The sequence below is a fragment of the Dactylosporangium sp. NPDC049140 genome (assembly GCF_040648435.1).
Window position 1 is genome coordinate 138,280 of sequence record NZ_JBEZDS010000001.1, and the last position, 57,671, is coordinate 195,950.

Annotated in this window: 50 protein-coding genes, 1 pseudogene and 1 riboswitch (1 of these 52 running past the window's edge); of the genes and pseudogenes, 32 read left to right on the top strand and 19 right to left on the bottom strand. The window is 70.3% G+C overall.

Annotated elements, in window-relative coordinates:
* The 4 genes in view from AB0B76_RS00605 to AB0B76_RS00620 are tightly spaced (at most 26 nt apart) and all read right to left on the bottom strand, a layout consistent with a single transcriptional unit that may run on beyond the window.
* Positions 1 to 1,989 carry the 5' end (the start) of a DNA repair ATPase gene (locus AB0B76_RS00605; RefSeq protein WP_360367047.1) on the bottom strand. Its footprint begins 2,886 nt before the window's first position, so only the first 1,989 of its 4,875 coding nucleotides appear in the window; it begins with the start codon at positions 1,987 to 1,989; the stop codon falls past the left edge of the window.
* On the bottom strand, positions 1,986 to 2,303 hold the full coding sequence (locus AB0B76_RS00610; protein WP_360367050.1) for a hypothetical protein: 318 nt from the start codon (positions 2,301 to 2,303) through the stop codon (positions 1,986 to 1,988). Before AB0B76_RS00610 ends, AB0B76_RS00605 begins: the two co-directional genes overlap by 4 nt.
* A gap of 26 nt (positions 2,304 to 2,329) precedes the next feature.
* The gene (locus AB0B76_RS00615) at positions 2,330 to 4,405 is read right to left on the bottom strand and encodes a flotillin family protein (RefSeq protein ID WP_360367053.1); all 2,076 of its coding nucleotides are present in this window, start codon (positions 4,403 to 4,405) and stop codon (positions 2,330 to 2,332) included.
* Positions 4,402 to 4,950 carry a hypothetical protein gene (locus AB0B76_RS00620; protein ID WP_360367056.1) on the bottom strand — a complete coding sequence of 183 codons (549 nt, stop codon included), beginning with the start codon at positions 4,948 to 4,950 and terminating at the stop codon, positions 4,402 to 4,404. The genes AB0B76_RS00615 and AB0B76_RS00620 overlap by 4 nt, the downstream gene beginning before the upstream one ends.
* A gap of 227 nt (positions 4,951 to 5,177) precedes the next feature.
* Here AB0B76_RS00620 and AB0B76_RS00625 point away from each other — a divergent pair, with 227 nt between their 5' ends.
* The 4 genes from AB0B76_RS00625 (at position 5,178) to AB0B76_RS00640 (ending at position 12,568) form a co-directional block, all read left to right on the top strand.
* Positions 5,178 to 6,902 (top strand): RICIN domain-containing protein, encoded by a 1,725-nt coding sequence (locus AB0B76_RS00625; RefSeq protein ID WP_360367059.1) that lies wholly within the window; start codon positions 5,178 to 5,180, stop codon positions 6,900 to 6,902.
* An 80-nt stretch (positions 6,903 to 6,982) separates the two neighbouring features.
* Positions 6,983 to 10,078, top strand: a complete 3,096-nt coding sequence (locus AB0B76_RS00630; RefSeq protein ID WP_360367062.1) for a DUF3427 domain-containing protein — start codon at positions 6,983 to 6,985, stop codon at positions 10,076 to 10,078.
* 180 nt (positions 10,079 to 10,258) lie between these two features.
* Complete coding sequence (locus AB0B76_RS00635) at positions 10,259 to 11,278, top strand: LacI family DNA-binding transcriptional regulator (protein WP_360367065.1); 1,020 nt, start codon at positions 10,259 to 10,261, stop codon at positions 11,276 to 11,278.
* A gap of 150 nt (positions 11,279 to 11,428) precedes the next feature.
* Positions 11,429 to 12,568 (top strand): cellulose binding domain-containing protein, encoded by a 1,140-nt coding sequence (locus AB0B76_RS00640; protein WP_360367068.1) that lies wholly within the window; start codon positions 11,429 to 11,431, stop codon positions 12,566 to 12,568.
* 13 nt (positions 12,569 to 12,581) lie between these two features.
* On the opposite strand, the gene AB0B76_RS00645 is transcribed toward AB0B76_RS00640, so the two are convergent.
* From AB0B76_RS00645 to AB0B76_RS00675, 7 genes are all read right to left on the bottom strand, one after another.
* The gene (locus AB0B76_RS00645; RefSeq protein ID WP_360367071.1) at positions 12,582 to 13,256 is read right to left on the bottom strand and encodes a hypothetical protein; all 675 of its coding nucleotides are present in this window, start codon (positions 13,254 to 13,256) and stop codon (positions 12,582 to 12,584) included.
* A gap of 73 nt (positions 13,257 to 13,329) precedes the next feature.
* A complete protein-coding gene (locus AB0B76_RS00650; protein ID WP_360367074.1) occupies positions 13,330 to 13,794 on the bottom strand; it encodes a hypothetical protein in 465 nt (154 codons plus the stop codon).
* 74 nt (positions 13,795 to 13,868) lie between these two features.
* Positions 13,869 to 15,410: a PH domain-containing protein gene (locus AB0B76_RS00655; protein ID WP_360367077.1), complete on the bottom strand. Its 1,542-nt coding sequence runs from the start codon at positions 15,408 to 15,410 to the stop codon at positions 13,869 to 13,871.
* On the bottom strand, positions 15,407 to 15,910 hold the full coding sequence (locus AB0B76_RS00660) for a PH domain-containing protein (RefSeq protein WP_360367080.1): 504 nt from the start codon (positions 15,908 to 15,910) through the stop codon (positions 15,407 to 15,409). Before AB0B76_RS00660 ends, AB0B76_RS00655 begins: the two co-directional genes overlap by 4 nt.
* Positions 15,911 to 15,967: 57 nt before the next feature.
* Complete coding sequence (locus tag AB0B76_RS00665; RefSeq protein WP_360367083.1) at positions 15,968 to 16,639, bottom strand: hypothetical protein; 672 nt, start codon at positions 16,637 to 16,639, stop codon at positions 15,968 to 15,970.
* Positions 16,640 to 16,649: 10 nt separating this feature from the next.
* Entirely contained in the window at positions 16,650 to 18,302 is a 1,653-nt protein-coding gene (locus AB0B76_RS00670; RefSeq protein ID WP_360367086.1) for an Hsp70 family protein, read from the bottom strand.
* Between the two features lie 62 nt (positions 18,303 to 18,364).
* Complete coding sequence (locus AB0B76_RS00675) at positions 18,365 to 18,601, bottom strand: PspC domain-containing protein (protein WP_360367089.1); 237 nt, start codon at positions 18,599 to 18,601, stop codon at positions 18,365 to 18,367.
* Between the two features lie 196 nt (positions 18,602 to 18,797).
* On the opposite strand from AB0B76_RS00675, the gene AB0B76_RS00680 reads away from it, so the two are divergent.
* From AB0B76_RS00680 to AB0B76_RS00720, 9 genes are all read left to right on the top strand, one after another.
* A complete protein-coding gene (locus tag AB0B76_RS00680; protein WP_360368650.1) occupies positions 18,798 to 19,454 on the top strand; it encodes an MOSC domain-containing protein in 657 nt (218 codons plus the stop codon).
* A 180-nt stretch (positions 19,455 to 19,634) separates the two neighbouring features.
* Positions 19,635 to 20,540, top strand: coding sequence for a hypothetical protein (locus AB0B76_RS00685; protein WP_360367092.1), 906 nt, complete (start codon positions 19,635 to 19,637; stop codon positions 20,538 to 20,540).
* 147 nt (positions 20,541 to 20,687) lie between these two features.
* On the top strand, positions 20,688 to 21,434 hold the full coding sequence (locus AB0B76_RS00690; RefSeq protein WP_360368653.1) for a DEAD/DEAH box helicase family protein: 747 nt from the start codon (positions 20,688 to 20,690) through the stop codon (positions 21,432 to 21,434).
* Positions 21,322 to 21,555 carry a metal-sensitive transcriptional regulator gene (locus AB0B76_RS00695; RefSeq protein ID WP_360368656.1) on the top strand — a complete coding sequence of 78 codons (234 nt, stop codon included), beginning with the start codon at positions 21,322 to 21,324 and terminating at the stop codon, positions 21,553 to 21,555. The genes AB0B76_RS00690 and AB0B76_RS00695 overlap by 113 nt, the downstream gene beginning before the upstream one ends.
* Before the next feature lie 101 nt (positions 21,556 to 21,656).
* The gene (locus tag AB0B76_RS00700; RefSeq protein ID WP_360367095.1) at positions 21,657 to 21,965 is read left to right on the top strand and encodes a rhodanese-like domain-containing protein; all 309 of its coding nucleotides are present in this window, start codon (positions 21,657 to 21,659) and stop codon (positions 21,963 to 21,965) included.
* Between the two features lie 33 nt (positions 21,966 to 21,998).
* Positions 21,999 to 23,393, top strand: a complete 1,395-nt coding sequence (locus AB0B76_RS00705; protein WP_360367097.1) for an MBL fold metallo-hydrolase — start codon at positions 21,999 to 22,001, stop codon at positions 23,391 to 23,393.
* Positions 23,394 to 23,410: 17 nt separating this feature from the next.
* A complete protein-coding gene (locus AB0B76_RS00710; protein ID WP_360367099.1) occupies positions 23,411 to 23,998 on the top strand; it encodes a rhodanese-like domain-containing protein in 588 nt (195 codons plus the stop codon).
* 69 nt (positions 23,999 to 24,067) lie between these two features.
* Positions 24,068 to 24,844 carry a sulfite exporter TauE/SafE family protein gene (locus tag AB0B76_RS00715; RefSeq protein ID WP_360367102.1) on the top strand — a complete coding sequence of 259 codons (777 nt, stop codon included), beginning with the start codon at positions 24,068 to 24,070 and terminating at the stop codon, positions 24,842 to 24,844.
* A gap of 378 nt (positions 24,845 to 25,222) precedes the next feature.
* Positions 25,223 to 26,656, top strand: coding sequence for an FAD-binding oxidoreductase (locus tag AB0B76_RS00720; RefSeq protein WP_360367105.1), 1,434 nt, complete (start codon positions 25,223 to 25,225; stop codon positions 26,654 to 26,656).
* A gap of 77 nt (positions 26,657 to 26,733) precedes the next feature.
* On the opposite strand, the gene AB0B76_RS00725 is transcribed toward AB0B76_RS00720, so the two are convergent.
* A complete protein-coding gene (locus AB0B76_RS00725) occupies positions 26,734 to 27,549 on the bottom strand; it encodes a hypothetical protein (RefSeq protein ID WP_360367108.1) in 816 nt (271 codons plus the stop codon).
* A gap of 301 nt (positions 27,550 to 27,850) precedes the next feature.
* Positions 27,851 to 27,994, bottom strand: a riboswitch (cyclic di-AMP (ydaO/yuaA leader).
* A 359-nt stretch (positions 27,995 to 28,353) separates the two neighbouring features.
* Here AB0B76_RS00725 and AB0B76_RS00730 point away from each other — a divergent pair.
* Positions 28,354 to 29,877 (top strand): protein kinase, encoded by a 1,524-nt coding sequence (locus tag AB0B76_RS00730; RefSeq protein WP_360367111.1) that lies wholly within the window; start codon positions 28,354 to 28,356, stop codon positions 29,875 to 29,877.
* A 350-nt stretch (positions 29,878 to 30,227) separates the two neighbouring features.
* Here AB0B76_RS00730 and AB0B76_RS00735 read toward each other — a convergent pair whose 3' ends face one another.
* Positions 30,228 to 30,896, bottom strand: coding sequence for a YceI family protein (locus AB0B76_RS00735; protein ID WP_360367113.1), 669 nt, complete (start codon positions 30,894 to 30,896; stop codon positions 30,228 to 30,230).
* Between the two features lie 461 nt (positions 30,897 to 31,357).
* Between AB0B76_RS00735 and AB0B76_RS00740 the strand changes: the two genes are divergently transcribed.
* The 3 genes from AB0B76_RS00740 to AB0B76_RS00750 all read left to right on the top strand — a co-directional run bounded on the left by AB0B76_RS00740 (position 31,358) and on the right by AB0B76_RS00750 (position 36,763).
* Entirely contained in the window at positions 31,358 to 34,171 is a 2,814-nt protein-coding gene (locus tag AB0B76_RS00740) for a BTAD domain-containing putative transcriptional regulator (protein ID WP_360367116.1), read from the top strand.
* A 157-nt stretch (positions 34,172 to 34,328) separates the two neighbouring features.
* Complete coding sequence (locus tag AB0B76_RS00745; protein WP_360367119.1) at positions 34,329 to 34,808, top strand: sigma-70 family RNA polymerase sigma factor; 480 nt, start codon at positions 34,329 to 34,331, stop codon at positions 34,806 to 34,808.
* 98 nt (positions 34,809 to 34,906) lie between these two features.
* On the top strand, positions 34,907 to 36,763 hold the full coding sequence (locus AB0B76_RS00750; RefSeq protein WP_360367122.1) for a BTAD domain-containing putative transcriptional regulator: 1,857 nt from the start codon (positions 34,907 to 34,909) through the stop codon (positions 36,761 to 36,763).
* Here the strand turns inward: AB0B76_RS00750 and AB0B76_RS00755 are convergent.
* The gene (locus AB0B76_RS00755) at positions 36,751 to 40,092 is read right to left on the bottom strand and encodes a S8 family serine peptidase (RefSeq protein WP_360367125.1); all 3,342 of its coding nucleotides are present in this window, start codon (positions 40,090 to 40,092) and stop codon (positions 36,751 to 36,753) included. The genes AB0B76_RS00750 and AB0B76_RS00755 overlap by 13 nt on opposite strands.
* Positions 40,093 to 40,519: 427 nt before the next feature.
* Between AB0B76_RS00755 and AB0B76_RS00760 the strand changes: the two genes are divergently transcribed.
* The 6 genes from AB0B76_RS00760 (at position 40,520) to AB0B76_RS00785 (ending at position 47,512) form a co-directional block, all read left to right on the top strand.
* Entirely contained in the window at positions 40,520 to 42,109 is a 1,590-nt protein-coding gene (locus AB0B76_RS00760; RefSeq protein WP_360367128.1) for a hypothetical protein, read from the top strand.
* 7 nt (positions 42,110 to 42,116) lie between these two features.
* Positions 42,117 to 42,854 (top strand): FRG domain-containing protein, encoded by a 738-nt coding sequence (locus AB0B76_RS00765; RefSeq protein WP_360367131.1) that lies wholly within the window; start codon positions 42,117 to 42,119, stop codon positions 42,852 to 42,854.
* Positions 42,855 to 42,860: 6 nt separating this feature from the next.
* Complete coding sequence (locus AB0B76_RS00770) at positions 42,861 to 43,742, top strand: macro domain-containing protein (protein WP_360367134.1); 882 nt, start codon at positions 42,861 to 42,863, stop codon at positions 43,740 to 43,742.
* Between the two features lie 1,125 nt (positions 43,743 to 44,867).
* Entirely contained in the window at positions 44,868 to 46,058 is a 1,191-nt protein-coding gene (locus AB0B76_RS00775) for a sensor histidine kinase (protein ID WP_360367136.1), read from the top strand.
* On the top strand, positions 46,055 to 46,750 hold the full coding sequence (locus AB0B76_RS00780) for a response regulator transcription factor (protein ID WP_360367139.1): 696 nt from the start codon (positions 46,055 to 46,057) through the stop codon (positions 46,748 to 46,750). The genes AB0B76_RS00775 and AB0B76_RS00780 overlap by 4 nt, the downstream gene beginning before the upstream one ends.
* Positions 46,751 to 46,816: 66 nt before the next feature.
* Positions 46,817 to 47,512, top strand: a complete 696-nt coding sequence (locus tag AB0B76_RS00785; RefSeq protein WP_360367142.1) for a DUF4386 family protein — start codon at positions 46,817 to 46,819, stop codon at positions 47,510 to 47,512.
* A 214-nt stretch (positions 47,513 to 47,726) separates the two neighbouring features.
* Here the strand turns inward: AB0B76_RS00785 and AB0B76_RS00790 are convergent, their stop codons facing one another.
* On the bottom strand, positions 47,727 to 47,978 hold the full coding sequence (locus AB0B76_RS00790) for a plasmid pRiA4b ORF-3 family protein (RefSeq protein WP_360367145.1): 252 nt from the start codon (positions 47,976 to 47,978) through the stop codon (positions 47,727 to 47,729).
* 18 nt (positions 47,979 to 47,996) lie between these two features.
* On the opposite strand from AB0B76_RS00790, the gene AB0B76_RS00795 reads away from it, so the two are divergent.
* The 3 genes and pseudogenes from AB0B76_RS00795 (at position 47,997) to AB0B76_RS00805 (ending at position 48,997) form a co-directional block, all read left to right on the top strand.
* Positions 47,997 to 48,146 (top strand): hypothetical protein, encoded by a 150-nt coding sequence (locus AB0B76_RS00795; RefSeq protein ID WP_360367148.1) that lies wholly within the window; start codon positions 47,997 to 47,999, stop codon positions 48,144 to 48,146.
* 12 nt (positions 48,147 to 48,158) lie between these two features.
* Positions 48,159 to 48,590, top strand: a pseudogene (locus tag AB0B76_RS00800) (hypothetical protein); the annotation flags it as partial.
* Complete coding sequence (locus AB0B76_RS00805; protein WP_360367151.1) at positions 48,575 to 48,997, top strand: hypothetical protein; 423 nt, start codon at positions 48,575 to 48,577, stop codon at positions 48,995 to 48,997. The pseudogene AB0B76_RS00800 and the gene AB0B76_RS00805, both read left to right, overlap by 16 nt.
* Positions 48,998 to 49,239: 242 nt before the next feature.
* Here the strand turns inward: AB0B76_RS00805 and AB0B76_RS00810 are convergent, their stop codons facing one another.
* Together AB0B76_RS00810 and AB0B76_RS00815 are read right to left on the bottom strand one after the other, a co-directional pair.
* Positions 49,240 to 49,836, bottom strand: a complete 597-nt coding sequence (locus tag AB0B76_RS00810; RefSeq protein ID WP_360367154.1) for a hypothetical protein — start codon at positions 49,834 to 49,836, stop codon at positions 49,240 to 49,242.
* A gap of 670 nt (positions 49,837 to 50,506) precedes the next feature.
* Complete coding sequence (locus AB0B76_RS00815) at positions 50,507 to 50,875, bottom strand: DDE-type integrase/transposase/recombinase (protein ID WP_360367157.1); 369 nt, start codon at positions 50,873 to 50,875, stop codon at positions 50,507 to 50,509.
* A 189-nt stretch (positions 50,876 to 51,064) separates the two neighbouring features.
* Between AB0B76_RS00815 and AB0B76_RS00820 the strand changes: the two genes are divergently transcribed.
* Together AB0B76_RS00820 and AB0B76_RS00825 are read left to right on the top strand one after the other, a co-directional pair.
* Positions 51,065 to 51,754, top strand: a complete 690-nt coding sequence (locus tag AB0B76_RS00820; protein ID WP_360367160.1) for an RNA polymerase sigma factor — start codon at positions 51,065 to 51,067, stop codon at positions 51,752 to 51,754.
* A 221-nt stretch (positions 51,755 to 51,975) separates the two neighbouring features.
* The gene (locus tag AB0B76_RS00825; RefSeq protein WP_360367163.1) at positions 51,976 to 52,458 is read left to right on the top strand and encodes a PT domain-containing protein; all 483 of its coding nucleotides are present in this window, start codon (positions 51,976 to 51,978) and stop codon (positions 52,456 to 52,458) included.
* 608 nt (positions 52,459 to 53,066) lie between these two features.
* On the opposite strand, the gene AB0B76_RS00830 is transcribed toward AB0B76_RS00825, so the two are convergent.
* Positions 53,067 to 53,471 carry a class I SAM-dependent methyltransferase gene (locus tag AB0B76_RS00830; RefSeq protein WP_360367166.1) on the bottom strand — a complete coding sequence of 135 codons (405 nt, stop codon included), beginning with the start codon at positions 53,469 to 53,471 and terminating at the stop codon, positions 53,067 to 53,069.
* A 64-nt stretch (positions 53,472 to 53,535) separates the two neighbouring features.
* On the opposite strand from AB0B76_RS00830, the gene AB0B76_RS00835 reads away from it, so the two are divergent.
* From AB0B76_RS00835 to AB0B76_RS00845, 3 genes are all read left to right on the top strand, one after another.
* Entirely contained in the window at positions 53,536 to 53,904 is a 369-nt protein-coding gene (locus AB0B76_RS00835) for an MTH938/NDUFAF3 family protein (protein WP_360367169.1), read from the top strand.
* A 142-nt stretch (positions 53,905 to 54,046) separates the two neighbouring features.
* A complete protein-coding gene (locus AB0B76_RS00840; protein ID WP_360367172.1) occupies positions 54,047 to 54,814 on the top strand; it encodes an SDR family oxidoreductase in 768 nt (255 codons plus the stop codon).
* Between the two features lie 116 nt (positions 54,815 to 54,930).
* Positions 54,931 to 55,164 (top strand): hypothetical protein, encoded by a 234-nt coding sequence (locus tag AB0B76_RS00845; RefSeq protein ID WP_360367175.1) that lies wholly within the window; start codon positions 54,931 to 54,933, stop codon positions 55,162 to 55,164.
* 402 nt (positions 55,165 to 55,566) lie between these two features.
* Here the strand turns inward: AB0B76_RS00845 and AB0B76_RS00850 are convergent, their stop codons facing one another.
* On the bottom strand, positions 55,567 to 56,691 hold the full coding sequence (locus AB0B76_RS00850; RefSeq protein WP_360367178.1) for a glycoside hydrolase family 19 protein: 1,125 nt from the start codon (positions 56,689 to 56,691) through the stop codon (positions 55,567 to 55,569).
* 444 nt (positions 56,692 to 57,135) lie between these two features.
* Between AB0B76_RS00850 and AB0B76_RS00855 the strand changes: the two genes are divergently transcribed.
* Positions 57,136 to 57,426 carry an NAD(P)H-binding protein gene (locus tag AB0B76_RS00855; RefSeq protein ID WP_360367181.1) on the top strand — a complete coding sequence of 97 codons (291 nt, stop codon included), beginning with the start codon at positions 57,136 to 57,138 and terminating at the stop codon, positions 57,424 to 57,426.
* Positions 57,427 to 57,671: the final 245 nt, after the last annotated feature.

The window sequence follows — 57,671 nt, forward strand, 5'->3', positions numbered from 1 at the left end:
GCCGATCCGGGTGAGGATGCCGACACGCACGGTGGCGTCGGCGATCTCGAGGGAGCCGACCACGTCCGTGACGATCTGCAAACCCTCGGCCTGGGTGGCCAGCCGCTCGGCGACCGGGGCGGCGGCGGCCACGGTACCGATCGCGTCGGCGTCGGCCACGAGTCGCTCGACGTCGGCGTGGTAGCCGGCGAAGGCGTCATCGCGCTGCAGGAATGTGACCGCCCGCTGGGCCGCGGCGACAAGTTCGTCACCAACGCGCTGTTCGAGGTGAGCGATCCGCTCAGTGTCGGCGTAGCGCAGTTCGCGCAGCGGGGCCAGGGACCCCTGAGCCTGGCGGAGCTCGGCGAGGCGGCGGACCCAGGCGTCGGTGTCGACCGGCGACTCGCCCTGCGAGCGGCGGATGAGCGACTCGATCCGCGTGGCCGCTTCGCCGACGGCGGTGGCCGCCTGCTCGGTGAGCGCCTGCACCCGCTCGAACTCGGCGAGCACCTGCTCGGCGGTGTTGCGCAGCTCGGCGAGCGGGCTGCGCAGGTCGCCGAGCTCCGGCTCGCCGAGCCAGTGGTAGTGATCGAACGTGCGCAGGCACGCGGCGATGATGGCCTCGAAGACCGCCGCGGACGGGCCCATCTCGCCGACCATGCGGGCCACCGACAGGCAGTCCGAGATGCCGCGGACCAGGTCGGCGTTGCCCACCCGGTCCAGCGGCCCGGCGCCGGTCGGCTGGGCCGCGGCGTACGTGTCGGACAGGTACGGCGTCTGCCACACCTGCATGGTGTGCACGCGCGTCGGCTCCTCGGACAGCGCCCGGAAGACCACGAGCGTCCCGTCGTCGAACAGCGAGTAGCCGTGGCACACGATCGGGTTCGCGACCGCCTTGCGGATGACGTTGTACGGCAGCAGCAGCGATCGGCCGTCGACGCGCGCATGGAAGACGTACAGCACGTCCTCGCCGTTGGTGGACCGGATGACGCGCTCGAACTCGAGGTCGGCGACGTCGGTGTCGAACGTCCGCGCGACGCCGGTGGCCAGGTAGTAGCCGCCGGGGAAGATCAGGCCCTGGTCCTCCGGCAGCCGCTGGCAGCCCTGGCCGATCCCGTCGAGCCGGACGACCGACCGGGTGCGCGTGTTGAACACCAAAAAGCGAAAGGCTGTTTCCTTGTACGGCCGGATGCGCAACAAAACGAGCGGTCCGATGCGCGCGTAGCTGACATCGGCGTCGGCGAGGCTCTGCAGTGGTTCGTCGACCGGCTCGCGGTACACCCCCTCGCCCGTCTCGGTGTTGTTCTCGACCTTGACGGTGAGGTCGCCGCCGACGGTCTCGACGAAGACGACGTCCTCGATGGAGATGTGCGGGTGCCGCCCGAGCACGTGGTGCTCCCGGCCGACCGGGGTCCACTCGAAGTCGTGCGACGGCGGGAAAACATGGTCGCGCTCGCCGCGGCCGTCCACATAGGACACGCTGCCGGCGGTGCCGACCGTCCACCGCAGCACCTTGATGTCGTCGGTGCGGGGCCCGGTCTGGAAGACGGCGAGGAGCTTGCCGTCGAGCCGGCGCAACTGCAAAAGACGAGTGTCGCGATAGTACTTGTACAGCTCGCCGAAGTCGCGCAGCAACTGTGGGTCACGCAGCAGCTCCTGGGACTCCGGCTCGTCGAACCGGAACGCGTCACCGGCGCGGCTGAACCGGTGCAACGAGAACACGTCGGCGACGGTCGTTTCCGGCTTCAGGCCGATGAAAACGTTGTATCCGAACAGCATCCGGTCACCGATGGACACGATGTCGCGCGGAACGCAGTTGTTTTCCGTCCGAATGCGCTCGGTACCGAGCAGCCGCAGCTCGGTGCCGCCGAACACCTCGGTCCGCTGCGTGTTGAGGGCCTCGGCCCGGCGGGTCAGCTCGGCCGCCTGCGCGGCGAGCCGGTCGCGCAGCACCTCGTAGGTGCCGGCGTCCAGACTCGCCGCGGCGGGCGCCGCGGTGTCGACGGTCATCGCTGGGCCTCGCTCATGACCGCGTCAACAGCCATCACTGCACGTTCGCTCACCGCAGCGCCCGCCGCCACACGAACAGCCGACGCCGCGCGTTCGCTCATCGCTACATGAACGCCCGCCACTGCACGTTCGCTCACCGCAGCGCCCACCGCCACACGAACAGCCGACGCCGCGCGTTCGCTCATCGCAGCGCCCACCGCCACGTGAGCAGCCGCCACCGCGCGTTCGCCCACCGCGACACGAACGCCCACTGCGCGTTCGCTCATCGCAGCGCCCGGCGACACATGAACAGCCACTGCTGCGCGTTCGCTCACCGCGGCCCCCGCCGCCACGCCGGCGGTCACTGCTGGGCCGCCGCCAGCGCCGCGACCGGCTTGTCGGCGATGCCGAGCTGCCGCGCCGTGTCCAGCAGGTCACGCAGCTTGTCCCGGTCGGGCCCGCCCCGCTGGATCTGCTGGACCAGGAACGCGGACAGCGTCAGGTTCGACACGTCGGCGGTGCTCAGCGAGCCGAGCAGCCGCCCGAGGTCCCCGACCAGGTCGCCACCGCCGTTGAGGTACGAGGCGCCGACCGTCTGCACGACGTCGGAGTGCTGCACGAACCCGTCGATGCTCTTGCCCAGGCTGATCGAGCCGAGCAGCTTGTCGAAGAAGACGCTGTCGCCGCCGACGATGTCGATGTTCGCCTTCTCCAGGCCGGCGGCCAGCACGAGCGCCTGCTGCTCGGCGACCTGCCGGTGCACGTCGATGCCGGCGAGGCGGACCTCCTTCTCCGTCTCCAGGCGCAGGCGGTACTCCTCGTGGCTGCGGGTCGCCTCGTCCATCGCGGCGAGCGCGGCGGCCTTGTCGTTGAGGCCCTCGGCCTCGCCCTTGAGCTTGTCGCGCAGCGCGGAGGCCTGGGCGGCGCCCCGCTCCCGCTCCACGACGGCCTCGGCGAGGCCGGCCTTCTCGATCGCCTCGGCGGTCGCGACGGCCTTCTCCCGCTCGACGGCCGCCTCGGCCCGGCCGATCTTCTCGATCGCCTCGGCGTTGCGCTCCCGGACCTGCACGTCGGCGAGGCCGGCCGCGGCCGCCTCCGCCTGCGTGCCCTCGGCCAGCCGGATCTTGGCGCGCGCCTCCAGTTCGGCGGTCTGCTGCCGGGCCTCGGCGAGCACCAGCTCCTCGCGGGCCCGGAACTTCGCGGCCTGCTCGGCCGCCTCGGCCGCCTTGATGTCCTTGACCAGGCTCTCCTGCGCCTCGGCCTCGGCCTGGATGACGACGGCCTGGCGGGTGCGCTCGGCCTCCTCGACCACCCGGAGCCGCTTGATCTGCTCCTCCTGCTCGGCGACGGTGCGCTCGACCGCGATCCGCTCCCGGACGACCTCGGCGATGGCCCGCTTCTCGGCCTCGACCTCCTTGTTCTTGGCGATCGTGGTCAGCTCGGTCTCCCGCTCCCGGGAGATGACCTCGAGCATGCGGTCCTTCTCGATCCGCTCCGACTCGATCGCGAGGACCCGCTCGCGGTTCTTCTCGGCCACGGCGATCTCCCGCCGCTTGTTCTCGTGCTGCACGCCGACCTGCTCGTCGGTACGGATCTCGGCGGTCTGCGACTTGAGCCGTTCCTCGGCCCGCACGCGAAGGGTCTCGGCCTCCTCGCGCGCCCGCATCGTGGCGACCTCGCGCTCCTGCTTGATCTCCGCCTCGGCCTGCCGGCGCTCCAGCTCGAGCACCGCCTCCCGCGCGTCGACGTCCTGCCGTTTGATTTCCTTCTCTTCATTTCGCCGGTACTCGTTCGTGCGCACGTGCTCGATCGCGGTCAACTCGGTGATTTTCCGAATGCCCTGCGCGTCGAGAATGTTCGCGCTGTCGAGGCTGGCCAGCGGGGTCTGCTCGAGAAAGTCGATGGCGGCGTCTTCGAGGCTGTACCCGTTGAGGTCGGTACCGATCACCCGGACGATCTGGTCCCGGAACTCATCGCGCTTCGTGTAGAGGTCGACGAAGTCCAGCTGCTTGCCGACGGTCTTGAGCGCCTCGGAGAACTTGGCGTTGAACAGTTCCTGCAACGTCTCCTGATCGCTGGCGCGAACGGTTCCGATCGCCTGCGCGACCTTGATGACGTCCTCGGTGGTCTTGTTGACCCGCACGAAGAACGTGATCCGGATGTCGGCCCGGATGTTGTCGCGGCAGATCAGCCCTTCCCGCCCGGTCCGCTCGATCTCGATCGTCTTGACCGAGATGTCCATGACCTCGGCCTTGTGGAGTACCGGAAGGACCACGGCCCCGGTGAAGGTGACATCGACCTTGCGCACCTTGGAGATGATGAGCGCCTTGCCCTGTTCAATCTTGCGGAACAGCCGGCTGACGGCGAGCAGCACACCGACCACGACGAGCACGGCCACGCCGAGCGCAATGAGAAAGCCGGTGGTGATGACGGTCATGAAGTCTCCCTCTGTCCGGGGTGGGGAATGACCCAGAAGAACTCACCGTTCTGGTCGTACTCATAAATCACCGCGGGGCTGCCCGCGGAAAAGCTGTCGGCGCCGGTCTGGCGCACCTGGACGATCGCGCTGGACCCGTCGGCGGCGGTGACCTCGGCCTGGCCGAACGTTTCGGTGACGGTGCCGGTGCGGATGACGCAGGTACGCCCGACAAATGCTGTTCGCGAGTCGCCGGTCGTGGTCGGAAAAAGCCGTCGCAGCGGAAGGACGGCCAGCAGGCCCGCGAAGAGGGCGGCCAGCAGGACGACCCCGCCCAGCACCGGACCGCCGAGGACCGTCATGGCGGCCAGGCTGACGAACCAGCCCACCGTCACGACGACCGATACCGCCACGGTGACCGGCATTCCGCCGAGTCCGATGTCAACCGCTTCGAACGCCTCGATGTCGGCTCCACCGAAAAGAACGGCGACCCAGTACAAAACGACTAAAGCGAGGAGAAAGGTGAACAGGAAGGTCGGGAACTCGAATACCGCGTCGAGAAACATCGGGCCGCCCCATCCCCCTTCACCCGTTCGGGGGAATGGTGACAGGCGCCGTCAAGACCCACGACTCGCCACAGCCGGCGCCCATAACACTTTTCCGGAGTTTCCGAGTTTCCTTCCGATGTGACAGTAACCGGCCTTGACATGCCGATTCATGCCCTCTTAGCGTCAAGGCAATCGATTTCCTAGTTTCCTTCCCGGGACGGACATCGAACGGAAGGACAGCAAGCATGCCGCAGACCGTCCGAATCCCCCGAGTCCTGGCGCTCACGGTGGCCGCCGCCATCGCCGTGGTGTCCGCCGGCTTCGTGCTCAGCCCGGCGTCGGCCGCCACCGCCGCCAACACCCTCGTCGTCGACGCGAGCCAGACCCTGCGCCCCGTGACCCACGTCGCGACCGGAAGCCTCTACGGGCTCGCGAACGCGACCCAGCCCACGGTGTCGCTGGCCCAGGCGATCAAGCCGAACACGTTCGTCCAGATGCCCGCGGGCGGCCGCCAGCAGCCCACCGGCGACATCTCGGTCGTGGCCCCGACGGCCGTCAGCACCGGCGCCAAGCTCGTCAACCGCCTCTCCGACTACTACGCCGGCTGGCCGTACCAGTTCAGCTGGAGCACCTGGACACCCTTCATCAACTCGCAGATCAACACGATGAAGGCTTCGTCGTACTACAACAGCATCTCCGCGTACGAGCTGTGGAACGAGTCCGACAACACCTGGAACTCGGCGAACGGCACCTACGAGAGCTTCTGGACCACGACGTTCCGCCAGGTCCGCTCGCTCGACCCGAACAAGCCGATCCAGGGCCCCAGCTTCTCGGACAACATCGGCGACATGCGGAACTTCCTGCAGAACGCCGTGGCCACGAACACCGTGCCGGACGTCATCGCCTGGCACGAGCTCACCCGATCCTCCAAGATCGCCGGCGACGTGGCCACTGTCCAGGCCATCGAGGACCAGCTCGGCATCAGCCGGCGCCCGATCGCCATCGAGGAGTACGCCGCACCGGGCGAGGTCGGTCTTCCCGGCCCGCTGGTCGGCTACGTCGCGAAGTTCGAGCGCCTCGGCGTGCGCGACGCGGAGCTCGCCTTCTGGAACCAGTCCGGCACCCTCGGCGACCTGCTGACCGCCCGCGGCGGCAGCCCGAACGCCGCCTACTGGCTCTACACCTGGTACGCCGCGATGAACGGCAACATGGTCGTCACCACCCCGCCGGCCCAGACCGGCATCGACGGCTTCGCCGCCGTACCCTCGAGCCGCAACCAGGTAAGCATCATCGCCGGCGGCTGCAACGGCTCGTGCGCCGTGACGGTCAACGGACTCAACGCCCTCAGCCTCGGCAGCACGGTCAGCGTGAAGGTCGAGCAGACGGTGTCGCTGGGCCGCACGGTAGCGTCCTCAGGCCCGAGCACCGTGTCAACGACGACCTACACGCCGTCCAACGGCTCGATCTCGGTCCCGATCACCATGGCGACCAACAACGCCTACCGCATCACGATTACTGCCGGATCCGGCGGTACCCCGACCGACCTGGCAGGCACGTACCGGATCACGAACGCCAACAGCAACCTGCGCCTGGACACCCTGAACGCCGGGACCGCCTGGGGCACCTCCGTCGTCCAGTCCACCGCCGGCGGCAGCACGTCACAGATCTGGACGCTCGTGTCCGTCGGCAACGGGCAGTACAAAATCGTCAACCAACTGAGCAGCCTGGTCCTGGGCATCCAGAACGCCTCCACCGCCCAAGGCGCGACCGCCCTCGTCTGGGGCGACACGGGCACCACGGACCACCTCTGGTCGGTGGACTCCGATGGTGCCGGCCACTACAAAATCCGCAGCGTGAACAGCGGTCTGGTCCTCGGCGTAACAAACATGAGCACCAGCTCCGGCGCCCAGGTCCTGCAGTGGGGCGACAACGGCACGGCCGATCATCTCTGGACGCTGGCCAGAGTCTGACGCCGGCCATCGATTCGGCCTCGGTGGCGTCGCCCAAGCGGGCGGCGCCACCGAGGGCGCCGGTAGGGCAAACTGTTGCGGTGGTTGATCAGCTGCCGAGCGGACTGTACGAGGTCGTTGTCACCAAGGCCCTCGAAGGACAGCTCGCCAACGTCGACACCGAGCTGATCCGCCGCCAGAGCCTGCGCTCGGCGGAGGCCGCCGACCGAATCGCGCAGTTGCTCGCCCGGCAGGTCGAGCGGGCCCTCGAGGCGGTTCCCGAGGAGGACCGCGTCGCCATCGGCGTCGAGGTGGCCCAGCAGCTGCTCGCGTCGCTCGGCGCTCGGCTGCCGAAGACCGAGCCGACCGCGGAGGGGCCGCTCCCGCCGGGCCACATCCTCCACGCGATCGGCGTACGCCGTCCCGACGGCTCGGTCCACACGGCCGGTCGGCCGCTCATTCCGCTGCTGGACACCACGCTGCTGACGAACGCACCCGGCGAGCCTCGGGTCGGCAGCCAGATCCACACCGAAATCGCCTCGGCGGACGGCGTCGACGTGGTGATGGCGTTCATCCGCACGAGCGGCATCCGGCCGCTGCTCGAGGCCCTGCGGGAGCATTGCGCGCAAGGCAGGCGGCTCCGTGTGCTGACCACGACGTACACCGGATCCACCGAGGCGAAGGCCCTGGACCTGCTGGCCGAGCTCGGCGCCGATGTCCGGGTGTCCTACGACTCCTCCACGACGCGGCTACACGCCAAGGCCTGGCTGTTCCACCGGCACTCCGCCTTCAGCACCGCCTACGTCGGCTCGTCGAACCTCACGCACTCCGCCCAGGTGGCGGGCCTGGAGTGGAACGTACGTGTCTCCGCCGCCCGCAACCTCGACGTCGTCAAGAAGATCGAGGCGGTCTTCGACAGCTACTGGCAGGGCGGCGATTTCCTTCCGTACGTCCGCGACGACTTCCTGGCCGCCCTCGACCGCGAACGCCAGCCGCCGGGACGCGTCCTCACCGTCCTCAGCCCGCTCGAGGTCCGCCTCGAGCCGTTCCAGGAGCGGATGCTCGAGCTCATCGAGCTGTCCCGCTCCCGGGGCCAGCACCGCAACCTGCTGGTGTCGGCGACGGGCACCGGCAAGACGGTCATGGCGGCCGTCGACTACGCCCGGCTGCGGACCACGCTGCCGCGGGCCCGCCTCCTGTTCGTCGCCCACCGCGAGGAGATCCTCGAGCAGAGCCTGGCGACGTTCCGGCAGGTGATGCGCGATTTCACCTTCGGCGAGCTCTGGGTCGGCGGCGCCCGGCCGACCGCCTTCGAGCACGTATTCGCCTCGATCCAGAGCCTCGCTGCCGCCGGCCGCGAGCACCTCCAGCCGGACCACTTCGACGTCATAATCGTCGACGAGTTCCACCACGCCGCGGCCGCGTCGTACGGCTTCATCATGGAGGAGCTCGAACCCCGCCAGCTGCTCGGCCTGACCGCGACCCCGGAACGCGCCGACGGCCTGCCGATCCTGCACTGGTTCGACGATCGCATCGCCGCCGAGCTCCGCCTCTGGGACGCCATCGAACAGCACCGCCTGGTTCCGTTCATGTACTACGGCATCCACGACGGCGTCGACCTGCGCGACGTTCCCTGGCGCCGCGGCCACGGCTACGACGACACCGCACTCACCAACGTCTACACCAGCAACGACGCCTGGGTCCGCTTCGTCTACCAGCAGCTCGCCGCGCACGTCGACGACGTCGCCACCGTGCGCTGCCTCGGCTTCTGCGTCAGCATCGCCCACGCGAAGTACATGGCCGCGCAGTTCCAGAAGCTCGGCGTCGCCGCCATAGCCGTCGTCGGAACAACAGCGGACGCCGACCGCCGCGCGGCCCTGCGGCAGCTCGAGGACGGTACCGTCCAGGTGGTCTTCTCCGTCGACCTCTTCAACGAGGGCGTCGACGTCCCCGCCGTCGACACGCTGCTCATGCTGCGCCCAACCCAAAGCGCCACCCTGTTTCTGCAGCAGCTGGGCCGCGGCCTGCGCACCGCCAAGCGCAAGACCATGTGCACGGTCCTCGACTTCGTCGGCACGCACCGGCGCGAATTCCGATTCGATCGGCGGTACCGGGCGTTGCTCGGCGGCAGCCGCCGAGACCTCGAACGATCAATCACCGACGGCTTCCCGTTCCTGCCTGCCGGCTGCCACATGGAGCTCGACCGGATCGCCCGGGAGATTGTGCTGCGCAGCATCCGCGACGCCATCCCGTCCCGCTGGCCGCTCAAGGTCGACGAGCTCCGCGCCCTCGCCCAAGGCCGCCCGGCCGTCACGCTGGCCGAGTACCTCACCGAAACCGGCCTCGAGGTCAGCGACATCTACGCCGGCAACCACAGCTGGTCGGAGATGCGCCAAGCCGCCGGCCTCGCCATCGCCGACCCCGGCCCCCACGAGCAGGCGCTGCGCCGCGGCATCGCCCGCATGCAGCACATCGACGACCCCCAGCGGCTGCATGGGTACCGGGCGCTGCTCGGCCGGCCGCAGGCCTCCGACGTCGACGCGCTGCCGGCCGGTGAACAGCGCCTCTTGCGGATGCTCCTGGCCAACCTCGCCGACACCGTGGTGACCAAGCACGACTCGCTGCTGTCCGCGGTCGATCTGGTCTGGTCGCATCCTCAGGTGATCGCCGAGCTGGACGAGCTGCTGCACGTCCTTGGCGACGCCCCGAATCACCTGCAGCAGCAGGCCCTGCCGAACATTCCGCTGCAGGTGCACAGCCAGTACACCCGCCTCGAAATCCTGGCCGCGGTCGGCGAGGGCACCGGCGTGAAAACGCCGCAATGGCGCGAGGGCGTCTACGACGCCAAGGCCGCCGGCGCCGACCTGCTGGCCTTCACGCTGGACAAGACCAGCGGCGACTTCTCGCCCACGACGCGGTACCGCGACTACGCCATCAGCCGCGACCTGATCCACTGGGAGAGCCAGTCGACCACGGGCGCCGACAGCCCGACCGGACGCCGGTACCGAAATCATGTGTCGATGGCGCGGTCGATCCTGCTCTTCGCCCGCACGCGCGCCGACGATCGCGCGTTCTGGTTCCTCGGCCCCGCCACATACGTCGACCACCAGGGCGAACGCCCGATGGCGGTGACGTGGCGACTGCAGACCCCGCTGTCCGGCGACCTGTTCGCCGCCTTCGCCGCCGCCGTCGCGTGAGGCCCGTCTACGCAGTCAGGCAACGGCCGTCGGGCAGCTTGCCCTGTAGGCCGTAACCGCCCCCACTACCGACTAGTCAGTGTCAACTAATTTCTCCGGCATGCATGGCATGTTCGGCCACCTCGTACGCTGGGCGTGCGTCGTCGATGTTGCGACGGCGCGCCGACGAAGGGACGGGTCATGGCGACAGCGGCGGGGCCGTCCCGTCGGCGGCCCACCCTCGCCGAGGTCGCCGCGCGCGCCGGCGTGTCGATGACCGTCGCGTCCCGCGTGATCAACAACGCGCCGCACGTCAGCCACGACAAGCGCAAGGCCGTGGAGAAGGCCATCCGCGACCTCGGGTACGCCCCCAGCCGCAGCGCCCGCGCGCTGGCCACCCGCAAGAGCGGCCTGGTCGCCCTGGCCGTTTCCGGCGACGATCCCGCCCTCTTCGCCGATCCGTTCTTCGCCCACGTCATCGTCGGCATCTCGGCCGCCCTGGAGGAGACCGACCTGCACCTGCTGCTGTGCCTGGCGGCGTCGGGACGGTCCCAGGCCCGGTTCCAGGGCCTGCTCGGCACGCGCGCGGTCGACGGCGTCATGCTCCTGGCACTACGCGGCGACGATCCGCTCGCACACATCGTGGAGCGGGCCGGCCTGCCCGCCGTCTACGGCGGCCGGCCGCTGCACGGCGAACCCCGATGGTTCGTCGACGCGGACAACCGCGGCGGGGCGAGGAAGGCCACCGAGCACCTGATCGGGCTCGGACGCACCCGCATCGCCGCCATCACCGGCCTGCCCGACACCGAGGTCAGCGAGGCCCGCGACCGCGGGTACCGCGACGCGATGGCCATCGCCGGCCTGAACCCGCCCGCCGTGGCGGCCGGCGACTTCACCGTCGCCGGCGGCGCCGCGGCGATGACGGCCCTGCTGGACGCCGGCGCCGACCCCGACGCGGTGTTCGTCGCCAACGACAACATGGCGGCGGGCGCGGTCCGGGTGCTCCGCGAGCGCGGTCGCCGGGTGCCGGACGACGTGGCCGTCGTCGGGTTCGACGACCTGGAGATCGCGGCCCGCACGGATCCACCGCTGACCACCGTGCACCAGCCGGTCCGCGTGCTGGGCCAGGAGATGGCCCGCATGCTCACGGCGCTGCTGTCCGATCGGGAGCCCAGCCCGCTGATCCTGCCGACGCGCCTGGTGGTTCGCGACTCGGCCTGAAAGTTTCGCCTCCGGCCGCAGGTGCCACGTCCTCCCGGCGCCTCCTCGTTGCCCGCCGCTGGTTGGAAGCGCTTCCATATTGACTTAGCTGACGATCCATTACTTCGGCTGACGTCATTCCCGGAAGTGGTTCCACGCCTGGAGGATCACATGAGACGACCGTCCATCGTCGCCGCCGCCGCGCTCCTCGCGGTCGGTGGCGCCGTCGCCATCGCCCTGGCGGCGCCGCCCGCCAGCGCCGACACCCAGATCTGCGCCAAGTACGGGTCGACGTCCATCCAGGGCGGCCGGTACATCGTGCAGAACAACGTCTGGGGCGACGACACCACCCAGTGCATCAACGTCACGAGCACCGGCTTCGCGGTCACGTCGGCCGTACACAACCTGCCGCAGAACGGTGCCCCGGCCGCGTACCCCTCGGTGTACGCCGGATGCCACTACGGCGCCTGTACCTCCGGCAGCGGCCTTCCGCTGGCGGTGAGCGACAGCCGGTTCGGCACGATCTCGACGAGCGTCGGGATGTCGTACCCCAACAACGGCAGCGTGTACGACGCCTCGTACGACGTCTGGTTCGACCCGACCCCGCGCACCGACGGCCAGAACACCGGCGCCGAGCTGATGGTGTGGCTCAACAAGACCGGTTCCGTGCACGCCGCCGGCTCACAGGTCGGCACGGTCAACATCGCGGGCGCGAACTGGGACGTCTGGTACGGCAACTACGGCTGGAACGTCGTCTCCTACGTGCGGCAGGGTTCCACCTCGTCGCTCAGCTTCAACGTCTCGTCCTTCTACCGCGACATGGTCAACCGCGGCTACGCCCAGAACTCCTGGTACATCACCAGCGTGCAGGCCGGGTTCGAGCCCTGGGTCAACGGCACCGGCCTGGCCGTCAACAACTTCTCCTACAGCATCGGCGGCGGCCCCACCACCGGCTCGCCGAGCCCGAGCTCCACCGGCGGCGGCAACGGGAACGCAAGCTGCCGGGTCTCCTACACGAAGTCGGAGTGGGCGGGCGGCTTCACCGCCAACGTCACCGTGACCAACACGGGCACGACCGCGCTCAACGGTTGGTCCCTGGGCTTCTCCTTCCCCGGCGACCAGCACATCACAAACGCGTGGAGCGCCACCGTGAGCCAGAGCGGGTCCGCCGTGACGGCCACCAACGTCGGGTACAACGCCCAGATCCCGCCCGGCGGCAACACGTCGTTCGGATTCCAGGGAACGTGGGGCTCGAACGACAGCAACCCCACGTCCTTCCGGCTCAACGGGGCCACCTGCACCAACGGCTGACCGGCGGGCGCCTCTACGCGCTCAGGCAACGACCGTCGGGCAGCTTGCCCTGCAGGCCGTAACCGCCACCACCGCGCGGCACGGCTTCGTAGCCGACGAAGCAAGCCTCGGCGATCGGCACGCCGAACATGATCGTGCCGCGCGGTGCCGGATCGTCGGCCCGCGCGGCACGGACCGTGCCCCCCGGGTACCCGGCCCGGTCGAGGGACACCCTGATCGCCTCGACGAACGACGGCACGTCGGCGGCGGGATCGCCGGTCGAGAGCGCCCGGTTGCGCACCCCCCGATCCGACCGGACCGGCACCGGCAGCCCCTCGCACTCGGCGAATCGCCCGGACGGCGCCTGGCCGAGCACATCGGCGCAGGACAGCGGCGTCTGCACCGCGCGCTCCGCCTTGCGCATGTCGGCGTCGAGCCGGTCGCGCTGCTCCTGCGTCAGGTCGCCGCGCCGGGCGACGTCCGCGACGTAGCGGTCGCAGTAGCCCTGGTCGCCGGCTTGGCCCGCATACATGCAGGAGATGTACTTCGGCGAGCGCGGCGGCACCGCCGGGGAATCGCCGAGGCGGCCGATGACCAGCGCGCTCACCCCGCCGAGGAGGGTCAGCACCGCTGAGGCCGCGAGCGCGATGATCCCCCAGCGCGGCTTCCCGGTGGTGCCGCCATCGTCAACCGTCTCTGGCTCGGCCATGCGGGCAGTCTGCCAAAACCCGGCGGCCGGCGAGGCCCCGTCCCGGTCTCGACCGGCGGATCGCCGGCCGCGGTCACGACGTGTGCGCGGGATCGGCCACCGTCGGCGTCCGGCCCTCCTTGTAGGCCTGACGCGCGTCGACCAGGAACTCACGCGAGAACATGGCCGACAGCACGGCAATACCACCCCGGTGCACACGGACCTCACTCTGACGCAGCTGCCCGGTGAGCACGATCCGCCGGCCACCGCCGCCCTTGGGCGCCTCGCCGTCCTTGACCCGGCCACGACCGATACGCAGCAGGTCCCAATCCTCGACGACCGCGTCATCGTCGACCAGCAACTTCGTCATGGCGTGCTCAAGGTCGAGGTCGATGGTGATGTCACCGGCGGGGATGTGCGGCGACCGCAGGTCGAGGACCGCGACGCCACGGTGCGCCCGCACCTGGAAGTGCCGCTCCGCGGTCCAGTTCCCGAGCCGCTTCGTCACCGCGTGGTTCGCGGCGATCCGGACCGGGCTGATGGTCTGCACGTCGTTCATGAGAGGGGTCCCTTCCAACGCTGCCTGCCGTACTGGTTGACTCCAACTATTCACTACCAACTAGTCAGAGTCAACTATTCGGCGACGACGAACTGCTCCAGCAGGCCCGGGACCGCGGCCCGCGCCAGCCGCAGCGCCTCGTCGGCGGGCACGTCGAGCACCGGGTACCGCTGATTGCCGCCCGCCGTCGTCGCGACCAGCGTGGCCAGGCCGGCCCGGCGCTGGAAGAACGTCTCGCGGATGTTCCAGCCGATGACAGCGTCGGTGCGCAGGATCGCGCGCCGGCGCACCACGCTGCCGTACCGGCTGATCAGGGCCCCGTCCGCGATCGCATGACCGAGGCTGGCGGAGCGGTCGGCGGCCAGCAGCACGGCGATCGGCAACAGCGCCAGCGACGCCACCACCGCCCACCACGGCAGCCGGCCGGACCACCCGAGCAGCACACCGGCGACAACGATCAAAGAAGCGAAGAGCAAGGCTCGGGTGTACCGCCGGCGCCGCGCCCGCGGGCCGTGCGGCGTGAGCGGCGCGGTGATCGCCGCCGAGTCCCCGAGCACGAGCGCGGCCACCCGGTCCGCCTCCGCGCGCGGGGCGGGCGGCAGCAGCAGCGAGCCGCCCCGCTCGGCCCCGCGACCGACCCGCAGCCCGGTCGCGATCCCCAGCACCCGCGCGCCGCGCACGGTACGCAGCAGCAGCGGCTCGCTGACCTCCACGCCGCGCAGCCGGCGCTCCTCGATCGTGGTGGACCGGGTGGTGATCAGGCCGCGCCGGACGTGCAGGGTCCCGCTCGGGTGGCGGGTGAGCCGGAAGCCCCAGAACGCGAGCACATAACCGACCGTGGACGCGATCGCCACGAACACCACGGTGGTGGCAAAGACCTCCAAAATCGCAAGCGGCAGCGGTACCGACGACAGCTGATCGATGCCGCGCCGCACAACCCCGATCTGGGTCACGTTGACGTGGCCCTCGTTCACGAAACGCTGCCCGAAGGCCACCAGCACGCCGATCGCGACCAGCCCCGACAGTGTGAACGGCCCGTAGCGCACCCACGCCGGGTCGAGCCGGGCCAGCTCGATCTCCGGGTCGGCCTTCTCCGGGCCGGCCTCGGCGGTCGCCGCCGTCGCGGGCGCGGCGGTGTGGTGCAGCAGCTCGCGGTGGAGGTTCTCGGCCGCGGCGGCGCCGACCCCGTCGAGCTTGACGCCCTCGTTGCGCTTGTCGGTCTGACCGGTGCCGACGGTCACCCGGGCCAGCCCGAGCAGCCGGTGCAGCAGGTGGGCGCTGACGTCGACGGTGCGCACCCGGTCGCGCGGCACGGTAAGCACCCGGCGGCGGAAGAAGCCGCGGCGCACCTGCACGTGGGTCGCGGTGATCCGGTACGAGGTGGTGAAGTACCGCAGAATCCCCAGCCCCATGGCCACGGCCCCGGCGAGCAGGCCCCAGTAGCCGTGCCGGCCGCCCTGCAGGCTGGCGAAGATCAGCCCGGCGATCGCCGGCAGCAGGCGGATGGCCTCCTGCACCGGATGGACCAGGAGCATCCGCGGGCTCAGCCGGCGCCAGCCCTCCTTGCCGTCGAGGCTGGTCTGCTCGGTCGTGGCGATCGTGTCGACGGAGGTCACGTGGCATCCCCGGTGCTCTTGGCGACGCGGGTCGTCAGGTCGGACACGAGGCGGTCGGTGTCGGCGGCGGCCAGCCCATGGATCTTGATCGGCCCGGCGGCGGAGGCGGTGGTGACTGTGACGTTGGCGAGCCGGAAGAGCCGCTCGATGGGCCCGCGCTCGCTGTCGACCGTCTGCACCCGGGAGATCGGCGCGATCCGCCGCTCCACGCTGATCCAGCCGGTCTGGGTGTAGACGGCGGTGTCGGTCGCCTCCCAGCGGTGCACCCGATAGCGCCAGCGCGGCATGATCGCCAGGTGCGCGGCCGCGAGCACCAGCCAGGCCACCGCGACGGCGACGTGCGGCGTGACCGGCCCGTCGTCGTTGAGGTACCAGATCACCTGGGGCGCGACGAGCACCACCCACAGCACCGCGGCTTTCGTGGCCCAGTACCAAACCGCCCGCGGGCTTACCCGATGCGCCGGCGGCCGCAGCCGGACCTGTTGTTCTTCGACATCCACGGTTTCCACGATCCCATGGAGCCGCCGTTCCCCAGGGTGTCGTTTGTCATCGGTCGTTCAGTACTGCATGACGCAATAAACGACCGTCGGGTGCGTGAACGAATACCACCGGTTCCATTTGTAGTCCCGCGTGCAGTTGTTGCCGTTGGTCCCGCCGGGCACGATGTCGACGATGTGGACCGTGCCCTTCGCCTTGCACGCCGAGGCGGCGACGACCCAGCCGGGCCCGCTCGGGAACTGGTAGCAGTAGTTGCGCACCAGGTACAGCTCCAGGCAGAGCCGGTAGCCGGACTCGGTGATGTAGGGCGACTCGGGATCGGAGCAGGTGTGGCCCGAGTAGTCGACGGACAGAACCCGGTAGGTGCCGCTGGAGCCGTTGCAGTTCCCCCGCCCCTCAAAGGTTCCGACCGAGTCGAGGGCGATGCAGTCCCCGACGCTGACCGGCGCCGGCGGCGGAGCGGCGCGCGTCGTCGGTACAACGGCCGGCGCTGTGTAGGTGTCGGTCGGATAGGGATCACGGGTCGCGACCGACACGGGCGACTGGCCCTCCGCCTCCGAGTGGCTCTTGTCCTTGAAGTAGAAGAAGCCCACCCCGGCCACGCAGACGCCGACCAGGCACAGCGCGAGCAGTCCCCCGATCACGCCGATGATGAGCCCCGTGTTGCTCTTCGGCTGCGGTGGCGGGGCGCCGGGGTAGCCGAAGGGACCCGGCGGAGGAGGCAGCGTCACCCCGGGAGTGTTACATAGATCGTCCATACTGTTTGCCCGGCCCGGCCGCCCGGCGCCACGGGAGCAGCGCGGCCAGATTGCCCCCCAGCAGCAGTGCGAGCAGCACGAGCGTCAGCCAGAAGCCGGCGCCCGTCCCCACGAAGTCGCGCGCATCCTTCCCGGCGGGCACCGCGCTCTGCTCCCGAACCCGCTCGGCGAGCCGGCTCACCACCAGCGCCTGCCCGGCGACCAGCGACAGCCCGGCCAGCGCCCCCAGCCCCGCCACGACCGCCCGGCGGCGCCGCGGCCGGGCCAGCATCAGCGCCGCGACCAGCGCAACGCCGACCACGACCAGCGCGCCCACGTACAACGGTTGCGGCCCGAGCCGGTCCTCCCGCCACTCGCCGGCCGGCCGCAGCTGATCGGCCGCCACGTCGGGCCGGCCGCCCAGCGCGAGGTCGAGCCCGTTGTACTTCGTCGTCCCGCCCGGCCGGGCGTGCCCGTAGCCGTCCGGCAGCCCGCAGGAGACGGTGGCGAACGGCAGCACGAAACACAGCAGCGCCAGCACCAGCGTGACTGGGCTGAGCCACCTCCGCCGCAAGGTCGTCGAGCCGGATGCCGTCGTCACCCGCTCGCCGGACGCGGCCGCCGCCGGAACATGTATCGCCCCCTCGGCGGCCACCGTCTCGGGCCGCTCGGCCACAGTGGGCGCCACCCCGAGGCGGGCGTGCAACAGCCGCCCGAGCAGCGGCATCCGGCTGCCGCCCCCGACCAGGAAGACGCCGGCCAGCTCGTGCGGGCCCAGCCCCGCCTCCGCCACCAGCTCGGCGGCGACGTCGACGACCGGGGCCAGCAGCGGCGTCGCCACGGCCTCGAGCTCGTCGCGGGTCAGGTGCAGATCGGCCGCGTACCCGGGCACGTGCACCGGCGCGACGCTGAGCCGGGAGAGACTCTCCTTGGCCGCGCGCACCTCCTGCCACAGCATGAGACGGTCGCGCCGATCCGCGTTCGTCACCGGCACCGCGAGCCGCTGCCACGCCTCGGGCGCCGCGCCGGACACCAGCCGGCCGAGAAGGCCGACCAGCGCCGCATCGACGTCCAGGCCACCGACGTCGAGCCCGCGCTGCGCGACAACGGAGCGGGCGGCAAGCTCGACCAGCGCAACGTCCGCAGTACCCGCGCCGACGTCGACGACGAGCAGCGCGCCGTGCGGCGGGAGCTCCTGGTGCAGTACCGACGCGTAGTAGACGGCGGCCGCGATCGGCTCGCTGACCAGCGTCACCGCGCCGAGCCCGGCCCGCTCGGCGGCCGCGGTGAGCACCGCGCGCCGCGACGCGGCCCACGTACTCGGAACGGTCAGCACCGCCGGCCCGGCCGGCCCGACCCGCTCGACGACCGCCAGCAGTACCGCGGCCAACAAGTCGGGAACGGCAACCGTGTGCGAGCCCAGCAGCACCGTCCCGTCGTCGACCCGCCGCTTCGGATTCGGCTCGAACGCCGCCGGATCGGCGCGCGCGAGCCGCTCCGCGTCGTTGCCCGCGATCAACGCCCCGTCCGCGCCGGCGTACACGGCCGACGGCAACTGTTCCCGGCCGTCGAACAGCAGCGGACGAACCTGCCCGTCGGCCCCGCGGAGCACGGCGACGGTATTGGAGGTGCCGAGATCGATGGCGAACGGGTACACGAACGCAACGTACGCCGACGCCCCGGACGATGGCGCCCGGGGCGTTTCGTTTACATCGAGCCTTACGCGATCGGCGCTTCCGGAACGATCGGCGTGACCGGCGTCGCCACGGTCTCGGCCGGCATGAGAATCCAGAGCACCGGGTAAATCAGGATCTGCGTGCCGGGAATGGCGAGCAGGATCAGCGCGAACAGCAGCCGAGCCGGCCAGGGGTCGATCCCGAACCGTCGTCCGAGCCCGGCGACAACACCGCCGAGCACCCGGCCGTGCGTCGGACGAACCAGGCCGTACTGCCGCATCGAGCCGTAGACGGTTTCCATTTTTCCGCGCTCCCTTGTCGAGGTACCACATCTGATGCATTAATCATGGGCGCCGAGCGGTCCGCGGGCATCGGGGACAGACCCCGGCCCGCCCCTGGCATCGCACCCGGAGCCCGCCTACGGGTCGCCCGAAATTGTGCGGCGAGTATCGACGTGGGCGGTTAGGTTTGCGGACGTGAGCAGGATTGTTTCGGTAAACCTGGCGGTCCCGGAGCCCAACCCGGCCAAGCGCGTAGGCATCACCGGCATCAACAAACAGCCGGTCGACCGCCTGGTCGAGGTACGCGCCCCGGGCCCGAAGACAACCGGCCTGCACAGCGGCCTGATCGGCGACCAGATCTTCGACGTACAGAACCACGGCGGCGACGACCAGGCCGTCTACGCGTACGCGCGCGAGGACTACGACTGGTGGCAGGCTCGCCTGAGCCGCCGCCTGCCGAACGGCATCTTCGGCGAAAACCTGACCACCGAGGACCTGGACGTGAACGGCGCGGTGATCGGCGAACGCTGGCGCATCGGCCCGACCCTGATCCTGCAGCCAACCTTCGGCCGCATTCCATGCGCAACGTTCCAGCACAAAATGGGCGAGCCCCGCTGGGTGAAAACCTTCACCCGAGCCAACCGCCCGGGCGCGTACCTGCGCGTTGTGGAACCGGGCGCGATATGGGCCGGCGATCCGGTGACGGTCGAAGATCGTCCGGCGCACGGGGTGACGATCGCGCAGGCCTTCCGGGCGTACACGACCGCCCCGGAACTACTGCCCGAACTGATCGAGACCGAAGGCCTGCCCGACGACCTGCGCGAGTCCCTCAGAAAGCGCCTGCCCCGGTGAAGGTTGTTTACCTGACGGATTTCCGTCGTACGGCGCCAATCCGCACTCCGTGACATCCGCGCCCACCCTCGACAACGCCTGTCAATCCTCGGGGGTTGCCGGAACCGGCACGCCGTGCACGGGTGGTCCCGCCCGCCCTCGTGCCAGACTCAGCACACGGCGAGTGGCTGGGAGCCCCGAATGGACGCTTCGATCGATCGGTACCTGCATCGCGTCGACGGGGTGGCCGCGGAGATATGGGTGCCACCAAGCCGCGGTCAGTTGTTCTGGCTCCGTCACGCACCCACGCTGTTCGCGCCGGCCGTGGAGGGCGGCAGCCGGCTCGCGCGCTGGTGGGCCATCGCCACCGTCACGCCCAGCACGAACATCACGGTGCTGAACCTGCGGTACCAGGCGTATCTCAACCTGATCTTCCACCGGACCCGGCTGGCCAAGATCGGGCACGCGGTTTGCATGCCGCTCATCGTGGCCTCGATGCTCGCGGCGTGCTGCGCGCTGCCGCTCGGGTCGCTGCCGGTCAACGCGTCACTGCCGGCCGCGGCGGGGCTGTCGGCCTGGTGGCTGTGGTGGGCGATCAAAGAGCGCGACCCGCTGTGGGGCGCGAGCGGCGTGCTGCTGGTCGCGGCCGTGTACGCCCTCGCCAACGCCGCCTACGCGCTGCGGCCGCACACGATCGCCGGGTCGGCGCTCCTGGCGCAGCCGCTGGCGTGGGTGGTGCTTGGTTCGGTACTGCAGGCCGCCTCGCACGCGCTCGAGCCGCTGCCGCCGCGGGTGACCCGGTCGCCCCGCTGGGTCCCGATGAGGGAGTACCTGTTCGGCGCCGAGGGCAGGCGCAATTCGCGGGCGACCACGGCACGCCGGGTCGGCCACCTCGCCGCCCAGACGGCCTTCGGCACCGTCGACGAGCTGGTCGCCTCGCCGCGGCTGCTGCCGGTACTGCTGCTGGACCTGCTCTGGCGGCTCGGGCACGACCCCGCCCGCCGGGCCGCCTGGCGAGCGCAGGCGACGCAGGCGTTCGCCAGCGGCAACCCGGGCCTCGACTTCATCGGCATCGGCGGCGCCACACCGCTGCGGATTCCGGCCTGACGCACCTGGTCCGGGGCGATCTCTGACGCGACTCGGGTCCATCCGCCGCTACCTGTCGTGGTGCACGCCGAGCTCGGCGCCGCGCTGAGCCTGGACGCGACCCAGCTGACTCCCGCAGCTCTGTCGACGTTCAAGCACGCCGCTTCCATGGCCAACCCGAAGTTCTACGAGCTGCAACGGTTGCGCAAATCCACCTGGGACACGCCACGGTTCGTCCGCGGGTACGACCTCACCGTCGACGATCGCCTGACCCTTCCCCGCGGGCTGCGGCACGCCGTCGAGGGGATCGTCGAACGGGCCGGCTCACGCCTGGCCATCGTGGACGTACGAACCCCAGGCCGCGAGATCGACGTCACCTGCACCGCAGAGCTCGATGCCACGCAGAGCACGGCGGTCGGCGCGTTGCTCGCGCATGACGACGGTGTCCTCGTCGCCCCGCCCGGATCGGGCAAGACCGTCATGGCCTGCGCGGTCATTGCCGAACGGGCCGCGGCAACGCTGGTGCTCGTCGACCGCAAGGCGCTGGCCGAGCAGTGGCGTGCCCGGATCGAGCAGTTCCTCGGCATCAAGACCGGGGCAGGTCGGTGGCGGCCGGCGCAAGCTCAGCGGGGTTCGATGCCACCCTCCGAAGGTACCCCTGGGGGTACGTTCGGCAGAAGGTCGGGGGACCCTAGCCATCGGTCGCACGTGGCTAACGCAGCCCCGGGTACCCCCTGGGGTATGTTGGTTGCGGAGGTGGGTGCACATGGAGATGGGTCCGGTCCTGCTCAAGGATGCGCTGATCCGTTTGAAGCGTGCGCAGGGGCAGCTCGGCGCGGTGATCGCAATGATCGAGAACGGCGAGGATTGCCAGCGGGTCCTCACCCAGTTGGCCGCCGTTTCCAGCGCCGTTGACCGGGCGGGCTTCAAGATCATCGCCACGGGCATGCGGGAATGCCAGGCCGCCCGCGGACGGGGCGAAGAGCCGCCGATGAGCGAGGAAGAGCTCGAGAAGCTGTTCATGTCGCTGTCCTGACCTCGAGGCCATCACCCACCAAGGGCGTGACCTCGGCAATGTCATGGCAGGAGTCCGTCTATCGCATACCCCCAGGGGTATATGCTGTGAGGAGTCGAACGATGACCGTGCGAGAGATCCGGGTCGATCAGCTGCGCCGCGACGGCGGTGCCGTCGTGCTGCTCGATGTGCGCAGCCCGGGTGAGCACGCCGATGGTCACCTGCCGGGCGCGGTGAACGTGCCTCTCGACCGCCTGGACGCGGTCGCCGCCCGGTACGCCGGGCAGGACGTGGTGACGGTGTGCCGCTCCGGCGCCCGCAGCCTGGTCGCCGCGCGAATGCTGGCCGCGGCCGGCGCCCGTGTGCAGTCCCTGACCGGGGGCACCGAGGCCTGGCGGCAGGCCGGGCACCCGATCGAGACCGGCCGCTGACCACAAACCGCAAGCGAACGAGGAGACAGAGCAGTGACTGACTTGAGCGTGGAGGTCGTGCAGACCTCGTCTTTAGGCGACCGCAGCTACCTGGCCCACGACGGACAGGTGGCGGTCGTCATCGACCCGCAACGCGACATCGACCGCATCCTGGCCCTGGCCGGCCAACTCGCCGTCCGCATCACCCACGTCGCCGAGACCCACCTGCACAACGACTACGTCTCCGGCGGCCTCGCCCTCGCCCAGTTGACCGGCGCGACCTATCTGGTCGCCGCCGACGACCACGTCGGCTTCGAGCGCCGGCCGGTGACCGACGGCGACGAGATCGCCATGTCGGCGCGGATGCGGCTGCGGGTCGTGGCCACGCCGGGCCACACCTTCCACCACGTGTCCTACATTCTCGACGGCAGCGACGGACCGGTCGGCGTGTTCACCGGCGGATCCCTGCTGTTCGGCACCACCGGCCGCACCGACCTGCTCGGCAAACAGCACGCCCACACCCTGGCCGGATACCAGCACGCGTCCGCGCGCCGGCTGGCCGACCTGCTGCCCGACGGCGCACAGGTATGGCCGACCCACGGCTTCGGCAGCTTCTGCTCCGCCACCCAATCCGACGCCCCAGAGTCGACCATCGGCCGGGAACGCACCGCCAACCCGGCGCTGCGCCTGGAAACCGACGACTTCGTCCAACAGACCCTCGCGGGCCTCGACGCCTACCCGGCCTACTACGCGCACATGGGCGCCCGCAACGCCGCCGGCGCCGACCTGATCGACCTCACCCCGGTCGCCGTCGCCGACCCGGCCGAACTGGCCCAGCGGATCACCGACGGCGAGTGGGTGGTCGACCTGCGCTCCCGCAAAGCGTTCGCGCACCGCCACCTGACGGGCACCCTGAGCTTCGGCCTCGACGGCCCCATGTCCACCTGGCTCGGCTGGATGGCGCCATGGGGAGCGCCGATCACCCTGCTCGGCGACAGCGAACGGCAGGTCGCCGACGCGCAACGCGAACTCGCCCGCATCGGCATCGACCGGCCCGCCGCCGCGGCCACCGGCAGCCCTGAGCAGTGGGCTGACGGCGACGAAACCCGCCTGGCCGAACTCACCACGGCGACCTTCGCCGACCTGGCCGCCGCCCGCGCCGGTTCCCCGCCGCACAGGCTGCCCGGCGTCGACGTGCTGCTCGACGTTCGGATGACCAACGAATGGCGCACCGACCACATCGACGGCGCCGTGCATATCCCGCTGCCCGACCTGCCGCACCGCCTCAACGAGGTGCCCGCCGGAACGGTGTGGGTGCACTGCGGCTCCGGCTACCGCGCCGCGGCCGCCACCAGCCTGCTGCAACGCGCCGGCCGGCAGGTCGTGCACATCGACGACGCCTACCCCGCCGCGGCCGACGCCGGCCTGCTCATCGTTCCCGGAAACTGACAGGAGCACCCGACCGTATGACCACGCCCACCGGCACCCCGGCCAGCCTCGACGTCGCCACCCTGCAACACCTGATCGCCACCGGCAGCGCGCCCCGGCTGATCGACGTGCGCACCCCGGCCGAGTTCGAGACCGCGCACATTCCCGGCTCCTACAACGTGCCATTGGATCTGCTGCGCGAGCACCGCGACGAGCTCCGCGCCCATCTCGACGAGCAGGTCGTGCTCGTCTGCCGCTCCGGGCAACGTGCCACCCAGGCCGAACAAGCCCTCGCCGGCGCGGGCCTGCCGAACCTGCGGGTCCTCGCCGGCGGCATCACCGCCTGGCAGACAGCTCAGGCACCCGTAACGGCTGGCACCCCACGGTGGGACCTCGAGCGACAGGTGCGACTCGTCGCCGGCAGCATCGTCCTGCTCGCCGTGCTCGCCAGCACTGTGGCCGAACCGTTGAAGTGGATCGCCGCGCTCGTCGGTGCCGGCCTCACCTTCGCCGCGCTGACCAACACCTGTGCCATGGGCATGATGCTGGCTAAACTGCCGTACAACCGCGGCCCTCGCACCGGCCTCGACCAGGTCGTCACCGCCCTGGTCACGGACCGGCGGTAGAGCCATGCCATGCCAGCCCAGCACGTGCTCCCGGTCAGCCGGTGCGGGCCGGCCGGGACGAGGCCAGGCATGATCGCCGCGATCGGGTTCGGCGCTCTCATCGGCATTCTGCTCGGCCTGCTCGGCACTGGCGGCTCTATCCTCGCCGTCCCCGCCCTCGTCTACGGCGCCGGCCTCACCCTGGCCGCCGCCGTGCCCACCTCGCTGCTCGTGGTCGGCATCTCGTCGGCCACCGCCCTGCTCCCTCGCCTACGGGCGGGCCTGGTGCAGTGGCGCATCGCCGGCATCGTCGGCGGCACCGGCGCCGCAGCGGCCTTTGCCGGCGCCGCCGTCAACCGGCTCCTCGACCCCCGCTTCGTGCTGGTCGGCTTCGCCGCCCTCATGATCACCGCCGGACTACGGATGCTGCGCGACACCGACGACTCCGGCGGCGACTGCGCCCTGCCCGGCGGCGGCATCAACTGGCGCGGCTGTCTACCCAAATCCATCGCCGCCGGGCTCGCCGTCGGCTTCCTCACCGGTCTGTTCGGCGTCGGCGGCGGCTTCCTCATCATCCCCGCCCTCATCCTGCTGCTCGGGCTGACCATGCCCACCGCCGTAGCCACCTCACTGCTCATCATCGTCATCAACTCAGCCGCCGGCTTCGCCGCCCACGCCGGCGAGGCCCCCATCGACTACGGCATCACCGCGGCATTCATCGCCGCCGCCATCACAGGCTCTCTGGCCGCCGCTCGGATCGCCAACCGTCTGCCGACCCGCAGGTTGCAGCGCGGGTTCGCCTACCTCGTGTTTGCCGTTGCCGCGTTCGTCGCCATCCAAGCGGTCGTCAATCCGGCCGCGGCCTGACTCCAGGTAACGAGGGGCCGGGATGTGTGGTTGTCGGCGTGAGATCCCGGCACCCGGCGCTCGCCGCGCCGTCGTGATCGAAGTCGTGTGCCGGTCGCCCGGACAGTCGCCCGGACGACCACGGGACGACTTCGATCAACCCGCCCATGATCGAACATCCGCTGCCGAGGATTCGGGTGGCCGTACAGGCGTCCCGGTCGCACGCGGCGAACACAGCCGAATCCACTGTGGATTTCCGGCGACACAGCGTCGTCTCGATGGCCGCCGGCGTCGGCGGCACGAACATCGTGGGCGCCGATGCCGGCCGCGACGCTCGCGGGGACGGCGGTCACCCGGGCCCGGTCGTTTAGGGCCCGGATTGCGGGTGATGGTTCAGCGATGACGGTGCGACTCCGCAGGCTCAACGGTGGCGAAACGGCCGTCACCGACAAGCGGCTCGATGCACTTCGCGCGGCCTTCCAGGGTCGGCTCATCACACCGGATGATCCCGGGTATGACGAGAGTCGTGTCGTGCACAACGGCATGTTCAAACGGCGCCCCGGGCTCATCGCCCGGTGCTCGGGAGCGGCGGACGTGATCGACGCGGTGAACCTCGCGGGCGAACGCGATCTGCTGGTCGCCGTGCGAGGCGGTGGCCACGGGATCGCGGGGCACAGCGCCTGCGACGAGGCCATGATGATCGACCTCTCGGCGATGCGGGGTGTCTGGGTGAACCCCGCCGAACGGCTCGTTCGCGTCCAGGGCGGGGCGACCTGGGGAGACGTCGACCGGGAGACCCAGGTGTTCGGCCTGGCCGTTCCCGGCGGCGTCGTGTCGACGACCGGTGTCGCCGGCCTGACGCTGGGCGGTGGACTCGGCTGGTTGCAGCGCAAGTACGGCCTCAGCTGCGACAACCTCGCCGCCGCCGAGATCGTCACGGCCGACGGTGCGCTCCTTCGGGCCAGCGGGACCGAGCACGAGGAGCTCTTCTGGGCACTTCGCGGCGGCGGCGGCAACTTCGGCGTTGTCACCGCCTTCGAGTTCCATGCGCATCCGGTCGGACCGACCGTCATGTTCGGGTTGGCGATGTACGCCGCGGCCGATGCTGAGGAGATCCTGCCGGCCTGGCGGGCCTGGACAACCGGCCTGCCGGACGAGGTCACCGGCCGGGCCATGTTCTGGTCGATGCCGGCCTCGCCGCTGCTACCGCCGGAGGTGCACGACCGGGACGTATTCATCGCCGCGGCCGTGTACGCGGGTCCGCCCGACGAAGCCATGAAGATCCTCAGACCGATCGGCGAATTCGGTACGCCACTCGCCGATCTCAGCGGGCCTATGCCGTTCCGGGACGTACAGCGGCTCTTGGACTGGATGTTCCCGAAGGGGCAGCTGCTCAGCTATTGGAAGTCGGTGGGCGTCCGCGAGCTCGGCGACGACGTGCTCGAGGTGGTGCTGCGCCGAGGACTTGAGCGGCCGCATCCTCGCACCATGGTCCACGTGCCGCAGATGGGGGGCGCCGTGCAGCGGCCGGGGATCCATGACACCGCCTTCGGCGACAGGAGCGCGGCGTACATCGTGAGCATCGACGGCAACTGGACCGACGCCGCCGACACCGAGGCCGACGTACGGTGGGTGCGGGATGCCTTCAACGAGGTGAATGGCCTGCCCTCGGCGGCTGGCATTTACCTCAACTTCAACGGCGACCCGGACCTGGACAGCGCGAGCAGGCGCGCGGCGTTCGGCGAGAATCTCAACCGGCTGGCTCGGGTCAAGCGGGACTTCGATCCCGGCAACCGTTTCCGGCTCAACAACAACATCCGGCCGACCGGCTGACAAAAGACTGGGCGGAACTCCGCCGGCTGTACTTGGCTGAGGGGATGTCGTTGCGCAGCGCCCCGGCGGGGCACGCGCTACGCGACAGCGCTCACGATCTGCCCGGCGAGGGCCTGCCATTGGGCGTAGGCGTCCGGAAACGCCGATACCTGCACGGTCTGTGCCGCCACCGTGACGGCCATCTGTTCCCAGCCTTGGACCTGCACCAGCGCCGCGTAGAAGCGGCGTGCCGCCTCGGCCGGATTCATAAGCTGGGCGACGGTGCCCCAGTTCGGCCGCTGCTGGAACAGGCCGACCGAGTCGTGGTCGCTTCCGACTCCCTCGTTGGGGAGTTTGAGCGACTCCGGAACGTTGGAGTTCGCGAGGTTGTGCAGATGGCTTTCCTGCAGCGCGGTGGCGATCGCGACGACGAATGCGCGCTGCGGCAGGTTCAACTGCTGCCCGACCTGGATGATCGTAACGGCGTTGTTCATCTCCGCCTGGGTCAGCCCGCCTACGGGAGTGTGGACGGTCGGCGATGGCGCGGCCGTTGACGGTGCGGCGGCGGTCGCGCTCGGCGCCGGCGACTGACTCGGTTGCGCGCCAGCCGAAGCCGCCGGCTGGTCGCCCGTGCGCCCGCCGCCACGGGATGCTCGGTTCTCGGCGTACGCCGCCCGCCCGCTGTCGCCCCGCTGCACGGCGTCGACCTGGACCACGGTGGCCGGTCTGTCGACCGGCGATGCAGATACGAACAGCGCACCGATCGCCGAGAACGCGACGATGACCGCGGCCGAGGACACGCCGATCCCCTTGCGGGCCACCGAGTGGCGGCCGCGACGGTAGCGGTGCCGGTGACGGGCGAGGTGCCGGCGCGGCACGGCGCGTCGCTGCCCGTCGGTGTCATCGGGCGGCATGAGGCGACCTCACGACCGGCGGACAGTGCTGATAGCGGTACTTCACGAACTACCTCGACAGACTTGCTCAGCACGCGCCTGCTGCTGGGCGGCGGACGGCGGCGCCGGAGTTCCGGCCGGCACGAGCGAGGGCACGGGCCATCGACCGTCCACAGGGGACGGTTGGGAGGTGTGCCGGGCAGGCGGGTGTGACCGGTACGCGCGCCGGAACGGTTATCGGACCAGACGGCGTCTTTGCTGTGCCGGCCGGCCTCCGGGGCCGCGGGTCGAGGTATAGCGACATGCGAGGGTCTGCACGCGATGCTCCTTCCGATGCCGCCTACCGAGTTAGCTGACGGATTCGGGCGGGAGGATTGCCCTACCTCGCGGCGCGTGGCCGCTTGGATTCACCCCAGTTGTGCTTGGTTCCCCGGCTCGTGCGAGCACGACTCGGCGGGCCCGCCGCGTCGTCACCTCGAACGGAGACGGCCAGGCGCAGCGGACCCCAAGACCATATCGGCTGCATAACCGCAGGTGAAGCCCCAAACGGAACTGCCAAGGTGCGCACGGCAGCCGGGCCTTCTGCCGCTTGCCGCGACGATCTCGCTGTGGCGCAGGTGGCCGGTGAGGACGATGCGCCTACCGCCGGGCGTCTTCGGGGCCTCGGCGTCCTTGACCCAGCCGCGACCGATACGCCGCAGGTCCAAGACCGCGGCACTGTGGGCCCGCGACGCCGAGGCAGATGGACACCGAGCGGTCTGCCACCATGACGTACCGTGACGTCGCCGTGGGTTGAGCCGGGCGGTTGTGTCATGGTTGAGCGCGATGGTAGGGCGTCTGCTGAACGGCCGGTACGAGCTGCGATCGGTCATCGGCCGGGGCGGCATGGCCGAGGTGTGGCTGGCCGTCGACGGGCGCCTGGGCCGATCCGTGGCCGTGAAGATGCTGCACGACGAGGGCGGCGCCGATCCGTCGCTGCCGGAGCGGTTCGAGCGCGAGGCGCACACCGCTGCGCGGCTGTCGCACCCGAACATCGTGGCCGTGTACGACGTGGGGGTCGACGACCGTACGCCGTACCTCGTGATGGAACTGGTCCAGGGGCACAGCCTCGCCGACGAGCTGGCCGCGGGCCCACTGGATCCGCGGCGTGCGGTGCGCATCGCCGAGCAGGTGTGCGACGCCTTGGCGGCCGCGCACGACGCCGGGGTGGTACACCGGGACGTGAAGCCGGCCAACATCCTCATCGGCGACGAGGGCCAGGTGAAGGTCTGTGACTTCGGCATCGCCCGCATCACCGACCGGGCGCAGACCTCGCTGACCGCCCCCGCCACCGTGCTCGGCACCAGCTCGTACATGGCGCCGGAACAGGTCCTCGGCGAGCCCGTGGACGCCCGGACCGACCTGTACGCGCTGGGCTGCGTGCTGTACGCGATGCTCACCGGCCGCCCGCCGTTCATCGCCGACTCGCCGGTGCAGATCGCGTTGCAGCAGGTGCACCAGGCAGCGGTACCGGTGGCGGTCCTGCGGCCCGGCCTGCCGCCACAACTCGCCGGGCTGGTCGGCGCGCTGCTGGCCAAACGCGCAACGGACCGGCCGGCGAGCGCGGCGCAGGTCCGCACGGCTTTGGCCGGCGGGACCGGTGGGGCCGCAACGGCTGTGCTCGCGCACGCCGCCGGACCGGCCGCTTTCGCGCGTGGCGAAGGACCGGCCGCGCTTGGGGGCGAGGCGCCGATCCGCGGCCGCGCCGCGGTGCGGCCGGCAACGCGCAGCCTGCCCATGCTCGGCGAGCCGCCCACACCAGCCGCCCGGCGACGGGGCCGCTCGGCCGGGATCGCGCTGGCGGCGCTCGGCGCGCTCGCCGTCGCCACTGTCGTGCTCGCGCTCGGGACCCTCCCGAGCCGGTCCGACCACCCAGCCGCGGCGCCCACCCCCGCGGACACGACGCAGTCGCTGCCGACCGCGGACACCTCGAGCGCGGCGCCGAGTGACACACCGACCGACCCGTCGAGCACAGCGCCGACCGACACACCGAGCGATACGACGACGAGTGATACGACAGGGGCGACGTTGGCCGCGGCCCGTGCCGCTGTGAAGGCGCAGGCCGCTGACGGCGGTCTGGACAGCGGTACCGCGCGTGAGCTGAACCGCCGGCTCGACAACCTCGCCCGCGACCTCAAGCGCGGCAACGCCGACAGCGCCGCAGCGGAGGTGGCGAGCCTGGTCGACCGGCTCCACCAACTGCACCAGGACGGCACACTCACCGGCACCGGGTACACGGCGGTGCTCACCCCGGTCGACCAGCTCGCGGCGAACCTGCCGACCCCCGACGACAACAGCGAGCGGGACTGACCCGGCGCCTCGCGCGGATCGTCGGCCAGCAGGCCGCCGGCCCATGGGTTGCGAGGCACACGCCGGGCCGCGCGGCGGCTTGCCGATCCGGTCGATGCGGGTTCAGTGTCGCTGATAGCGGCCGATGAGACGGCCCGAGGCCAACACCTTCCCCGCCGTCGCCCGCCGCAGGTCGACAGCCGACGCTCCCTCGGCAAGGCGGAGCGGTTCGGACAGGGCGAGTACCTCGAAGATGTACCGATTGCTGGGTCGATTCGCCGCAGCCGGTGACAAGCTGAGACTGCAACCGCCAGCACTCTCGCGGCAGCAGATCGGGGACACTCCAAGCATCAAGGTCCACTCAGGCGATCTCAGGACTGGCGGATCGCTTCGCCGGCAAGTTCGAGACGCACATTCCTGCCAACAAGGACACCACCGCTTTCGAGGGCCACGTTCCAGACCAGCTCATAGTCCTCACGGTCGATTTCCGCCGTCGCGCTGAAGCCGAAGATGTCCTGCCCGTACGGATCGCGGCCGGCGCCACCAAAATCCACCTGGAGGTCGACCGGCCGGGTTATCCCCTTAATTGTCAACTCCCCGGTCAGCACGAACCGTCCGGTGGTCCCGTTGGACTGTTGCGGGAGTCTGTAGGCTTCGTTCGTGCGACCTAGTCGTTGATTTCTCAAGCGGGCCCAGAAGAAGATCGGATCGTTGTTTCCCTGCCATTTGACACCCGTGCTGCGGTACTCCAGGGTGGGATACCGGTCCACATCAAGGAAGTCAGGGCTTCTCAGGTGCGCGTCCCGGTCGGAGTTACCGGTGCTCACGCTCGCCGCCCAGATGGATGCGGTCACCGAGGAACTCAACGGATCCTCACCCACGATGATTCGTGCGGCCGCCTCACCGAAGTCACCGCGAACGGGACTTACCATCATGTGCCGAGCCACAAAACCGATTCGCTTGTGCGCCTCATCGAGAAGGTAGGTGCCTGGAGCCGGGATGTTGATACCATCCCAAAACCGTGTTGCGGAATCGGACATCGTCGTGCCTCCTCCCCCGCGTTATTCCACGCGTTTTGCCTACGTGCCGCCGTTCTTCGGCAAGCGCACCGAAGTCGGACAGACGTACCGATCGCCCAGCATAAGCGAGCGTTGCCCCGCCAAATCCCGGCCCCCTCACAGAGCAAGGAACACCACATTCCGTGTGCCTGTCCGTATCTCCGACGACGCGCAGCGTCAGCATCCTTGCTCGGCGACCGATTGCTTTTCGCCACCCACCTCACAACGATGCGGCTCCCGTTTGTACCGACCGGTTGGAAATATCAGGCAGCAAATTCTCGGAAGCAACTCAAGAACGTCGAAGAATCGGTCGAACAGGCGACCCGCTGCGCGCGCTGCCTCGTTAGGGACCATCACTTGGGCCGTATCCCGGAGACCCGCCTCGCCCTTGGGCCTGCGGTCGCAGGCCTCGGACGGCGGATCGGCCGGTTACGGTTGCCGGTGTGCGGACGGAGGCGGACGGGACGATCAGTTTCTCGGTACTCGGCTCGGTCAGAGTGGTCCGCGCCGGCGCCGAACTGCATCTTGGCGCCCGTCAGCAGCGCCTGGTGCTCGCGTTGCTGCTGGCTCGGGCTGGTTCACCAGTTTCCTCGGCCGAGCTGGTCGACCTGCTCTGGGACGAGGATCCTCCGGCCAGCGCCGCGAACGTGGTGCACCGGCACGTCGGGATGCTCCGGCGGCTGCTTGAGCCCGGTCTGCCCACCCGATCGGCGGGCCGGCACATCCTCCGGGAGCTCTCGGGCTATCGGCTGCACGCCGACGAGGAATCCCTTGACCTGTTGAAGTTCCGGTCGCTGAGCCGGCTGGCGGATCGGCATCTGCAGGACGGCGACCCGGAGTCGGCGCTGCGGCATTTCCTCGACGGGCTACGGCTGTGGCGCGGCCGGTGCGCCTCGGGCCTGGAACCGGCCTCCCGCCAGCATCCCGCGTTTCTCGCCGTGGAGGCCGAACGCGCCCGCGCCGCGCGCGAGGCCGCCGACGCGGCCGAACGATGCGGCCGGCTGAGCGCGGTACTGGCGCCGTTGCGGCAGGCAGCCGAGCAGCACCCGCTCGACGAGTCGCTGCAGAGCCGGTTGCTGCTGGCGCTCGCCGCCGACGGCCGCCAGGCGGAGGCCGTCGAGCTGTACCAGGCGGTGCGCCGCCGGCTCGCCGACGACCTGGGCATCGATCCAGGCGAGGAGCTGCGGGAGGCGTACGACCGGCTGCTGCACCAGCGCACCGGGTCGGCGCCCACCAAGTCGCCGCCGCCACTCCCCCGGCCCGCGCAGCTGCCGCCTGACCTGCCCTTCTTCAGCGGCCGGGACGACCTCATCGCCGAGGCCCGCGCGGCGACCGCGCGCCCGGGCGGGCCGGCTGTGCTCGCGATCGACGGCATGCCCGGGATCGGCAAGACCGCCCTTGCCGTCCACCTCGCCCACGAGTTCGCCGCCGGGTACCCGGATGGGCAGCTGTATGTCGACCTGCGCGGATACGACGGGCGGGAGCCGAGGATGAGCCCGTCCGAGGCGCTGCGCGGCTTCCTCGGCTCGCTCGGGGTGCCCCAGGAGGGCATTCCCGCCGAGCTGCACGCCCAGGCGGGCATCTACCGCAGCCGCCTTGCCGGCCGGCGCCTGCTGATCGTGCTCGACAACTGTCGGGACGCCGAGCAGATCCGGCACCTGCTGCCGGGCAGTCCCGGCTGTCTGGTGATCGTCACCAGCCGCAGCCGGCTCAGCACTCTGCTGACCACGGCCGGCGCCCACCCGTTGCCGATCGGCCTGCCGAGCGTCGACGAGGCCCGCGCGGCGCTCCTGGGGCCGCTCGGCGCCGGCCGCCTCGCGGCGGACCCGGCCGCGATCGACGCCATCATCGCCGGCTGTGGGCGGCTGCCGCTCGCGCTGGCCGTGGTGGCCGCCCGCGCGGCGAGCCTGCCGCGGACGCCAACGGCACAGATCGCCGCCGAGCTGGCCCAAGCGCCTGGGAGCCTGGACGGCTTCGACGGCAACGACCCGCAGACCGGCTTGCGTGCCGCCTTCTCCTGGTCATACCAGGCACTCTCCGCGCCGGCCGCCCGGCTCTTCCGCCTGCTGCCGCTCCATCCGGGCCCCGACATCCCGGTCGCCGGGGCGGCGGCCCTGGCCGGCGTCCCGCTGCGGAGCGCGCGGGCACAGCTCGGCGAGCTGAGCCGCGCGCACCTGATCAACGAGGACCTGCCCGGCCGCTACCGCACCCACGACCTGCTGTTGGCCTATGCCATGGAGCTCGGCGAGGAGAACGACAGCCCGGCCGAGCGCGCCGCCGCGGAGCTGCGGTGCCTACAGTTCTACCGAGCCACCGGCTATCAGGCGCATCGAAGGCTGTTGACCTCCGAGGACCACCCGATGATCGATCCGGGGCCGGGCGAGACCCCGCTACGCTTCGCCGATCACGGCGACGCCATGCGCTGGTTCACCGCCGAGCGGCAGGTCCTGATCGCGCTCGTGGGCCGGGCCGCTCAGCAGGGCCGGCACACCGAGGCCTGGCAGCTCGCCCTGGGCATGCAGCACTTTTTCGAACGCAGCGGCCGGTGGGCCGACTGGACGGCAACCGGCGAGGTGGCCCTCGAGGCCGCCCGGGTCGCCGGCGACCTCGTAGGGCAGGCCCGGATGCACCGCAGCCTGGCCGGGGCGGCCTACTTCCGGCACGAGCACGAGACCGCGGTCGGGCATCTCGACCAGGCGGTCGAGCTGCTCGCCCGGCTCGGCTTGCACGGCGAGATGACTCGGGCAGGGATCAACCGGGCGATGATTCTGCGTGCCCAGGGGCGACACGAGGAGGTCGTCCGGACGCTGTCCACGGCGCCCGGGCCATGGGTGGCCGGACACGACAAACTGCTCGCGGACGTCCTGGTGATCATGGCCGCGAGCTACGCCGAGTTGGGCCGGCAGGAAGATGCCGTGCGCCGCGCGGAGCAGGCGATGGCGCTGTCACGCGGAGCGCAGTACAAGCTGGGCATCGCCGAGGCGTGGGAGGTGCTCGGCCAGGTGCATTTCGCCCGCCAGGAGCTCGGCCAGGCGGTTGACTGCTGGCGCGAGGCGGCCGTCGCCTATCAGGAGGCCTCGGCGCCGGCGGCGGCCGCGGAGGTGCTGGCGCTGCTCGGCGAAGCCCTCGCCGCCGCCGGCGACCAGGACACCGCGGTGCGGGCGTGGCAGGAGGCGCTGGCTCTGATCCCGCACGCGCAGACCCGGATGCGCCGGCGGCTGACCGACCTGCTCGCGGCGGTCACGTCGCGTCCGTGACCGATATCCATCGGTGACGGCACTCGATCCGCACTTCAGCGTCAGTCCATTCGCATCCGTCGTCCCTAGGCTCGTGCCGCATTCACCGTTGCTGCTGCGTACGGGGGACATCGTGCTGCGGGTACCCGATCGATCATCGGCCGGCAGGTCTGAGCGCATGACTGCACTGCATGCGGACCACGCCCACGCCGTGCTGCGTCTGCTGCTCGTACTGACCCGCGGCCAGGGGCAGACCGCCGAGGACCTGCTCCAGGAAACGATGCTGCGGGCCTGGCGGCACATCGACGCGGTGCCGACCGAGCCCGATGCCGCCCGCCGGTGGCTCTGCACCGTCGCCCGGCGGCTCGTCATCGACGGCCTCCGGCTGCGACGGGGGCGCCCGGCCGAGGTCCATCTGGTCGACATGACCTGGATTCCCGCTGCTGACGACACCACCGGCACCGCGCTGGCGTCGTACGCCATCCGGCGCGCGCTCGGTCGGCTGAGCCCGGCGCAGCGCATTCTGCTCTCCGAGGTCTACCTGGTCGGGCGGTCAAAGGAAGAGGTCGCGGGCCGGTTGGGAGTGCCGATCGGCACGGTGAAGTCCCGGACCCACCATGCGCTACGCGCCCTGCGCACCGGCCTCCAGGCGGCCTGAGCAGGTACGACTCCGCCGGAAGGCGATCCGGCCACCGCGTCGAAGCGCACCATGTGGTGGCGACCGCGGCAACCAGCCCTGCGTAAGATCGCATCAAGATGACCGGCCCGCTCTCATTCGCCCTTCTCGGCCCGGTACGGGCCTGGCGCGGCCAGTCCGAAATCGACCTCGGTACCCGGCAGCAGCGGCTGATCCTGGCGTTGCTGCTCGCCCGGGCCGGCGGCGCGGTCAGCGTCGCCGAGCTCGTCGACCTGCTTTGGGCGTCCGACCCCCCACCCAGCGCGGTCAATGTGGTGCACCGGCACGTCGGGATGCTCCGGCGGCGCTTCGAGCCGGGCCTGCCGACGCGGGCAACAGGCTCGGTGCTGATCCGCGACGGCGCCGAATATCAGCTACGGATCGACAGCGAGTCGCTCGACCTCGTGCGTTTCCGGCGCCTGGTCGCCGAGGCCGGTGGCAGCTCCGGCGAGCCTGCCGTCGAGCTCTATCGGGAGGCACTCGCGTTGTGGCACGACCGGTGCGCCGCCGGCCTGCAGGCCGGCGGCCGGGCGCATCCGGACTTCGTCGCTGTCGACAGGGAGCGGTTCGCGGCCGTCCGAGCGGCGGCCGACGCCGCCTTGCGGGCCGGGTGCATCGACGCGGTGCTGCCCGCGATCCGGCTGGCCGCCGAATACGAACCGCTGGACGAGGCACTGCAGGCGCGGCTGCTGCTCGCGCTCGCCGCGCACGGCCGCCGGGCCGAGGCCCTCGCGGCGTTTACCGGCATCGAGCGCCGGCTCGCCGATGAGCTCGGCATCCGTCCGGGCGACGACCTGCGCGCGGCCCGGGACAGCCTGCTCGACCACGACGCCCCGGCGACGATCCGGGCCGAGCCGCCAATGCAGTTGCCGGCCGACCACCCCTACTTCACCGGCCGCCGCGACGTCCTGGGCGGCGTGGAGGAGCTGCTGGCCGGAGACCGGCCGACCAACACGCTGGTCATCAATGGCATGCCCGGCGTCGGGAAGACCACCCTCGCGGTGCGCCTGGCCCACCAGCTGGCCGGCCGTTACCCCGATGGGCAGCTGCACGCGGACCTGCGCGGTTTCGACTCCGGCGACTCGGCGATGACACCGGCGGAGGCGCTGCGCGGCTTCCTGTCGTCCCTTGGGGTCGCGCCTGCCGCCATCCCCGCCGACCTGGACGCCCAGGCCGGCCTTTACCGCAGCATCCTGGCCGAGCGGCGGATGCTGATCCTGCTCGACAACTGCGTCGACTGGGACCAGATCCGGTACCTGCTGCCCGGCATCGGCGGCAGTCTCGTCATCACCACCAGCCGCCGCCGGATCACTGACGTGGCCGGTCCGGTGGGCACCCACACGCTGCACCTCGACCCACTGACCGGCGCCGAGGCCCGCGAGCTGCTCGCCCGCTGGCTCGGCGACGCGGCGGCCGCCGACCCGGCCACCGTCGACGAGATCATCGCGCGGTGCGGCCGGCTGCCGCTGGCCCTGGCACTGGTCGCCACCCGCAGCGTCGGGCGGCCCGGGCTCGGCCTGCCCGCAATCGCTGGTGAGCTGGCCGAGGCAGCCGGGCGGCTGGCCGGCTTCGGGGACGCAAAGGCCGATCTGGAGGCGAGCTTCTCCTGGTCCTACCGGGCTCTGACTCCCGAGGCAGCCCGGCTCTTCCGGCTGCTGCCCCGGCACCCGGCCGGGCCGCTGAGCACGGAAGCGGCGGCCGCGCTGGGCGGCTTGTCCCTGCGCGCTGCCCGCGGCCTGCTCGCCGAGCTCGGGGCGCAACTGCTGATCCAGCCGGACGACGGCCGGTGGCGGATGCATGATCTGCTACGCGCATATGCCGCGGAGCTCGGGGATGAGTACGACGACGCGGCCGACCCGATGGGACGGCCTCGCACTGGTGACCCGGACGCGGCGCCGGTGGGCGCCGCGTCCGGGGCTCATCCTCAGTACCGGTAGGCGCGGATGATGGTCTGCTTGACCGTGTTACCGCTGGTGTCCGTCGCGGCGGCCCGCAGCGAGACGAAGCCCGTGCCGGCCGGGTTGCGTACCCAGGCGACCGCCTTCTCGCCGGAGCGTTGCACGGTCAGCTGGTGCCAGGTCTGGCCGTCGTCGAAGGACGCCTCCACGCTCAAGGCCGTGGTCCGGCCTCGCTCCGCCCCGACCTGACGGTCCAACGAGACCGGGATCGCGAACAGCCGGCCGGCCGGCGCCCGGTTGTCGATGTCGAGATCCGGGGTGAACCGGATCGCCGTCATCGGCAGCTTCACCAGGTCACCGTCGCTCACGTGCGCGGACTTGAAGGTCCACTCCGCGTCGACCACCGTCGAGAGGGTGAACTCCGGGTCGCTGCGGAAGGTCGCGGCCAACCGGTAGTCACCCGCCTCCGCCGGCACGTCCCACGACCAGGGCGCCTGGTTCGCGTCGCCGATCTTGACCCCGTTGCGGTAGAGGTTCACCTGCACGCTGCCGCCGCGAACAAACCGGAAGCCCATGTGCCCGGTACCGTCGCCGTGCAGCGGCCCCGGCCCGCCCATCGTGTCGCCCCAGTAGCGGGTGGCGAACTGCTGGCCGAAGTTCGGCTCCGGGAAGACGGGCCCGGCCACCGCGTTGGCCCACTTCACCGTGTATGTGCGCCCGGGCTCGAAGCTGGTCCACGCCGACTCGTAGTACGTGTACCCCCGCTGGGCCGACGTCGACTGCCACACCGCCTGTTTGTCCTTGTTGTAGTACTCGGTGATGGTGCTCGGCACGTCGTAGGTGAAGGTCGGCGGGACCGTGCGCTCGTCCCCTCGGTAGATCGGCGAGTTGCCGGGCGCGTGCGCGACCGCCAAGCGCGAAACCGGTACGCCGGCGACGTCCGCGCCGATCTGGGAGCGGACCGTGGCGAAGTCGTCCGGGCGCAGCTTGCGGGTCAGCCCGGTCATCATCCTCTCCGGCTCGTAGAAGTAGACCCGATAGACGTACGGGCTGTTGTGCAGGCTGCCGTCCTGGGCAACCTTGCCCCACATCCCGTTGACGTAGGAGACGAAGCCGGGCGTCTTGCCGGCCCCGATCTGCGCGGTCCGCACGTGGTCGAACGGGACGTTCATCAGCACGCCGTACGGGTCGTTGCTGCCCCAGATCTGCGGCGGCTCGGTTCGGATCGTCCAGCCGGATTCCTGGAAGATCGCGGTGGCCTGCGGGTTCGGCACCGATACGGCGATCGGCTTCGCCAGGCGGGTGTCCATGGTGAGTGCCTGGTCCGTCGTCAGGTCGAGGCTCGGGCGCACCAGCGAGGTGATGTCCGGGAAGCCCGGGTCGCCGGTCAGCATGTACGTCTGGACCAGGTAGCGGCCCGCGCGGAGCCGGTACGTGGTGGTCGTCGGGTCGCCGAGCACCAGGTTGGTCTGCCGGTCCAGGTCGGTCAGGATGGTCACCCAGCCCTGGTCGGGCGTGGGCGCTCCGCCGTCCGGCCCGACGAGCTTGAGGGTCAGCTGGTGGCGGGCGACGTCGAGCGCGACCGGGGTCTGCACCTGCGCGCCGCCGCCGGTGGCGGTCACCTCACCGCCGAAGTAGCGGTCGGGCAGGCCGGCGCCGGCCTGCACGTTGACGGTCACGGTGGCCGTGCCGCCGGCCGGGACCCTCACCGAGGAGGCGCTGAGGCTGAACAGGCCGGCCGGTGCCGGGGCGCCGTCGGCGTCCTTGGCGTCGAGGGAGACCGCCAGGGTGAGGGCGGCAGAGCCGCTGTTCGAGTACGTGACCGTCCTCTGCTGCGCAGTGGTGGTCCGGTCGAACGCGACGCTGACCGGGCTTGCCGTGACGGTCTGCTGGATCGCCCGGGCGACATTGAGGAAGCCCGCGCCCTGCTCGTAGACACCGATGGCAGCGTTCGGCTGAGCGGCTGCCATCAGCGTGGACTTGATCCGCTCAGGCGCCCAGTCCGGGTGCTGCTGGGCCAGGATCGCCGCCGCGCCGGCCACGTGCGGAGTCGCCATCGAGGTGCCGTTGAGGCGGGTGTACTGGGGGTTCTCCTCCGGCCACAGGTCGGAGGTCGAGCTGCGGGCAGCGACGATACCGACGCCGGGTGCGGTGATGTCCGGCTTGATGCCGGCGTCGCTCGCGCGCGGACCCCGGCTCGAGAACTCGGCCAGCTCCCCCGTCTTGGTCACGGCGCCCACGGTCAGCGCCTCGGCCACGTCGCCGGGCGAGTTCACCGTGGACTCGCCGGCCAGGCCGTCGTTGCCCGCGGCGACGACGAAAAGCACGCCGTAGCGGTGGGTGAGGTCGGCCAGGGCCGCCTCGATCGGATCGGTGTCCGGGCTGTCCGGGCCGCCGAGGCTCATGTTGGCCACCTTGACGCCCTGCTGCGCCGCCCAGGTCATGCCGGCCACGATCGCCGACTCCGGGCAGCCCACTTCGGTGCAGACCTTGGCGCTGTAGAGGGTCGCGCCGGGCGCCATGCCCTTGTAACGGCCCTGCGACGCGGCCCCGCTGCCGACGATGGTGGAGGCGACGTGGGTGCCGTGACCGACCCGGTCGAGGCTGTCCGGATCGGAGGTGAAGTTCTCCGCGGCGGCCACGTGGCCGGCCAGGTCGGGGTGGGTCTGATCGATGCCGGTGTCGATCACACCGACCTTCACCCCTGCTCCCGTCCAGCCGGCCTGCCACGCCTGCGGCGCGCCAGTCATCGGAACACTGACGTCGAGGGTGGGGCGGCGCAGCCCGTCGAGCCAGATCTTGTCGAAGCCGACCCGTAGTTGCCGCTCGGTACCACTGGCGGAGGAAGTGATGGTGTTCCAGAAGGACACCGCGTCCGCGCGGCTCTCCGCGACAGCGCTCGCTCCGGAGAGCTCCCGGGTGGTCCTGGCGCCGGCAAGGCCGGCGGGGGCGGCGCTGCTGTGCTGGACGATGAGCGGCAGGGTGGCCCGGGTGTCGTCGTAGCCGAAGTCGACGAGCATCGAGATGTCGAAGAGCCTCGCGTCGAGCTTGCCCCGGTTGAGCAGGCCGACGGCGTCGGCCGGGATGACCTGCACGTCCTCGCCGGCGCTGTGTTTGATAAACGGGATCCGCTCCCGTCCCTTCCCCGGCACGACGTCAACAGTCGTCTCGCCGTCCTTGGTGCTGACGTGGACGGTGTCGCCGGTGAGCAGAGTGACCGTCCGGGGCTTGGAGGCCACCGCGGGTATGGTCGACGGCTTCTGTGTCTGTGTCTGGGCCTGCGCCACCGCCGGCGAACCGCCCGGGGCCACCGCCGAGACGCCCAGCACCAGCATCGCCAGCGCCGATATCCTGCGAACTGATCTCATCGTTCTCCCTGGATGCACGCGAGAGGTATCCAGGCGCTCCGGACGTGACCGGCGAGGGAAAGTTCATTCCGAGTGACGCAGATCACTGCGGAACCAGCTGGGCCCGGACCCGCATCTGTCCGAGGACGCAGCGTGGGCGCTGCTCGTGCGGTGGCGCCACCGTGGTGGGCAAGAGCGCCGGTCTGCACCAACTGCGCGTCGATTTCGCGCTGCGGGCGGAGTGCCACTCACCAGCGCGGATGAGACTTTTCGGCAGGAGCACCCCGCGCACCTGCGGACGAATCAGTCACTGGTTTGAATTTACGACTGTTGTGTATCCCTCCGTGGCCTGGTTGTCTCTAAGAGTGTTGGCCGGCCGGACGGGCCGCGAGTCGGCGTAGCGCATCACGTGCCGACTCCGTCCGGGCCGAGGGAGGGGAGCACGGCGATGAATTCTGGCCCGTCGGTCCTGAGCACTGGTGCCGCGCCCTTCGGCAATCCGGACGGTGCGCGGGAGAATCTCGACTCGCTGCTCGAACGTTTCGTTGATTTCGCCGGCAACGAGGCATTCGGTGCGCTGGCCACGCGCGCCGACGACATGCGAGCCCGCGTGATCGTCGGGCGGATGGGCGCCGGCAAGACGGTCTACCTGCGCAGGTTACAGGCGTCCGCCGACCACGAGGCCAGCGTGTACGCCGACACGTCCCAGGGCGACCTGCCGTCGACCGAGTCGATCGTGCGGACCTGCCAGTTCTTCGAACGCCGGGACCTCGTCGAAATGTGGCAGCGGCTCTGGTCGTGCTCGATCACCCGGACCGTGGCCGCGCACATCCTGCGCCAGCGGGAACTGCGCGAACGGGTGAACGGTGAGCTGCGCGAGGAACTGCAGCGCTACGCACACCTCATCGGGCAGGGGCGCGCCCCCGGCACCGTCTACAGCCATCTCGCGGACATCCTGTACGAGTACGACGCCAAGCACAAACTGGTGGCGTACCTGCAACGACGCGACTGGAACGACCTCACGCACTTTCTGCGCGAGGCCATCGTCGACCTGCCACCCATCGCCTTCTACATCGACGGGGTCGACGAATCCTTCGCGTACGCCCCGATGTACTGGCTGCCCTGCCAGGAGGGCCTCTTCCACGCGGTCATGCAGTGGCTGAAGGACCACCGCATCGGCGGGCGGCTGCATGTCGTGGTGGCCCTCCGGGACGTCGTGTTCTCCAGCGTGCTGCGCAGCGAGATGGCCAGCAAGTACCGCGGGGAGCCGCACGTGCGGGTGCTGGACTGGGACGCCGCGTCGCTGAAGTACCTGCTGTACAACAAGATCGAACGGCTGGACAAGCGGTACCTGACCGAGCCCGCCGCGGAGGACCCGATGACCGCCTGGCTCGGGCTCACCGAGATCGAGAACCTGGCCCGGGGAAACCGAGAGACCGCCATCGATTACGTGTTGCGGCACACCCGCCTGATACCGCGGGATCTGGTGGAGATCGGCAACTCGCTGAGCAACGTCGCGCTGCGGGCGAAACGCGCGGGTAGCGGGCCGCCGTCGCAGCAGTCCATCCGAGATACCGTGGCGGCGGTGGCCGGAGCGTTCGGCAACGACCAGATTCAGCAGTGCGCCAACCAGATCTCCGCCGATCTGGCCCCGGCGAAATCGGGGCAGCACGGGTACGCGGACTTCTACGTCGGGCGGCACGCGTACATCCGCGACGACATCGTCGAGGCACTGCGCGAGTCCCTGCTCCTGCTCGGCGCCGACCGGTTCGACGCGCCGAGCCTGCAGTGTGCACGGGATCTACTCCGGCAGCATTTCGACGGCCAGACTGACCTCGCGACCGTGTTGTGGCAGAACGGCCTGCTCGGCTTCGACGGCAAACGCAACGGCGCGGACGGCACCTTCTTCTACTCGATGGGCGGCATGAGCGAACTCCAGCCGCCGCTGTCCGAGCGCGAGTACGTCCTCCACCCGTGCCTGATCGACGCCGTCGGTATCCGGTCGGTCGGATCGCGGCCAGTACGACCGTTCGCCTGAGGTCACCGTGGCGCAGATTCGCGAGATCCGCCTGGACTCATGGTGGGAGTTCAAGCGTGACCTGGTCTCAGAGTTCATCGACGCCGGCTCGTACCGCAACGACGCTTACCTCTTCCGCGGCATGCGATCCCCCCGCTGGCAGCTCGAATCCCTCTTCGACCGGACGTTCCGGCACGTGGAGCCCGACCGCCGCACACAAGTCTTCGACGACCTGGTGGCCGCATTCCGCGAGGCCTGCCGTGACTACGGGCTTCCGGCCGAACTGTGCGACGACGACCGCCGGCTCATCGCGCTCGGGCAGCACCACGGACTGCCCACCAGGCTGCTCGACTGGACCAGCAGCCCGTACATCGCGGCATTCTTCGCGTACCAGAAAGCATTCGAAGAGGCCGACACGGCGGACAGCCACGTCGTGCTGTGGATGCTGCACCGGCGGTCCCCGATGTGGTCGGGCGCGCACGACGTGGAGATCGTGGCGGCGCCGTCGTACGAGAACGCGAGGGCCCGCAACCAGGCCGGCTACTACACCCTGTCCCGCAGCCCGTTCAACTGCCTGGAAGAGGTCGTCATCCGGTGCACGGACGTGACCGGCGTGGCGCTGACCCGGGTCCTGCTGCCCCTGGATGATGTCCGGACTGCGCTGGCCGACCTCGACCTGATGGGCATCAGCGCTTTGCGGCTCTTTCCGGACCTCACCGGGGCGGCGACCGCCTGCAAGATCCGCATGCTGCTGGAACAGGGGTGACGAACCTTGCAGGATCGTGATGTGGCGGCCACCCCGAGCAGTTCCACAGACGCGCCTCCGCTGACGCCGCTGCGACGACGGTGGCAGGCCATCAAACGCCGCACCGGAACCGTCGACCGCGAGGCCATCCAGTGGCTCTTCGCGACCTGCGGCGTTATCGCCTCGGCGCTCGGCGTTGCCCAGTTCGTGTGGCCGGACGCGTCGGCCGCCGTCGGCGGTTGGTGGCTGCTGGGCACGCTGGCCTTCGGTATCATCGGCGGGCTGGTGCTGCGCGTGACGAAACGATCGATCCGCGCGAAGAGCAACACGGGTGCGTGGACGATCCAGGTCGTGCCGGGCAACGTCCTGGATCATCGGCCGTGCGTCATCACGACCGATCGCCGGCGAACGCTCTCGCCGGAGAAGGTCGCGCCAAGCAGCCTGATTGTGCAGTACCTGGAGTCGCTGGACATTGCGGGCCGGGCCGAGGCCGAGCTGGCCATCGAACAGATGCAGTCGGGCCCGCTGAGCCGGCCGGGGGATGTGAAGTTCATCGAGTCGTCCGGCGCGCCCGGACCGATCCTGCTGCTCGCCTGCGGGCGCCCGACCCGCAACGGGACGGTGACCACGTGGTCGCATCTCACCCAGACGTACGACGGGCTGTGGGCCGCCATCCGGTCGCGGCACTTCGACGAGGTCTCCGTACCGGTCATCGGCGCCGGCTACTCACTCGTAAGCCTCTCCCATTCCGCGGTCCTGCTCGCCCTCCTGCTCTCCTTCCACGCCGCCAGCACGGAGCGGCCGGTCTGCCGCCTGCTGCGCGTCGTCTTGCCGCCCACCGATGCGGACCAGGAGGAGCTGGTACTGGCCCGACGCTTCCTCAGCGCCCTCGGGTACTCGCTGGCGTAGGCTGCCCGATCGCCGGCGATTCTTAACCAGCTCACTACGCGGCCGGCGCGTCGAACAGCTCCACCAGCCCAGCCGTACGTCCGACTCGTCGTCGCGGCCGTCGAGCTCGAAGACCGGGTCGGCGTACCGCCGCCGATCGCCCTCGAAGATGTACAGATGGTCGTCGGGAGGGCTTCACCGGCTCCCTGACGATGATCGGGGACGAGCCCTACCGACCCTATGACCGGCCGCCGCTGTCCAAGCAGGTCCTTGACGGGTGGGTCCCCCCGGACCACACCATGCTGCCGCGCGCCGACACACTCAACGCGCGGTGGCTGCTCGGAGTGCCCGCCACCGCGCTGGACGCCGAGCGGTGGCCGCACCTGGCCGTCCCCCGTGTTCTGGTCGGCACAGTTCGACACCAACATCAAATCCGTCGGGGTGCCGACCCTCGCCGACCACGTCGTCATCGCCCAGGGCTCGGTCGCGCAGTGCCGGTTCGTGGCCACCTACGGCTACCGGGCCCGGCCGCCCAGGTGGCTGGGCACGCGGGGCAACGGCGGCACGAGCGCGAAAGAGCACGAACACCGGCCAGACGGCTCACCAGCTAACGAAACTGCGGGGATTGGACCCGAACCTTCCGATTACAAGGCGAGCTGTGTCCGTTTTCGCAAGTATTACCCGTGCTCTTTGGTGCCAGCTTGTCCGGATTTGAGTCCCGCCAGGTCCAGCCCGTCCAGGACGGTGCGGCAGGGTCCAACGACAACGGAGCACGCGCCGAGCACGGTGATCGGTGGCGGATTCCACTGTGGACATTCGCCGCTTTAGCCCGTCGGGGCATGGGTCGCAAGCCCCATGCCGAGCGGATGCGCGGTTATCGCTGCGCCCTGGCGTCTGGACCGGGTCGACGTCTGCTGACCGGCTCCAGACGGCATCACCAGAGGAAATCGACGCAAGACGATAGCTTCTGTCCGCCTGCGCGTCGACCGGCCTGTTGATCTCTTCCGCTAAGCTGGCACGGGCACCGGACGTGGATCGTCCCTGTGCTGATCTGGCTCGGAGATGTCGCGCGCCGGATCCGGTACGGAACCTCCGGCGGCCGGGTGACCTCTGGTAACTCGGCGCGCGAGTGCGTACCGTGTCCGCGTGGCGTGGCTGCGGCCAGTGGTACGGCGATGGTCGATCGACCTCACCGTCGTTGCCGCGGTGCTGACCGTTGCGGAGATCGCCATCATCACCGGCCGGGAGGCCCACGCCGTTCCCCGAGACTGGCTGGCGTACCTGCTCGGCGGGGCGATGGCCGTGCCGCTGCTCGCGCGGCGGCGGTTTCCGGTGACGACCCTGTATGTCGTCGCCGCAGTACTGTTCCTGTTCTACGCGCTGGGATACCCGGGCTTCCCGCCATCGCTCGTGCTCGTGGTTCCGCTGTACGACGCGCTGCTGGCCGGGCGCCTGTGGTGGGCAACGCCGGTGCCCGCCGCATTCCTTTCCATCGGCTTCCTGGTGTCGATGCGCAACGGCCTGCGACCCCTCGAAGCGGTCGCGATCTTCCTGCCCCAGGTGGCGGTGGTAGCGGTGGCGATGCTGCTGGGCGCGCTGGTGCGGAGCCGCCGGGCGTACGGGGCGGAGGTCCGGCGACGGCTGCAGCTGGCCGAGGAGGAACGCCGCCACGACGCCGAACGGCAGGTCACCGAGGAACGGCTGCGCATCGCCCGGGAACTGCACGACACTGTGGCACACGCGATCGCCACCATCACCGTGCAGTCCGGCGCCGCGCTGCACCTCGTCGACCGGGAGCCGGAGCGTTTACGGGAGGCGCTCACCGCGATCCGGCAGACCGGCAAGGCCGCCCTTACGGAGATGCGGACGACACTGGGCATGCTTCGAAGTGATGGTGCGCCACCGGTGGACGGTCGAGGCGCCGGCCTCGACCGGGTACCGAACTTGCTGGCCGCGGTGCGGGCGGCCGGCCTGGAAGTCGGGTTCGACGGCGTGCCGGCGGATCCTCGGCTGACCGGACCGGTCGACCACGCGGCGTATCGGATCCTGCAGGAGTCGTTGACGAACGTATTGCGCCACGCCGGGTCGTCCGCGCGTGCCCGGGTGCGCCTGGGCTGGGAGGGGGAATGGCTCGCCATCGAGGTGACCGACAACGGCGCCGGCGCCGACGCCCCAGCCACGATCGTCGGGCACGGCCTGGCCGGCATGCGGGAACGCGTCGAGCGACTGGGCGGGCAGTTCGACGCCGGCCCCCGGCGCGAGGGCGGATTCCGCGTCTGGGCCCGCCTGCCCCAGCATGCGACGCCAGCGAGCGCGGACCCGGGAGGGATGCCGTGATACGGGTGCTCCTGGCCGACGACCAAGCGCTGGTACGGGCGGGGTTCCGGTCGCTGCTGGACAGCGCGGACGACATCGAGGTCGTCGGCGAGGCAACCAACGGCGGCCAGGCGATCGCGCTCACCCGCCAGTTGCGGCCCGATATCGTGCTCATGGACATCCGGATGCCCGAGGTGGACGGGGTCACGGCGACCCGCCGGATCACCGATGACCCGCACCTGTCCGCAGTCCGGGTCGTCGTACTCACCACGTTCGCGGAGGAGGAGAACGTCTTCGCCGCGCTGCGTTCGGGCGCGAGCGGGTTCCTGGTCAAGGACATCGAGCCCGACGAGCTGCTGCAGGCGGTACGGGTGATCGCCCGTGGGGACGCGCTGCTGTCGCCCGCCGTCACGCGGATGGTGATCGCCCGGTCGGCCGGCGCGGCCCAGCGGGCCAGGCCGCGACCGGAGCCGCCGGAGCTGGCACTGCTGACCGCCCGGGAGCGGGAGGTGGTCCGGCTGGTCGCGGAGGGGATGTCCAACGACGACATCGCCGGGCACCTGGTGGTGAGCCCGTTGACCGCCAAGACCCACGTGTCACGGGCGATGGTCAAGGTGGGCGCACGCGACCGGGCCCAGCTGGTGGTGTTCGCGTACCAGAGCGGGCTGGCCACGCCGGACGGGTACTCCCGTGGGAGTACGGCCGCGCGGTAGCGACGCCACCACGACGCCTTCCTGCGACGGACGCATCGGCGCGCCGGGGCCGGGAGCATCACGGGCATGGCTGACGTACTGAATCTCAGGACCGGCGGCGTCTGCGCCGTCCTCGGCGCCGTCGTGTTCACCACGGCCCGTCTCCTGCACGGTGACACCCCGGCCGCCCACGCCGAAGCCGCGCTGGACTTCGTCGCCTCCCGGCCCACATACGCGGCGGTCCACCTCTTCGCCGTCTTCGCCGCCGTGCTGGGGGTGGCCGGACTGGTCGCGCTGGTGGTCTCCCTGACCCGGCCGGCGGCGTCGCTGTTGGGCCGCGCCGGGATGGCAAGTGCGCTGGTCGGGCTGGCCGTGTTCGCCGTCGAGAGCACCAGCGAGGGCCTGGCGCTGCCAGAGCTGGCCGGCGCCGCCGCACAAGCCGCCCCGGACGAGCGCGCCGACCTGGTCCGGGCGGCGCAGGCGGTGGCCGCGGCGACCCACGGCCCCTCACTGATCGGGATCGCGTTGCTGTACGGCATCGCGCTGGCGCTGATCGGGCTGGCAATGGTCCTGGAGGGCTACCCCTCCTGGCTCGGCTGGGCCGGCACGGCTGTCGGGACCGTCACGCTGGTCGCCGCGAGTGGGCTGTTCCTGTCGCCGGCGCTCTTTCCCGGCGCGCTGCTCTACGGCTTGCTCGCCTCCGTCGTGGCCCAGGCGTGGTTGCTGGCGACCGGGCTCACGATGTTGCGCCGGGCGGCCGGTGCGGCGAGTGCTCCGCGCTGAACGTCAGGAGGGCGACCCTGCGCCCGAAGTGCCGTCGCGGTGACGCCGCCGCCCGCCGGGCTTGCCCTGCGAGCGCCGGCGGCACCCGGCACACCAGCCCGGACCGCTCACGCCATCGTGATTCGCAGGCCGCCCGCGCACACGGTTCGCCTACCGAGCGATACGTCGATCGGCACGAATGTGCGCCGAGCGGCCGTCGTGGCCATCGCCATCCCTACCCTGAGGTTGCGCCACCGTAGCGGGTGGGGTCGAAGCCTTCGCCGAGCCGCTCGACCGCGTCGTCGTGGTCCGGGCTGGACGGGTCGGCGAGCGCGTCCAGCAGGTGCTGGTACCAGGCCGCGCCGCCGATGTCTTCAGGCGGGCAGGCACCGCCGCCGTCCAGGACGGTGAACGTGTTGTCGGGGCCGCCGGGGCGGATCTCCTCGACGGTGACGGTGTGCGTCCACTCGTCGCCGAAGTCGTACACGTAGGTGAACGTGGCAATGTGATGCTGACCCGCATGGGCGCCAAGATCCTCGACTTCGGCATCGCCGCGTTGAGCGGCGGCGCACCAGACGCCGACGGCGGTCGGCTGGTCGGCACCCCGGCATACGCGGCACCCGAGCGGCTACGGTCCGGCGCGGCGTTGCCCTAGAGTGACGTCTATGCCTTGGGTGTACTGCTGTACGAGGCGTTGACCGGGCACCCGCCCGTCATGATCGCCACCTGGCGGGAGGCGGCCGCAGCGCACCGAGCCGGACCGCCGGTACCGCCGCCGGAGGCGCTTGGGCTGCCGCACGAGGTGCGCCGGCTGTGTATGGACTGCATGTCTCCCGACCCGGCCCGACGGCCCAGCGCCGAAGCCGTGGCGCAGGATCTAGCTGCGGCCGCCGGTCAGCCGCCGCAGGTCACGACCGCCCTGCCGATACTCGTTGCCGATCTACTGCCAGCCACGCACACCGCACGCGCTGGATACGCCGTCGGATCAGCACCACTGCCACACCCGCCCACCATGATCGAATCCCGATCGTCGGTACTTGCCGAGGAGCCGGACGCCCCGCCGTGCGGCGCATGTCGCGGCCGTTGCTGGGCGGGCTGATCGGCACGGTGGTGGTGCTGGTGCTCGCGTTGACCGTCGTCACCACGATGCTGCTGTCCCGTCCCGCGGACAGGACCGCCCAGCCGGGCTCGCCGACCCAGACAAGCCCGTCGGCGTCCCCGTCCGTGGCAGCGTCACCCGTCCCTTCCGCCACCACCCCACAGGCCATCGTGAACCAACTCGACGTCGTCATCGCCGACGCTCTCGCCGCCGGCAGGATCGACTCCGGCGCTGCGGACAAGCTGCGCGACAAACTCGACGACCTACGCCAGAACATCGGCCGCAGCAAGGAGCGTAGGACGGCCCAGGACCTGCAGCGAAGGATCAACGACCTGCGCGACGGCGGGGACCTCGACGATCAGACCGCCGACGATCTCACGGCCCTGCTGCGCCCACTCTTGGACTGAGCACGCCACGTCCAGTCATACAACCTGTGGGCGACCAGCGGGCCGGAGCGCCGCTACCTGATCATGCGGGCGGCCCGCCTCAACGCGAGACCAAGGCGGGCCGGGCCCTAAAGGATGAACCGGTCGTCGGTCAACGAGCTGCTGTCCTCTTCCTCGCTCCTCATGCCGGACGCGGTACCCGGTGGGGTGACCCCGAACTGCTCGGCGACCCGGAGTGGTCTTCGCCTCGTCCGATTGCCGGCTCACCAGCCGTAGGGGCCGTCGCCCGCCGAGGTGCCGCGGCGCGAGGTTGCATAGGGCTCAGGGCTCGTGGCGTACCGGACGAGCAGTTCGGGCTCGGTGTCCTGCTGTGGAGTGTTCAGGCCGAGCCCGTCGACGCCGAGCGGACGGACCTCAGCCGCCGTCTCGGGCGCCCCGTCGCGGGCGGGCCGTGGCCAGCGACGCCACCGCTGCACGCTGGTCGCCCCGACCAGCAGCAGCACGCCGAGCACCATCGTCGTGCCGGTCCGGATCGGCGCGGCCAGGTCGATGTGCCGACCCGCGACATGCAGGTCGTCGGTGAACACGCGCGTCACGGTCGACGGGGAGACGAGCAGCATCGTGTTGCTGAAGATGTACACGATGCCAATCGCCATTGCGCCCAGCGGGGAGAACCGCAGGGTGCCGAGCACGCCCAGTAGCAGCCCGGCCGCCGCCAGTACCAGCAACGGCCGCACGAACTCTGCGGGCTGCAGGTCTCCAGCGAACGCCGCGACGGACCGCTGCTGACCGATCGCTAACAGCACCCAGGCGAGCGGGGCGACGACGATCGCGGTGATCAGGGTTCCAAGATGCCGCACGACAGATCCTCCGTAGGTCGACATACTTCGCATCACTCAGAAGAGCGGAATACTGGCGCAAGACGTCACACCTTCCGCTCCGGCGCGGAGGTGAGGAGGACGAGGCCACCGCTCGGCTGAACCAGTACTGGGCCGAAGGCAGCTGACGCACCCTCGACATCTCGACGAGTGCTCAGCGGAGTGAGCCGTCGTACGCGGAAGATCTACAGCCCGCTCACGTATGTAACAGAGTGGATGCCTCCCGCGCCCTATAGGTACGTCGCACCATCCGGGCGGCGCCGCACGCCTGCCGTACCCCTGGAGGTCCCATGCGCGCAACCAAGTCCGCGACCGCAACAGCGACTGCCCTGCTCACCACAGCCCTCACGGCCGGGCTCGGCAACATCACAGACGCGGCACGACGCGGACGACTCCACCTACGGCATCTACTTCAACCATCCGGGCGTCGCCATCACGGCCAGCACCGGCGACACCGGCTACGGCGTCTCGTACCCCGCTTCTTCGCGCTACGTCACGGCCGGCCGGCGGCACCACGCTGACCTCGGGCTGCGGCAATCGTCGATGTACGGAAACGGCATCGAGTGGCTCCAGACTCTCAAAGCCGCAAACCAAGACTCACAGTTGCGTTGTGGGATCGGCGGACGCGTTGAACCCCGTGTCGGGTCCGCGGTCAGATCGCCCGGGCGAGTTCGGCGAACGCACCGCCGACCCGCAGCGCGGGCGGGCGTCGACCGCGAGTTCGTCGTGTCCGCGGCGCAGGTTCTGCATGAAAGGCGTGCCCGGCGATGATCACCTGCGCTGTCGTGTCCGTTCGCAGGCTGCGCATCGGTCTCAACCGCTGCTTCAGCCGACTGTGATCAGCCTCGATCGGAGTATTGGCGTACCGCTCGACATGGTGCCACGCCGACGGGATCAGCTCGTCGAGCACGGCGGGGTAGACCGCGGCGGCGTCGGTGATCACCTCGCTGGGCTTGACCTTCAACGCCGACAGCGCCCGGCGAACCGGAACCCGGCGAACGCCGACTTCGCAGGCAGCCACGGATCAGGTCGGGTCGAAGACTACACTGCTCAAACCTGCCTCGATCTTGCCAACGCTCAATGCAACGGCGCCCTGTGTAACACGTGCGGCGGCCGCAACGCCCTATTACCGGACGTCGGAAACATTTCGACCCGGACGGGGGTGCTTGTGCCATTGCTGTCATCTCGGTTGCAGAGTCCGGACGGCCGCGTGCGCGCACCGGTGCCGAAGGCAGGGTCCGCCGCGCGGACCGGGCGTGGGGAGGGGCTAGTGACACGACCGCGCCCGGCGTCGGGTGAGCCGGACGGTCTGGCCGCATCGGTGGTCGCAGCACAGCATGGTGACGAAGCGGCGTTTGCCGCACTCTACGCGGCGGTACAGCCGGGTCTGCTGCGCTACCTGCGCGCGTTGGTCGGTGACGACGCCGAAGAGGTCGCCTCGGAGGCGTGGCTGCACATGGCCCGCGACCTGCCCGGTCTGCACGATACCGCCGGGTTTCGCGGCTGGGCGGCGGCCATCGCCCGGCACCGCGCCCTCGACCATCTGCGCCATCACCGCCGCCGGCCAGCCGTGGCCACCCCGATCGAGGAACTGGCGGAACTGCCCGACCGCCAGCCCGACGCCGGCGACCAAGCCATCGAGGCGATCTCCACCGACCAGGCGGTGGCGTTGATCGCCACCTTGCCCCGCAACCAAGCCGAGGCGGTCCTGCTCCGGGTCGTCATAGGCCTCGACGCCGAGGGCGCGGCCCGGGTGCTGGGCAAACGCGCCGGCGCGGTCCGGGTCGCGGCCCACCGGGGCCTGCGCCGCCTCGCAGCACTGCTCGACCAACATCCACATGACTCCCGCCGGCCGGGCGTAACACCCGCCTCGGCGCCGGCGCCAGGACAGATGAGATGAGAAACCGCCGAACCCGCCGCATCACCGACGCCACCGCCGAGCGCCTTCTCGACGGCGCAACACCTGCCGACGGCATCGGCGACCAGTACCACCGACTGGCCGTTGTGCTCGCAGCCTCAGCCGGCCCGGCCAGCCCGGCCGAGCTCGCTGGTCGGCAACAGGCCCTGGCCGGGTTCCGGACCGCTCAGCTACATCCAGTCCCAGCCCCACGGAGATCATCAGTGATCAAGACCGCGCTCATCAAACTGCTCACCGTCAAGGCCGCCGCCATCGCCGCGATCGCGGTCGGCGCAGGCGGGGTGGCCCTGGCCGCCACCACCGGCGCCCTGCCCAACCCGCTGAACAGCCACGCCAACCCCGCCGCATCGGCCGCCGGCTCCCATGCCTCGGCGCGCCCCTCGTCGTCGGACCACGGCCGTTCCAGCGCCGACCCGTCGCCGTCGCTGGTCGGGCTCTGCCACGCCTTCACCGCCGGCGCCGGCGCCGATCACGGCAAGGCCCTCGAGAACCCGGCCTTCGGCGCCCTGATCACCGCCGCCGGCGGCAAGGACAAGGTCGACGCGTACTGCGCCAAGCTCCTCGCCACCTCCGCGAGCGGATCCGCCCACCCCGGCGGCAAGCCCAGCGACCACCCGACCGGCGCTCCCAGCGGCGCACCGACCCATCACCCGACCGGTCGACCCAGCCAGCAGTCGAGCCACTGAATCACACGCGATTGGGGCGGGCCGACTCCGGCTCGCCCCAATCGCATAGGCGCACGACACCTGGGCTCGGTGCGTGGCTTGTCGGGCCCCTCGAGCGACCCCTGATCGATCCGGCCGGCGCCGTTGCATTGAGCGGTGTGCGGGACTCGCCATGGGCGTCCCCCTGCGGCCGTAGCACTGGCATTTCAGGGCGACGCCGATCAATACTCATCCACAACCTGCGATCGAATGATAGCAACGCGTAGCGAGTGAGCTTCGACGAACCGGCGCTCGAAGGCCGTCACGGTGACCAGCCACGACGGCACGTTGCCATAGGCGCTATGGGCCCGCTGGGCCTTCAACACAGTTAGGCGATCTGCCGCAGATCGTCGCCGTAGGTGCGTTGCGTTGCGTCCTTCGTATCCGCCCACGCATGGCGACTGCGATCCGGACGACCGAGTCGGTGAGCTATGGGTTGGCGGTGCTCGTGCGTGCTCGTAAGACGGCCCGGCGCCCCGAACATTTCACTTTCCGGGCACCGTCGCGGAGTTCGCCTCCACACAGCCAGCAGTCGCAGCGCGAGCTGCCTCGGCCGGCGTCGTCAGGACAACCGACCTCGGTGCAAGTTCTCACTCACCCGCGTGATCGTACTGATGACAAATCTGCATGATCCGGGAATTTCCGGGGTAGCCAGCATGTCGAAGTAGCGCATGTGTTGGGAGTCGAGCCTCGGCGAGCGCGGCGGCTGGGTCGGGCAGCACGTGGAGGACCTTGTCCGCGCGGTACCCCAGCGCCTCCCGGTCGCCCAGCGGCAGCTCGGCGGCGCGCACGTCGCGGTCGGGGAACCGGTCCCGGGCGGCGGCCAGCATCGCCGGATCGAGGTCCACGCCAAAGGCGCGGGCGCCGCGCTCGGCAAGCTCTGCCGCGGCCCGGCCCGGGCCGCAGCCGACGTCGACCATGGTCGCGCCCCGGTCCAGGCGCCAGCTGTTCGCATGGGCGGCCCCGAAACGTGGCGTCTCGGTGCGGGAGGTCAATTGTCGGCATAGGCTGGCCGCAGGGCGACACGAGCGCAGCGGCGCGCGGGCCTGGAGGTGAACGATGAAGCCTCACATCGACGGGACGAGGTTCGGTTCGATCACGGTCGACGGAACCGTCTTCAACCACGACATCATCATTCAGCCCGACGGTCGGGTGAAGAAGCGGAAGAAGAACCTCTCCAGAGCCGTCTACGGCACGTCACACACGATCTCGCGCCAAGAGGCGAGGTACGTGTACAAGCAGGCGGCCGGCGCGGACCGCTTGATCGTGGGCGGCGGCCAGGACGGCAACGTAAGACTCTCGCCCGAGGCGGCCGCCTATCTGAAACAAAGGAATTGCCGCGTGAAGCTGGTGCCGACGCCGAAGGTGATCAACGTTTGGAACCGGACGAAGGGCACGGCGGTCGGGTTGTTCCACGTAACCTGCTGACCCGGCCAAGGCTGCGACCCGCAGACCCGATCCAGGGTGTACCGCGCCAACCCTCGGCCGCAGGTGCGCCGGCTGGTGTGGCCGGGCATCAGCAGGGTATGCAACCGCTTTCAAGCCGGCCCAGAGACGGGTGAGGAACGTCATGCCCGGGAAACTGGACGGCAAGGTCGCCCTCATCACGGGCGGCGGCACCGGCATCGGCCTGGCCACCGCCAGAGAGTTCACCCGGGAGGGCGCCCGCGTCTACATCACCGGCCGCCGCAAGCCTGAACTGGACGCTGCTGCGGCGTCCATCGGACCCGGCGTCACCGCCATCCAGGGAGATGTCACCAAGCCCGAGGACCTCGACCGGATCTACGAGCAGATCGGCCAGGAACAGGGACACGTCGACATCGTCTTCGCCAATGCCGCCACCCTTGATCGGGTCCCGTTCGGCTCGATCACCGAGGAGCACGTCGACCGCGCCTTCAACACCAACGTCAAGGGCACGCTGTTCACCGCGCAGAAGGCCCTACCGCTCATGCCCGACGGCGGCACGATCATCCTGACCGGCTCCGTTGTCGCCATCAAGGGCTACCCCAGCCAGGGCGTCTACGCGGCCACCAAAGCGGCGGTGCGGTCGTTCGCCCGCACCTGGACGACGGACCTGTATGACCAGGGCCGCAACATCCGGGTGAACGTGGTCAGCCCGGGCCCGGTCGGTACCGCGATGCTCGCCGGCCACCCCGAGGGGACGCAGATGCTCCCCGGCCAACCCGAAGGGATGGAGGTGCTGGCCTCGCGCGTCAGCATGAAACGCCTGGGCCGCCCCGAAGAAATAGCCAAGGCCGTCACGTTCCTCGCCTCCGACGACGCCAGCTTCATCACTGGCGCCGAATTCTTCGTCGATGGCGGGAATGCTCAGGTCTGAACGAGTGATCCGTATTCATCAATGATCGTGGGGGATCGTCAACACGCCAACCAGGTCGCCGGGTTCCTCGGCACGGCGAAGGTCGGCAGCGAGGCGGACCTGGTCGCGTTCGACCAGTGGGGCCAGGACGTCGCGACCCGAAGGTGTCGGTCAGCGGCAGCACGGTGACGTGGGGCTCGCACATCCCCGAAGCCAAGAGCGCGGGCATCGTGGCCATCATGTTCGGCGCCGGCATTGGCAGCGGCACCTATGGCGTACCGGAAATGGTCGGCAGCTATCAGAGCACCCCGTCGGACTACTACTGGGTCAGCCGCACCCAGTCGTATCTGGCCTCGCCGCTACCACTGTAAGAAAACAGGGGCGGCAGACACCCACTCCACCGCCCGCCCGTCATACCCGATTACGTGCGATTTGCGATGCGCCTGCGTGTCATGCCCCGAACGTTGCCTCGTGACTTCACCAGCGAGACGTAGATCGAGGGTGAAACGCTGCAGGCGCTCCTTGCCCGTAAGGCACCGAGCCGATCCGGCTGAGGTAGCCACTGGCACGGCGACGCCCCGGACAATGGCGTCTGGGGCGCTGCTGCAGTTGGGTCACGCATCGGCGGTACCCGAGGTAGACGAACGCAACCTACGCCGCCACGCCGCCTCGGGCCTACCGGTCGGTCGCCTCGGCACCGCCTGGCTCGCGTCACAACATGCGACGGACCGGCCGCGGCGCGACCGGTCCGTCGACAACAATGCTCGTGTGTGTCAGCAGTACAGGTTACCGCCCGCGGGAACGCCCAGGATCCCGACGAACTGGTTGTAGTTGTTCACGCGGCTCTGCACCTGGGCAGGGTTGGCGCCGTTGCACTCGATGCTGTTGATCGCGCGGATCGTGACGCCGAAGCCCTGGCTGTTCACCATCGCGTTGTGCGACGTGGTGCCGGCGCCGCCGGTGCCGGTCATCCAGTACCACAGGCCGGTCTGCCAGGAGATCGACGAGTTGGTCGCCACGAGGTTCGGGTTGTTCAGCAGGTCGACGCCGAGCGCGTCGCCGGCCGCCTTGTAGTTGAAGTTCCAGCTCAGCTGGATCGGGCCGCGGCCGTAGTACGCGGCCTGGCCGGCGGGGCAGCCGTAGGGTTGGCTGGTGTCGCAGTAGTGCGGGTAGTTGGCGGTGTTGATCTCGTTGATGTACACCAGGCCGCCGGTCTCGTGGCTGACGTTGGCCAGGAACGCCGCGGCCTCCTGGCGCTTGACGGTGTCGCTGCCGGTCGTGGCGAACGCCGGGTACTTCTTCATGGCGTCGGTCAGCCCGGCGTAGGTGTAGAACGAGTTCCGGCTCGGGAACATCTGATTGAACTGGGCCTCGCTGACCACGAAGCCGCTCCCGCCACCACCGCCCGTGCCACCGCCCGGGACCGTCCACTTCTGGTTGGCGCCGCCGCCGCAGGTCCAGATCTGCAGTGCCGTGCCGTCGGCCGAGCTCACACCGGTGGCGTCAAGGCACTTGTTGGCCTGGGGGTTGACGATGTCGCGGGCGGCGTTGGCAACCCACTGCTGGGCGCCGGTGCCGTTGCAGTCCCAGAGCTGGACCTTGGCCCCGTCAGCCGTCGAGCCGGCGGAGACGTCGAGGCACTTGCCGAGGGCCCGGATCGTGCCGTCGCTGCCCACGGTCCAGTTCTGCGCGCCGGTGCCGTTACACGTCCACAGCTGGATCTTGGTGCCGTTTGCGGTGCCGGCGCCGGAGACATCGACGCACTTACCGCCGTAGCCGGTAATCGCGCCGGTGCCGGCGGCGGACGCGGCACCCGGGATGAGGATGAGGGCGCCGAGGACGGCGACAGCGGACGCGACGAGCAGCCGGCGCAGGCGCGCCGGTTTTGATCTGTCCATGGGAATGCTCCTGGTCGAGGGAGTGGGCGGGACATGGACCCAGATCTAATTTGGGACTTATTTCATATCGCAGACGCAGCTAACTGTAAAGAGTCCTTTCTTTTTGCCTGAACGCGTCGCATCACCCTGGCCTGCGGTGAACCTGCACCTGGCCACGGGCGCGATCTGCTGGCCCCCTGCATGATCAGGTGCCCGGCGGGGTTGCCGGCGAGCAGCCCGGGAAGGGCACCGCAACGGCCCCACGGAAGGAGAAGCCGATGATGGTTGCCGTGGATTTCACCCGCTGCCGGGAGTACGCGCAGTGCGCCTTTCCGCACCCCGGCGTCCTCCGGATGCACAGCACGAGGCGCTGACGTACGGCCCGACGCCCGCCGGCGCGTACCGCGAGCAGGTGCTGCACGCCGGGGGCGGCCTGGCCAGTCAAGGGGAGATAAGGACCATCTCATGAAGATCGTGTTGTTCGGCGCCACCGGCATGGTAGGCAGCCCAATCGCGGCCGAGGCTATACGTCATGGCCATGAGGTCGTGGCTGTCTCCCGTTCCGGAGGCGCCCCCGTCGACAGCCCGCTGCTGACTGCGGTGGCGGCGGACGCCGCGTCGGCTGGAACGGTTGCCGAACTGGTCCAGGGGGCCGACGTCGTGGCGTCGGCGGTGGTGCCGCCGCGCGACCGCTCAGACCCGCGCGCCCCGTTCGTCGCCCTGTACGACGCTTTGCTCGACGGCGTCCGCGCCTGAACGAGACGCCCTTGCTAGGTTCGCGACGCGACGCCGCGGTACACCTGCACGACCTGGCCCGGCACAGCCGGCGCCGCTCCAACCTCGCAGTGCCAGCGGCACGACTCGCAACGCTCATCGCGTCCCTGGTCACCCGATCCCGCTGACGACTTGACCTTCGCACGAAGGCGAGCGTTGATCGACCTCCACCGTCACCATCAGCACCGCCACCACAAGCACCTTCGACGTGCTCGTTGCCCACCGTC

Coding starts and splice junctions, on each gene's coding strand:
- AB0B76_RS00715 (WP_360367102.1), top strand. CDS start 24,068: ATGATCGCCGCGATCGGGTTCGGCGCTCTCATCGGCATTCTGCTCGGC.
- AB0B76_RS00760 (WP_360367128.1), top strand. CDS start 40,520: ATGAATTCTGGCCCGTCGGTCCTGAGCACTGGTGCCGCGCCCTTCGGC.
- AB0B76_RS00745 (WP_360367119.1), top strand. CDS start 34,329: ATGACTGCACTGCATGCGGACCACGCCCACGCCGTGCTGCGTCTGCTG.
- AB0B76_RS00720 (WP_360367105.1), top strand. CDS start 25,223: ATGACGGTGCGACTCCGCAGGCTCAACGGTGGCGAAACGGCCGTCACC.
- AB0B76_RS00855 (WP_360367181.1), top strand. CDS start 57,136: ATGAAGATCGTGTTGTTCGGCGCCACCGGCATGGTAGGCAGCCCAATC.
- AB0B76_RS00615 (WP_360367053.1), bottom strand. CDS start 4,405: ATGACCGTCATCACCACCGGCTTTCTCATTGCGCTCGGCGTGGCCGTG.
- AB0B76_RS00645 (WP_360367071.1), bottom strand. CDS start 13,256: ATGGCCGAGCCAGAGACGGTTGACGATGGCGGCACCACCGGGAAGCCG.
- AB0B76_RS00785 (WP_360367142.1), top strand. CDS start 46,817: ATGGCTGACGTACTGAATCTCAGGACCGGCGGCGTCTGCGCCGTCCTC.
- AB0B76_RS00690 (WP_360368653.1), top strand. CDS start 20,688: ATGGCCAACCCGAAGTTCTACGAGCTGCAACGGTTGCGCAAATCCACC.
- AB0B76_RS00730 (WP_360367111.1), top strand. CDS start 28,354: ATGGTAGGGCGTCTGCTGAACGGCCGGTACGAGCTGCGATCGGTCATC.
- AB0B76_RS00640 (WP_360367068.1), top strand. CDS start 11,429: ATGAGACGACCGTCCATCGTCGCCGCCGCCGCGCTCCTCGCGGTCGGT.
- AB0B76_RS00685 (WP_360367092.1), top strand. CDS start 19,635: ATGGACGCTTCGATCGATCGGTACCTGCATCGCGTCGACGGGGTGGCC.
- AB0B76_RS00675 (WP_360367089.1), bottom strand. CDS start 18,601: ATGCGGCAGTACGGCCTGGTTCGTCCGACGCACGGCCGGGTGCTCGGC.
- AB0B76_RS00620 (WP_360367056.1), bottom strand. CDS start 4,950: ATGTTTCTCGACGCGGTATTCGAGTTCCCGACCTTCCTGTTCACCTTT.
- AB0B76_RS00635 (WP_360367065.1), top strand. CDS start 10,259: ATGGCGACAGCGGCGGGGCCGTCCCGTCGGCGGCCCACCCTCGCCGAG.
- AB0B76_RS00850 (WP_360367178.1), bottom strand. CDS start 56,691: ATGGACAGATCAAAACCGGCGCGCCTGCGCCGGCTGCTCGTCGCGTCC.
- AB0B76_RS00710 (WP_360367099.1), top strand. CDS start 23,411: ATGACCACGCCCACCGGCACCCCGGCCAGCCTCGACGTCGCCACCCTG.
- AB0B76_RS00650 (WP_360367074.1), bottom strand. CDS start 13,794: ATGAACGACGTGCAGACCATCAGCCCGGTCCGGATCGCCGCGAACCAC.
- AB0B76_RS00755 (WP_360367125.1), bottom strand. CDS start 40,092: ATGAGATCAGTTCGCAGGATATCGGCGCTGGCGATGCTGGTGCTGGGC.
- AB0B76_RS00700 (WP_360367095.1), top strand. CDS start 21,657: ATGACCGTGCGAGAGATCCGGGTCGATCAGCTGCGCCGCGACGGCGGT.
- AB0B76_RS00735 (WP_360367113.1), bottom strand. CDS start 30,896: ATGTCCGATTCCGCAACACGGTTTTGGGATGGTATCAACATCCCGGCT.
- AB0B76_RS00840 (WP_360367172.1), top strand. CDS start 54,047: ATGCCCGGGAAACTGGACGGCAAGGTCGCCCTCATCACGGGCGGCGGC.
- AB0B76_RS00750 (WP_360367122.1), top strand. CDS start 34,907: ATGACCGGCCCGCTCTCATTCGCCCTTCTCGGCCCGGTACGGGCCTGG.
- AB0B76_RS00835 (WP_360367169.1), top strand. CDS start 53,536: ATGAAGCCTCACATCGACGGGACGAGGTTCGGTTCGATCACGGTCGAC.
- AB0B76_RS00725 (WP_360367108.1), bottom strand. CDS start 27,549: ATGCCGCCCGATGACACCGACGGGCAGCGACGCGCCGTGCCGCGCCGG.
- AB0B76_RS00625 (WP_360367059.1), top strand. CDS start 5,178: ATGCCGCAGACCGTCCGAATCCCCCGAGTCCTGGCGCTCACGGTGGCC.